The following is a 55,800-nucleotide window of genomic DNA, read 5'->3' on the forward strand; positions in this document are numbered from 1 at the left end:
CCTCCTGGACGAATACATCCTTGGAGGTCAGGACATTCACGCTGGTCTTATTGGGGTTATTGACGATATCCCAGAACTCCTTAATGAGTCTGTCAGGGTCGGGCAGATCTACCGTGTGCAAGGATTTATCCGCCCATTCTTCCACTCCCAGCAGGATAATACCGCCATGGGTATTGGCAAAAGCGGAATAGGTTTCCCAAATGCTCCTGGGAAGCCCGCCGAGGGCTTTCTTAGCCTCAATACGGTTGTTCTCCCGATATTTTTCAAGATTACAGAAGTCGATCATACCGCACCCTCCTGAATTCTATTCTCACGCCAGCTTTTTTCAAGCGGCTCATAGGGGAGACCACACTCCTCACAGTACTGCTTCAGAGCTTTCATCGCCTTGATATTGGGGCGGGCCTTTCCGTTTTCCCAGCGATTCACGGTCGTAAAAGAAACACCGAGAGCGTTGCCGAATTCTGTTTGATTCATCAGACAAGATAATCTAAAATTCTTAATTTCGGAACTAAACGGCATCTGCAACTCTCCTTTACCAGATAATTGAATTTATTATATCACTGATATAGCGTTTTTACAACGTCAAGCTCGCACTTTAAGGTGAAAAAACGCCCACTGTCCGGAGCCTGACCAAAAGGTAGCGCGCTAAGCGTTCAGGTATTCTTCCATGACCTCAGTGCGATTCTGTCTCAAATGGTTTTCTCTATTCATCCGCCATGGTGGCACGAAGCTTCTCTTTATTCCTGCAGATCAGTTCCGGCTGTTTCTCATACTCCGTACAGAACGAAGTATCACACTCGGTCTGTCTGATATTGCCGTATCAGAACTCTCCAGGGATTTCTATATCGCGATGAAGAAAGTCAACTCGCTTTGAGTGCCAATCAAAAAATATTCACGATAAAATTATGATGAAAGTCAACAGCGTTTTCCTCGCAGGGCGCAGATACTTTCCCTTACTTCTGGTGCGCTTTCCCTTAAAATGCCCCTCAAATTACGGAAACGTAACAGCTATTGAGGGAAGACTAAATTTAACCCGAAATAATATTTCTGAGTAGTAAGTTCTATCTCCAAAAGACGAATGTGTGAGGGTATTCTTTGTCTATAGCGACGCAAATTCTGCGCCGCCTATCCCTGCATAAAAGACTTGCTCAACCTCTCCAGCAGAGGTACAATGCGACAGGCTGGAGAGGCAAATCATCCATCCGCGGCACTCCGGCAAACTATGAAAAACCGCTTTCTGTCCCCTGTCACGAGGGTGTTCAGAAAGCGGTTTTTGACCACATGTTTGACTACAGACAGGCGTGGAGCACGCGGAAACAGTGGAGTCAGGAGTTGCGAAGAGCGTCCATAATAAAACGAAAACGGCTATAAAGCACCGAAAAAAGTAGAAAAATTTTTATTCAAAAGTTTGGGACCAGGAGACCGTGCGTTCGAGCCGCACTACTCGGACCAAAAGCCCTCTGAAATCGTTGATTTCAGAGGGCTTTTCTTATTCTTTGTCTATTGCGGCGCAAACATTGAACTTGTTATTCTTAACATAGAATTTTGCTACACGATAAACAGAGTCACTATTATATTTGCCGCTGGATATATGGTATTTCTTTACAGACTCTTTGTAGTAACGGTCATAAGCCGGGACACAACCAAGCGTTCCCAGCAGTATTTTTGTTATCAACGTATCGCTTGCGGCATTGACTTTTCCGTCGATAGCAGGCCCCTCTGCAGCGTAGCACTCACATATTCGTTCCCCTATATCTTCCAATAGTGTGAGATTCTGTTCTTTACATAAGTCTTTCGCGCATATTCCCACTAACGGATCATATTTTTTCTCTTGAATAATTTTCACAACTGGAATATGCACCTTATAATCCTTTTGCAACAAAAATGATGATCCCCGGTACATTCCCCAGCTTGCTAAATAGAACGCAAGGTGAAGTGCCAAATGATCTATCGCCTGTTCATCATTTGCATCTCTGTTTTCCAAAAATGCCTTATAGCAATGCTCCCAGGACAGATATCTGCCATGGGGATCACTCATGGTTTGCTCGAAATATGCTCGTATAAGATTAACTGCACATTCCGCTGACATGGTCATCGTTTGATGTTCGATTTCATCACACGACACTTGTTCAGCGCAGTCTTGCCTTGCAGTCTGTTGAATAGCTGATGTTCCATAGATAGAGTACCTTGCAGGGTATCCGTCTAATCGCATTATAACCTTTTCATTCACAAGTGCCATAAGGGCAGAATAAATATTAGACGTATGAAAGCTATCTCCATAAATAGCTTCCGCCAGCTCTCCCTGTGTCATTGCACTTCCCGCCCGTAGTAACAATACAATTTTTTCTTTCTGCTTTATCCTCATTCTACACACTCCGACAGTCTGAAAGTCTATAGCAATTATGCTCCCAGCAAGCTCTGGTCAAAGGCGAACAGCGCCTCGTTGATCTCGAAGATGTCGTACTTTTTCTGCCTGATGAAATACTCAATAATGACGTCGAACTTGCTGCTGGCGCTGAGAGCGTAGCCCGCGCGGGCAACGAGGTCACGCGTCTCATCCAGATTCAGCTCCAGCGCTATAGCAAAGGCAATGGCTGTTGCCTTGGAGGGCTTGTAGTCCGGATTGTTGCGGATCTTAGAGAACAGCTTGCGGTCTACGTTGGCTTTCTTATATATCTCGGAATCCTTTTTGCCGCTTCGGTCGATGAGCTTCAACAGGGTTTCCGAGAAACCGGCGTCCAGATGTGCCAGCAGACTGTCTAAGCCGTCGGCAGACATAGGCGCTGCCGCTGCACCGGCAGACAACGCTCGACCTTCGAGAACGCTCATCCGGCGCAGGCGGTCCCGCCGGGAATCGGTATGCGCGTCTACATAGTGGTCATCAACATACTCGGCGATGTCGGCGAACAGTTTGCTGCTGATCTGATACGCCGTGCGGCTAAAGATCACAATATAGACCGTCATGTCGTTGTGCAGCAGGAACTCGCCGATAGTGTCCACCGCCACCCGGAGCGCCTGATCCTTTGGATAACCAAAGATGCCGGAGGAGATCAGCGGAAAGGCAACCGTTTCGCAGCCGTGCTCCTTCGCCAGCGCAAGGCTCGTCCGGTAGCAGGAAACCAGCAGCTCCCGCTCACCGTGACTGCCGCCGTTCCACACAGGGCCGACGGTGTGGATCACATATTGGCAGGGCAACCGGTAAGCCTTGGTGATCTTGGCATCGCCGGTCTTGCAGCCACCGAGCGTCCGGCACTCGGCCAGCAGCTCCGGTCCCGCCGCGCGATGGATACAGCCATCCACGCCGCCACCACCCAGCAGCGTTTCGTTCGCCGCATTGACGATAGCGTCCACCTTCATTTTTGTAATATCATTGCGAACAATTTCAAGAGGCATGGTTCTATTCCTCAATTTCTATCATTCAAAATTAAGCCGACGCGCCGTTGTCCTCCAGCTTTTCCACTTCACATAGTTCTTCCCAATCCTCACGATTTCCGCATCTGCGAAGGTAGTCGCGGCCGCCATCCACGGCGCAGGAGCCGCAGCTGCAAAACTTGAAATCATGGACGGTTTTGCTTTCGATGATATCTCCGCATTTCTTACATCTGATTGCGTTCCTGATAATTTTCGGCATAATCAGTCCCTCTTTAGTGCATTTTTGATTTTCTCTTTTTCCCCGCTACCATCTGTGCGGAGGCGCAGCAGCGGGACGGCGCACTTCTCCAGAATGGAGTTTTTCTTTATATCTCGCTCCGCCTGCTTACTCCCCGGTTTATGGGAGCCACCATCTACTTCAATCACCAGCACAGGTTGCTTATCCATCTGATTGAACAGCAGAAAATCCACATGTGTCAACGGATTGCGGGCATATTTGTTCTCTTCCTCTGTCAGTGGCTCATAGTCCTTCACCAACGTTGCAAGAGAAACATGTACCGCACAACCGATGGAGGAAAATTCCTCATCGGACAGCACTTCCTGAATCACGGAGTACATAAGGTTTTCGGAATCATACTCCGATACCCGCTTATGTTTTTGCAGATATGCTCTGCGTTGCTCGGCATAGCCCTGATAGAGCATATCAAATACGGAGTAGACCTGGCTCTGAATAACCTCAAAATTGTTATATTCGATGTACCGCGTCAGGTCGCCGTAGTTGGTCTGGTCATTGCGCGGGTCCTGTGATGTGACCACCGCCAGCGAATGAACCGCACGTGAAACCGCCACATTCAGCATATGGGGATCATCCACGAAATCTGTGATGACATTGTCGACTGAGGTCAGAATGATAGCATCTTGTTCTCGCCCCTGAAACTTGTGGACGGTGTCCACCTCATAAGTATCTCCCAACTGCTTGCGGATGGCTGTCACCTGATCCCGATATGGCGTGATAATACTGATGCTCCGGAAATTCTGCTGATGCAGCCGCGGAAGCACCTCCTGCTGGATGACATCGATCTGGCGCTGGTTGAGATGCCCACGGGCGTGATTACCGGCAATCGTCCGGTACATGGTCAATACATCCGGCTCATCATGGTCTTTTGTCATAACGATCAACTGCCCATGGTAGAACTTCTGGTTGCAGAAGTTGATGATCTTCGGGTGGCAGCGGTAGTGTTCTCGCAGCAGCGTAACAGGCGCATCCTGCCATATTTCCAATGCAGAGGACAGCAAACTGTGGGTAGAAAAGCGATACCGCTCATCCAAGGAGTACTTCTGCCAAATGGCATCGCTGGTGCGAATGTCATCCTCTGTCAGCACATTGGGAAGCTGCTTTAAGTCCCCGACAATCACGATATTCCGCGCACAGGAAAATGCCAAAACGCCAGTAGCTAAATCGACCTGCGAGGCCTCATCCACGATTAGGTAATCATAGATATGTTCAATGCTCAGCGTCCCCTTAATGGAATAGGTCGTGCTGAGCACCACCGGGTACTCACGGGTAAACTCCGCGGAATTCCGGCGGAAATCATTTTTTTCAAAGCATCGCCTATTATTCCGCCAATGATACCGTGTTGCCAGCTCCGCCCGGAACAGCCGCAGGGACTTTTCTGTGAGTTCGTCCATCTTCGCATCGAAAGCGTAGCGCTCCAGCTTTCGGTTCAATTCCTGCTTTTCGGCCTCCAGTTCCCGCCTCTTCACCGAATAAAACTGACTCTGTAAATAGGGAATGACCAGATTCGGAGAACGGAGGAACAGTTTGAGCGCATTGCGATTGAAGCGGAACATGATGGAGAGTTTTTGCAAAAGTCCTAAGCGGCTCTCGCGCTCTGCGTGTTGTTCAAATTCCATCCAGAGCGCAAGGATTTTCTGCGAGGACAGCTTGTCCAGGCTCTCCATCGGCGCGTCGCTGTAAGTCGCATAGTACTCTTCAAAATAGTGCTGCTCCGGATTCAGCTGCAAAAATTCCTGCTCAATTTCCGCAATGCGGTTCTTGGCGTTGAGCATTTCATTCAGCTCTTTGGACAGCGTAGTTGTTTCCTGATCTAACTGCTGCCGTTCCTCCGGCGGCATCTCCCAATCGCTCATATCTGGATAGACACCGGTCTGAGCCTCCAGAAACTTTTGCTTGTTGGCAAGGCTGCCGAGAAACGCAGTCATAAAAGCTGAATTTTTCTTCTCCAGCTTTTCCACAACATTACGCGTTGCGGAATTGTTGTTGGAGACAACCGCCACGGTTTTTCCACTGCGGACAACATTGGCAATGATATTCAGGATCGTCTGCGTTTTCCCTGTGCCGGGAGGCCCCTGAATGATGCTGATTTTGGAGGAAAGCGCCCGCTCCACCGCCAGCTTCTGGCTCTGGTTCAGGCCAAACGGATAGATCACCGCCTCCGGCATCTGGGGCATCTTGACGTCTTTTTGCGGTGCAAGATAGCTTGCCAGCACGGTATCCTCGCTGACCTGCTGGATCTTGTCATACTGCACGCTTAGAATGTTGATACCGTTTTCCGCCACCAGACTGATTGCAGCGGCAGTCTCCTTGAAATATTGGAATGTTTCTTGATTTTTACCGTCTGCCAGGCAATTTTGCTGGAACTGCACCTCGCTCCTATGGAACGATAAATCTCTCTTCCCCTTGCGGACAATACGATAATACCCACCGAAGTCGAGCAACTCATCAATTTCGCTGATGGTTTGCCCATTTGCGGTGACAATCACCCGTGCAGGGTCGATTTTCTTTTGCAGGGGTAGGATCTCCACATTGCTATGCTGAAAGCTGTATGACTTATTGGGCGCACTGGTATAGACGACCTCGCACTTCCCGTCATGGAACCGAAAGCTCGCAACCGAGTCCGTCTGGTCTTTTCCTTTTATGATGATCAAGTGCTTTCGTGCGTCCATAGGCATCTCCTATTCAACCAAACTTATAACATATTCCAGCAGTCCACCAAATTCAATCTGGGCCAACTGGATATCCCCTATCTAACCCGGATAGAACTTCCAATCGGCTCTTCTGGACTCCCCATTGCCATCAGCACACAGCTTGGAGAATAAGATCGTGATTGCGCGCTGAGACATTGAAAATATCTCTTTACAGAATTTTACAACCAGAAAGTCGCGCTTTTATCCAGGGCTTCCTTTCTCTGTTTCCAGTCCGGCATCAGCATCGTTAAGGACGCATAGAACTGCTTCGAATGATTTGGATGAACGAAGTGGCAGAGCTCGTGCATCACGACATATTCGATACAGTTGCGTGGTGCTTCTAACAGCCTCTTATTCAGTGTGACAACTCCTTTTTGGGCCAAACAAGATCCCCATCGGGTCTCCATATTCCGAATCCGTAATTCTGGCATCGGCACCCCATATTTTTGAAATACGGGGTAGGTCTCTAAAATAATTTCACTGAAAATACATTGACACTGCTCATCCAGGTAACGGGTCACCATCTTTTGCTTTTTTGCAAAATCTTCCGTTTCCTTCACGCAAAGGTACAGATAAATCCCATCAGAGGAAATTGTGTCCCGCACATTTTTCTCCACTTTCAGGCGAACTCCTCTGCCCAGCAGATAGAAAGTCTCTCCACTGACATATTGCTTGGGTTGAGGGGCATACTGCGCTATCTCACGAAATTTTCTTTGTGCTGAGCGAATATAAGCTCCTTTGCTCACTACAAAATCGTCAACCTTTTCAGCTTGGATATCTGGATTAGCTGAAACATAAACCATGCAGTCCTTATGAACCCGCAGATTGAGATTTTTTACCTGCTTCTGTTCCAGCAGGTAGAGGATCTCGTTGTTTTCATATACGACGGTTCTTTTCTGCGCCATTGCTGTCAAAACCTCCGAAGTGCTACTGTTTTGACATTTTCGATGATTTTATCAATGGTGTCAAAAGACAGTTTTAATCCTCGCTCTTTCTCATAGCCATAAAAAAGGTCATCAATATCCTGCGAGATTCGGTCGTGGATTGTTTTGTTGTTGGTCCAGTCCACTTGACTGTGATTGGCCACAATTTTTCTAATCTCTTCCGCAATCTCCGCAACAAAATCAGGAGAAACTTCCACTTCCTTCGCTTCGTCGAATACTGCTGACAGAACACCGTAAAACGCCTGGGCGCCATAGCCATTGGCGGCGGTGCGATCAGCAGGATTTTGTTGCTGCTCACGGAAATGCCGGAGAGAAACCTCTCCAGCCGCTCGATGGCCTACTCCGGACTTCGTCCCTGGAGTAGGTCGTTGGTTCCCAGCATGACGATTAGCAGATTGGTGTCAGCTGGAAAGGCTGGGGCTGCGGCGGGAATCTCCCGGCCGTTTTGACCCATGTTGGAAATCGTCCATCCGGTCTCCACGGTCAGAATGTCCATCCACCTGCAGTCCGCATCATAGCGCTCGCCGAAATAGCCCCGGGGGTCATCGCCGTAGGTGTTGGAATCGCCGAAGCAAATGACTTTCATCCTATGCATTTCTTTCAGGCAAGTAGGTGTTAGGTATTGAGAATATGAAGCAGACAAACACCCCCTCTGGTCGCGAGACTTGGTTGATATATTTCATCCTCTCGCCGCAACCAATCATTGGCACTATTTTGTTTTGCTGAAAGGACGATTTCTCTTCTCGCAAGTGCTTCTGAATGAGCGTAAGTACGAATCAGCGAAGCAAAATGATTAACATGCTCATTTCTTGTAAAAAGACTCAACAAGAGTAGTCGAAAGTATTCATTGGTTTTTACGACATCCGTTTTAAGCAAAGCTAATGTTCGTGTACCTATATCTTTCCATTTTTCAGGTGGTATTTTTTGAACGGAGCCTAAGTACATGCATACATTAGCAAAGCACGGGGTTAACCTCTCAATATTGTCCAGGGTAACATCAATACCGCCAGGATGACCAATTTGAGTTAATCTCCGATAAAACCATCGTAGTCGATTATACTCTATTGTCGATTGATTGAGATATTCTGTGATAATATTGGTGATAATCTCATCCGTAATTTTCGGCCAATCATTATCACTAATATCATTATAAAATATCACTCTGTAAGGATCACCATTAGAGTATTTATAATGCTATTCTAAAAGTTTTTCCTCTGTCCTCATTGAGAAACTCTTGTGAAGAAGCATCCGCCTTGGATTTCCGTAGATTTTTTAAACCATTCTTATCCTCGTCTTCCTCAGTCCCATCAGCACAATAATCTTCGTCAATTTTGTAAACCTCATCAAAGAAGAAGAAATCTATTCTCAAATTTGGAAAAGCTACAATTAGCTGTAGTGCACACTCTGGAGTAAAAACAAATATGTAGTTCGTTTCATCATCAATCGTCACATCGACGGTTTTGACAATTTGGTAATTCAACTCATTGTCCGAAACAAACTTCTGCATCATTCTGGCGTTTTCCAGTAGTAATGCGACGGTAGGAAAAACCAATAAAATATTGTGGTATCTGTCCTTATTCAATTTCGATCCACACACCCCTCGCGGGGTGCGACGGCCGATGGGATTTTCCTTGCTGTCCGAAACGATATTTCAATCCACGCACCCCTCGCGGGGTGCGACGGTCTTCAAAGGCCAGCACTACGACGGGGAGGAATTTCAATCCACGCACCCCTCGCGGGGTGCGACCAAGCCTGGCCGATATGTCATTATCCCTCACGCTATTTCAATCCACGCACCCCTCGCGGGGTGCGACATGGATATACGCCTTCCCGATCCCGGTAGATAATTTCAATCCACGCACCCCTCGCGGGGTGCGACGACCACCGATTTCATCGACTGCGTGGCCTGGAGATTTCAATCCACGCACCCCTCGCGGGGTGCGACACGCAGACAGTCTCACAGTTCCCGCCGATCTCACATTTCAATCCACGCACCCCTCGCGGGGTGCGACAGCAAAAACGCACAAATTTCCCTGTACGTTCTTGTCACAACAGGCAAAATCGTTTCTTCTTCCGGCAATATACCGCCTGTCAAAGCACATCACCCGCTCAAGTCTCATCTCCTTTTCTGGCAGTCGCAATGATTTGCCAGTGCGAACCTCCCTGAAGATCGTTGTGCGCTTGCCATTCGCACTACACCATCAACGTATCCTCTGGCAAGTAGCTTTGCTTGCATCCAAAGTGTTCGATCTTGCTCTCATACTTCTTCCCCAGATAGTAAAACCGCAGGCTGTCCCGTTCCGGGTCCATAAGTTTACAGAGCTTGCTTTGCAGACTACGGCACTGAGCTGTATCCAACAGGCATTCGAACACAGAGTTCTGTACTCTCTGGCCATGATCTACACACTGCTTGGCGATCTGCCGCAGACGCTTCCGCCCAGCGGCGTCCTCTGTGTTGACATCATACGTAATGAGTACCAGCATAAGCCCTCACTTCCACAAAAATGGTGGGTATGCATCCAGATCACCTCGAAGGTACCGGGCCAACAGCAGGCTCTGCACATACGGTACTAACCCCCAGGGGATCTTCTCCTCCAGGAACGGATGGGTGATGCTCTCTTTTTTCCGCTCCTGCCACTTCTGTAAAAAAGTCCTGCGTGCGGTATCCCTCATCAAGACCGCCCCACTCTCCTGTATCTCAAAGTCTGCCGGCTTCATCACCCGATCGTTCACGATGGTCAACACGAAGCGGTCTGCAAAGCACGGGCGCAGTTCTTCCATCAGGTCCAACGCCAGAGATTCCCGCCCTGGCCGATCTGTGTGGAGATAGCCCACATAGGCGTCCAATCCCACGCTCTCCAGCGCTGAGGCGCAGTCATGGGCGAGCAGGCTGTAGGCAAAGGACAATAGCGCATTGAATGCATCCAATGGTGGGCGTCGACTGCGCTGATGGAAGAAAAATGTTTCTTTTTCCCGCAGGATCATCTCGTCCAGCACACCGAAATAGGCCGCAGCGCCGATGCCCTCCAGGCCCCGCAGACGGTCCAGTGCTGTTTCCTCCGCGACCTTGGTCAGCAAGTCTTGCAGCTGTCCTGACACAGCCGCAAGGCGCTCGTCATCCACCCGCAGTCCATGGTCCCGTCGGGTGCGCTCTACGCTCCAGCGGGTGTTGAACACTTTTCCAAAGATCATGTTTCGGGCGATGCGACAGCTCTGGACCGGATCATCCGCTGTACGGTACTGCATCCGCCTCAATAAGACGTTCCCTTGTGCCGGGCCAGATACCCGGGCGAGGAACCGGCCTCTCGGAGAGCAGAAGACGAGGCCGATCTCACGCCGAGCGCAGACCCCCATCAGAGCCGGAGAAGCCCCTGCATAGGAAAAGGAGACGATACTTTGAAGGGTGTGGAGCGGGTAGCGGGCCACGGTCGTCCCCTGTCGGCCCGCCACTACGTTTTCCCCGTCCAGAGACAGGTATACATCCTCTGAAGTGACAAAAAGCGTATTGAGCAGCTGTCTCATGGATCCACCTCCATCCCGCGGCGCAAGTACTCCGAGACAGACTTGCCGCGCATCAGCTTTGGCAGGCACAACTCCTTCATAGAGCACGCATTGCAGCCTTTTCCGGGCCTCACCTTTGGAGTATAGCACCGCTGGTACAGGCGGTGCATCTCCATCAGAAGCTCTTTTACCTCTTGCCTCAGTTCCGGCGTGAACATGATCTTCTCACGCCGCCGGATCTCTCCATAGTATAAGGCACCCTCCGGGATCTCACAGCATAGCATCTCCTCCAGACACAGCGCTTGTCCACACAGCTGCAGTGCGTCCGCTGTGTGTTCTTTCGGGCGTCCACGCTTATATTCTACCGGATAGGGCTGCCATAGTCCATCCCGTTCTTTCAAAGGAATCCCAGCCCTGCTCCGATGGAACTCCAATACGTCACAGGCACCGGAAACTCCCAATGTGGGAGAGAACACTCGCATCCCACGGGTGATGAGCCGATCGCCTCGGCTCTCACAGGGATTGCCATTATGGGCTTTCTCGTGGAAGATCGATCCATCTGTCGTGCGGAAGTTCTCTGCCCATTGTCCTTCGATGTGGATGAGCGCCCATTGCCGACGGCAAAATTTGAAGTGCTGTAAGCCCGAAAGCTGGAGGAAATCCTCCTCAGGATAGATCACCCCATCCGTGTGCAGGTCACGCCATCCGGCAGATGCGTCTCGTCCACAGTCACAGTGTAGTCCTTATAGCTTCTTGGGGCAGTGACTCCATCGTTGCGAGTGGCTTTCACCAGGTCAAACAATTTATGGGCCGGGGCGCATCCCAGTTCCGAGTCATGCTTGAACACGATCAGCTCCCGGACCGCCATCTTGCCCCGGGCCGCGGAATGGTCGTTCTCAAACATATTCAAGATCGCTGTCCACAGCAGGTCCAGATCTTCTTCCGAAAAACCGGTGGTCTTGCGGGCCAGATTGGCAGAGATATATCCCTCCACGCGGTACAGACCATAAGGCACGATGTACTTGCGTCCCATCTCCGTTGTTCCTTTCTTCTCCGCGTCCGCCTCCGTGGTGATCGCCACACGGGTGATGGTGATCTCCTGAGGCAGGATGGGGTCCACACTGTGGGCAAAGCCGAGCTGCACAGGACCGCGGACTTGTCCGCAGTTCAGCGCCCCCTTGACAAAGGTGGTCATCACCGCGCCGAAGGTGCGGATGTCATAGAAATTGGCGCACATGAAATCCCGGAGTTTACGGTCCAGCTGGTCGTCCTTTTTTTTGGCCTCTTTCAGCTTTTCCGGATCCACGCCCACGTAGGTACAAGCCTCTTTATCGCTGGTGTTCAGCGGCACGCCATCTTTGATATAGATGCGGTAGCCCGGCTCGCCCTCCTTGGCCGTCTCCACGAAGTTGCGGATCTTGCGTTTGAGACACACATCCGTCACCAGCCCATAGCCAGTCTCCGGATCCATTCGGGGCATATTGCCCGCGTCAGGGTCGCCGTTGGGGTTTCCGTTTTCCACGTCGAACAGCACTACGAATTCATACCGGTTTTTGATGGGCTTAGACATTTTTCTCTTCCTCCTTCTTCGTATACCGCTTCTGCGTCTGGTGATAGTAGCCAAGATCAAACGCCCCCTGCTGGGAAAGCGTCATTCGGGCGGGATAACTCTCTCCGAGCACACTTTTGAGGACACTGACCTGTTTGTCATAGTATACTCGTTTGCCAGGCTCCAGCTTCCGCAGGTGTTTCTGATAGAGGTTGTTCAGTATCGGAAAGATATTGGCTGGCATCGCCGACGCGGAATTGAAATATTTATCCTTGATAGTCGTGTTGATGCCAGGATTCGCGGCCTGCTGTGCTGCCTCATAGACTGAAAACAGGCGGCCAAGGGTGTAGGCAGGGTTCGTACTCTCCTCGTTGAGACTCACGGTCAAGACCTCCTTTGGACAATCCTCATGTGTATTTCTCAAATAATATGCTTTCAATATCGCGGCGCGCCCCCAAGTGATGTTTCGTTCCGCCCGGATGCGCAACATGACAGCCTCCAATAGCGACGCCGGATACAGTCCTCCAGAGAACACAGCCCGGGCAGTGGCGCCTGCCATGGCAGGGGACGGCGCTTTATCGCGGGAATTGAGGTTTACTGTCTCACGCAGCAACGCCCACAGGGACAATGTACCGGGTCTTGCATAGGATGGGCGGATGATCTCCAGCCGCTCATCATGATCGTTCACATTCTTCATCAGTCTGCCGAAACTATCCCGGAGGAAGAAACGGACGGAGAGCCGCGCCGCATTGGGAGCCAAACCAAGGATATAAAAGGGCCGTTCCGGGTCGATGCCCAAATCATCGCAGGGGAGGCCGTTTGCTAGACGCTTGATGGCCGCGCGAAGATCATTGTCCGACAGACCGGACTCCACGCCAAAACACGCTGCCTCAAAAATACTCGGATAGGCCGGGTCGGCCCCCTCCGCCCAGCAGACCACGGTGGTATCGCCGATCATCTGTACACCGTCTTTATCGGCAAGCAGATGGTTCAGTGCCGCGGTGTAGGCAAAGGCCGCGTATTTTCCGACCGGCGCGTTGAAATTCTGCTCGTGTCCGTAGGAACAGAACGCCGGCGCGTTGAATGAGACCAATGCCGCGCCACTGGACTGTGCGCCCCGCACCCCCTTGATGGCAGGATGGACCGCAGCGATCTCCTCCATCTTTCCAGTCACAAGGCACTGCATCCGCGTAGCCTCCGGGTCGCCGCTGTCCTGATAACGCTGCCACGCCTCCCGGATCGCTACATCATCTTGCGGAAAGCGGCCATCCACCCGGAACAGCAGGTTCGCGCCCGATGTCACCTCGTCGAACTGTCCGGCCAGAGCAGGATGCTCCGCCGCCTGGCTGGGCTTCCACGTGTCGAAAAAAGCCAGGATCGCTCGGGCGACCGGCGAATCCACGCCGTCCAGTACCGCGTGATGCTTTTGTGCCGCCGCGGCGAAGCATTTTCGGCTCCGCTCTGGCTTTCCCTTCTGATCCACGCCCAGCAGATAGGAAGAGTTGTCCCAAAGGAAGTTGGAGTCGATCCCGACGGTGCGTTTCACCGCCGCCGGGAGCCGGAACATCCGGGGCTGTAAGCCCTTTTTCCTGCCTTTCGTCCTCTCCTCTTCTTCCACCGTAGGGATGACCTGCGTCAGCTGTCCGGCCTCATCCAGGCAGAGTGCATGACCGATCTTGGCCGGCCCCCAGCCAGGGGCCGCGATGTCTCCCCTGCCAAGGAGATCCTCATAATATCGGGTCAAGGCTTGCAGGATCATCCCATCACCTCCCCGCTGTCTATGGTCGGGATCGTCATGACGCCGTCTACCAAACTTGCCCGGAAAAACCGGAATCTGATATCCTGCGGATCGCTATAGTCCACGTCCCAGAGCATCCATCCCAAGTCACGCACGCCCTTCAACTCTTCTGGGCACGGGGGCACCGTTCCACAGCGGCGGAAGTGAGCCGAAAACTCCCGCGTCCCGAAATAGGGCATGCTGTAGCACTGTCCCCGCTCCAGCCGCCGCTTGATGATATCCTGGAATTTGCCGGGGTTGTCACTGTGGTTGGCCCGCTCCGTCATCTCGAAATGAGCCTCTATGACATAATGGACATCCCGCAGGACCATGGCCGCCCGCTGTTGGATGCTCTCCGTCGTTGCCAGATACAGCTCGCCATTCCCTTTCTCCATGACTGACTTCACCTTACGGGCATTGATAGTGTCCTTCACCTCGTTGCGCCGGATGTTCGTGAAACGGATCGGACTGCACACGCGGATGCGGTCGATGATCCAATTGAGCCCTGGATGCCAGTACACGCTTTCCAGCAGTCCCCGGGCGGCAGAAGGCGTCATGCAGTCATAGCTGACGCGCTCAGTCTTCATCTCAGGCCGTGAGAAGCACGCGTACTCTCCCCAGACCTCTACTTGGATCGCCATAAGATCACTCCCTTCGTTCTTTATCTGCCTCTATGATACTGCTTCTTCGTCTCTTTGTCACCGCAACGCGGTGTGGGTCGAAAGATAATATAGGATGGTTATTCCAACAGGCAAAAGGGCGGGGCTTTCCGCCCTTTTGCCGTTTTTCTTAAGATACACCAGGGATCGTTCCATAAAACGGACTTCATACGAATTCTGCTTTTCCGTTCTCCGGCTCCAGAGAAAGACCCGTCTGCTCGTTGTACAAGGCCATATCGTTCAAGATGGCGCTGCGGTCGTCGAGGCCCGGGACTTCTCTTGCCTTCAGCAGTGCCCCGGCGGCATCCAACGCCCGAAAGTGCCGCTCATATACTGGTACAGAATAGCGCCCCAACTGACGATAGAGCGTCTTGGAACACTCCCCCTTCTGAAGCCGCCGGATGAGTTCCGCCCCATCTCCATAGGGCACATATACTGTGTAAGTATCCTGGTCGATCAGATGGAATCGCTCTGCTACCGTCCGGAAGGGCAGTCCACACCCCTCTATCCCCTTTTCAAACGCTTTGACTACGCCATACTTGTCCAGCACATCCCCGCTCAGGCTCCGCAGACTGTGGAAATAGCGGTCCATGGTCTCTGGTGCGCCGGGATCTCGGCCTCCGGCCATAGCCTCTCGGGCCGCGCCGATGGCTGTGCGAAACAGTACCGGCGGTAGCTCAGTCCGCTCAAAGATCGTCACCACGCTTTTCTCTGCCGGGTCTTTCCCTTCCCGGTTACATCGCCCAGCTGCCTGCAAAATGGAGTCCAGTCCTGCCATTTCCCGGTAGACGGTCGGAAAGTTTACATCCACGCCCGCCTCGATCAGAGACGTGGACACTACCCGGCAGGGCAGTTCCTCGTTCAGACGCTTCCGTATTTCATCCAAAAGCATCTTCCGCTGGGCTGGGACCATCAGGGTAGAGAGATGGAAGCTTCCCTCCTCAGGAAGTCGATCGAATATCGCCTGAGCCGCTTTACGGCTATTGACGATACACAAGCCCCGTTCCTGTCTGCCGAGCTGTTCCGCCAAAGCTTCATCCGTCAGTAGTCCCACCTGGCGAAAACTCACCCGGCGGAAGCGGTCATACAGCTCTGCCGTTTGAGGGCATAACTCCGTCACCGGACAGCTGGGGGCATATGTATGCAAAAGGTCATCCAGTGATGGCTGGGTGGCCGTACACAGCACCACCGTAGAATGGAACTGCTCCGCCAAAGAGGCCATCGCCGCCACGCAGGGCCGAAGGTGTTGCAGAGGCAGCATCTGGGCCTCGTCAAAAATAATGACGCTGTTAGCAAGGCTATGGAGCTTCCGGCATCGGGAGGAACGGCTGGCATACATCGACTCAAAAAATTGTACCGCTGTGGTCACTATGACCGGCATATCCCAATTCTCCGCAGCCAAAGCCTGGCGCACCTTCTCCGGCGGCGCGCCGTCCGAAAGGTCGAATGCCACATTGGAATGATGCTCCAGCACATTATCATCCCCGAGGATCTCCCGAAATACCTGAGCATTCTGATCGATGATAGAAGTATAGGGAACGACATAGATCACCCGCTCCATGCCGTGTTCTTTGGCATGGAGCAGTGCAAAGGCCAGCGACGCCACGGTCTTTCCACCGCCGGTCGGTACCGTCAGAGTGTAGACTCCCTTTGGCTCACAGCCTTTCTCCAGACATGTGTCCAGGATCTCACATCGCAGACGATCCAATTCTGTTTTGGGTACCTTCCACTTTGCGATGTGTATTTCCAACCGATCCAGCAGCGTTTCTATCCCATCATATCGGCCGCGGCCCCGATCGCCGTTCATAAATCGTTCTGTATCGAGAAAGTCTGCATCGACCAGGCAGGAGTAGAGCATTCGGATCCAAAAGGAGACCTGCAGACTATTTTTGACGGGCGGGGCCGATCGGGATGGTGTTGGAAACGCCGCACCACTCTCTCCGCATCGCTCCAGATCATGTCGTTCCATGCTCCGTTTCATTCTCCCGCAGAACGTGCGGTCTGATGCGCGGTCCACTTTTGGGTTTCCAACATCCGGCAATCCGGTATGGTGCCCCGCGATGCAGACCGCCGTGCAGGGGTCCTCCTTCACGCAGGACAGCGCTCCCGCCGCCGCGTGGTCCACTACCGGCCCATTCCGCAGCAGACGATCCTGAAAGTCCTCTGTGCATTTGCCGATATCATGGGCAATGCCTGCCCGCTCCCCCTGCTCTTTGGCTCCGAAAGCCGCCGCAAACGTCCGGCACAGGGACGCCGTTCCCTCCAGATGCTCTTTGACGGTCTGGCGGCGCAGGCCATCCTCGGAAATATGGGCGAAATATTCCATATAGTCCTCCTCATATACGAGCTTCAAAGCCGATGTTTTCCATAGTGACGGCTTGATCATCCGCTCTCTGTCTACAAAAATACCCTGCCAAAAGGCAGGGCGTTTCGTCTATCCAGCTACGGCGCCAAGACGTATATACTATGCCCAGCCGACCCGTCGATCTTTTGCAATAGTAACATATCAAGTTAGAAAAATCAACGGATCGGCACCCCCTCGCACATCCATCCCCCTCAACCGCTCCGTTCCGGTCAAAAAGGCCCGCGGAGCGCTCCTCTTCTGCTGGAGCTGCTCCGCAGGCCTTTTTCCGTTCCGTGATGACTTTATCGGCTGCTCATCCGTCTATGTTTTTTTAATGCGGACAAATGTCCCCCCCCCGAGAATTTCCTGCCGATCAGGCTCTTCAGAGTCTGTTCCAAAACAGATATCTCGAGGGGCTTTGGCACGTGGGCATCCATGCCGGCGTCCAGACACTGCCGGATGTCCTCCGTGAAGGCGTTGGCCGTCATGGCGATGATGGGGATAGTCTCACCCAGTCCGCCGCTGCCGCGGATGGCCTTCGCGGCCTCCAAGCCGTTCATCACTGGCATCTGCACGTCCATGAGGATCGCGTCATAGTCGCCTGGCCTGGCCTCCGCAAAAGCCTTCACCAACTCTTTGCCGTTGGGATAGATCACACAGGACGCACCGTTCATATCCAAAACAGCCTCCAAGATCTCCGCATTCAGGTCGTTGTCCTCCGCGCAGAGGAAGCGCATCCCCTTGAACTCCGAGCCTCGTTCCTCCTCATCAGTATCCGCACACCGGATATGTTCGACCGTCTGCTGGAGTTCCGAGAGGAAGAACGGCCGTGGGACCACGCCGTCCACCCGGCAGGCAGACACCACGCCCTCCGCCTGCTCAGGCTGGATGTAGTCCACGAAGAAGATCAGGACCGCGTCCTTCGCAGCTCCGCGCACCAGATCCACCGTTTCGGTCAGTCTGGGCACGGTGAGGTGCCCACCCACGAGGACGATGTCCATCTTCTGCCGTCCTATCCGCTCCACGGCTTCTTCTTTAGTCGCGACTGCATAAAAACCGGCATCGGCCTCCCGCATGGCTGCGGCGATGTTCTGGCGCAGGCCCTCGTCGTCTGAGATCAGCAGGACCGATCCCAGATCGGTCGTCTGATCCATATCCCGGTCGATCTCGAACGTCAGGTCCACCTCGAATCGGCTGCCCTTGCCGGGCGTGCTCTCCACCCGGATCGTGCCGCCCATCAAATCGACGATGTTCTTGGCGATGGCCATGCCGAGCCCGGTGCCCTGTACCTTGTTCGTCTGGGAATCCTCCGCGCGGGTGAAGGGCTCGAAGATATGCTTCTGGAACTCTGGCTCCATGCCGCAGCCGGTGTCCGCCACGACGATGCGGTAGGAGGCATATCCGGCCCGATCGCAGGGTCGTTCCGTCAGGTCGAAGGTGATGCTTCCGCCCCGCGGGGTATACTTGGTCGCGTTGGAGAGCAGGTTGATCAGAAGCTGGCGCAGACGCAGTCCATCAGACCAGATATACTCATGCGCCACCGTGTGGACCCGGATCTGGAAGCTCTGGCCCCGCTCGTTGGTCTGGGCACGGATGATGCTGTCCATCTGGCCCACGATCTCCGCGAGGCTCACCGGCTCGTCGTTCAGCGCGGCCTCACCGGATTCGATCTTGCTCATGTCCAGCACGTCGTTGATGAGGCTCAGCAGATGCTGACTGGAGCGCTGTATCTTGGCGATATAGGCACGCAGACGCTCCGACAGCCTCGGCTCCCGGGCCATCAGGCCGGTCAGGCCAACGATGGCATTCATGGGCGTGCGGATGTCATGAGACATATTGCTCAGGAAGGTGGTCTTTGCGGAGTTCGCGCGCTCCGCCTGTGCCAGTGCCTCCCGGAGCTTCTGCTGACTGGCCCGCAGACGCTGGTTCAGGTCCTGCGCCTGACTGGCGGCCTGTCTCGCTTTCTTCAGAAGCCCCAGGATCAGCAGCAGGATCAGCAGGAACACGGTGACGAACGCCAGTGTGATGGTCAGCAGATTATCTTTGATGAAGTCCACCGCTGTGATCTTATACGCCGCGTCATCATACACAGACACCGCGCCGGTCAGTATGGCGCTGGGCATGGCCTTCAGCGTCTTGTTCAGGATCGCCAGCAGGACCGTGTCCCCCCGCCGGACCGCGAAGGATACGTCGTTTTGCTTCAGCAGGGAAGCGCTGTGGAGCTTATTATCCTTGATATACTTCGCTACCTGGCTCGACCTGCGGATGAAGCAGTCGGCTCTGCCGCCGCGCACTGCCCGCTCCGCATCCTCCTGCGTATCATACTCTACGATCCTCCACAGAGGATAGTGGTAGGAGAGATACCATTTCGACACCAGGTCGTCTCTGGCCACTGCGGCGCTGTTCTCCGCGTTCTCATCGAAGCCGCTCTGGGCCGTGAGCGCGGCTATATTGAACGACCAGACTGTGTTCGATAAGGACAGATCGTTTTGCTCCGCGAGATAGGGGTCCTGACTGACATGGAAGATCATATCGATCTCGCCGTTCCGCAGTGCCTCCAATTGGGCTTCCTGAGAACCGTATCCCACCGGCTCGAAGCATAAGGTATCGCCGTCCAGGCAGTCCGACGCATACCGGATATAATCATCGATCACCCCGGTCACCTTCCCGCTTTCGGCATCGATGGTGCTCACGCCGGGATCACCGTCCACGAAGCCCATTCGGATCGTGCCATGCTCGGCCAGCCATCCCCGCTCCTCCGCGGACAGGACCGCCGCGGACTGGGCGGAGAGATAGCGCTGATAGAGCTCGTCCCCATAGAACGGCTTGTCATACTCCATGCTCCGCATCGCATCGTCCAGCTCTTTTTTCAGATCGGGGCGGTCCTTGTTGATCCCGTAATAGATCTCGGACCCGCCCACCATGGTGAGCGCGGACATCCCAGCCTCCACCCAGATGGGCGTCTCTGTCGAGATGACGCCGTCCGCCTCGCCGTCTGCGATCATCTGTCTGGCACGGTCGATGCTGTCCACATCTATGTGCTGGGTCGTGATGCCGTGTTCCTCTTCCCAGTGCGAGAACTCGGTGTCCTGCACGCTCTGGGCCATCGCGATGATCCGCTTGCCGTTCAGCGTATCCAGATCAGACGCCGTGATCTCACCATCCCGCAGATCCACATACAGATAATACCGCTCCTCGCCCATGGGCAGTTCGGAAAACAGCATGGTCTCTGCCCGCTCATCCGTATAGGACAGAGCCGCCATCAGGTCGATCTCTCCATCCCGCAGCCGCTCCAGCAGCTCATCCCAGTCGGCCTTCACATATTCATAGTCCCATCCGGTATAGGCCGCCACGGCCTGCTCATACTCATAACCGTATCCGCTCCGTTCCCCGTTCTCCCCGGAGATATGGTACGAATCCTCATACCAGCCCACCCGGACCGTCTCCCGCAGACGGTCCCCGGATGCGGCATATGCCGTTTTTGGCAGCAGGCCGATCAGGCACACGGCCGCCAATAGCGCCGATGCCCATCTGTGCCTTTCCACTCGAACCTTCATCGTGTCGTTTCCTTCTCTCCTTCCGATGCCAGCTTAGAAAACGGGCCGTATCGGGTCTGGATCTACGTTTTGTCCTGTCATTGGACTCATTTTAACGCATTTTGGATGAAAAGTCTATCCTGAGGCATACAAAAACGAGATCGATATGGCCGTCCCTCCCGCTTCCTTCTCTTCCATATTTTCGGGCAAGGGGGTTGACAATGGCATCCTCCCCCTTATACTTACCAAAGTTAATTATCATAGATAATCACAAGGAGGAGATGCAGCTCATGACCATCGCGACGATAAAGGCCCTGCTCGACGCGTGCTATCAAGCCAAACGGGTCCGGGAACTGCTTCCGGCGCTTCCGAAGGGCGTCACGCCGTCCTATATCCATTATCTCGATACGATCGAGACTCTGGCGGCCCGCGGCATCCAGGTGAAGGTATCGGATATCAGCGACGCGCTGGACATCCCTCGCCCCGGCGTGACGCGGACGGTCAAAGAGATGGAGGATGCCGGATATCTGAACAAGACCGCCTCCGAGCGGGATGGCCGCGTCACGCACCTCTCGATCACAGAGGCCGGGAAGGCGCTCTCCCGGACCTATAATGAACAGTTCTTTTCCCGGCTCGCGCCGCTGTTGACCGATCTCTCAGAGGAAGACGCCGAATGTACGATCCGTACCATCAAACGGCTATACCATGTCATGTCAGAATGGAAGATCACGCTTGGATACTGATTTTACGCAGGGCAGCATTTTGAAGAAGCTGTCCCGGTCCATGCTCCCTGTGCTCGGAGCCCTGGTCCTGCAGGCGGCCTACGGCGCCGTCGATCTGCTGGTCGTCGGGCGCTTTGGTTCGACTGCGGGGCTTTCCGCCGTTTCGACCGGCAGTCAGGTGCTGAACCTCGTCACCTTCGTCGTCACACAGCTCGCCATGGGCGTGGAAGATGTGCCGGATAGCGCCCGGGTCGACGCCGAGCCAGCCCATCTTCTCCTCCAGACGGTCATAGTTGTACCCGGCGTCGATCATGATGGTGGTCCCGCCTTTTCGTTAGAAGAAGATATTGGCCACCCACTCCCGGACGCAGGCCACATGCTCGTCGATCCAGCCGGTGTTCAGGGGCTTGAAGATCTCTCTGCCCCGGTACATCCGGATCATTTCCTTCCTCTGGAATCCCGTCGCCTGTTTCGACATCTCTCTCCCATTTCCGGTCCGGCAGGTACTGCCGGCTCTTTCATTTTGTACTCCTCCGTGCGACTGTTCCCCTCAGACGCGTTCCAGGATGACGATCTTATTGGAGACCGCCCGCACCGCGATGACCTCCGGGCAGGTCGAGGTCATACCAGTAGCCGTAGCCCCGCATCCGGCTACGCCGGGCATCCAGTCCGCAGGCAAGGTCGATGACTCCGTCCCGCATCGCGGTGTCCCGGTCCGCGGAGGAAAAGTCGTAGTCCAGCCCATCCACGATCTTCTCCGCTTCGGGGTCGTGGACTGCGCCGCGCCCCCGGCTCTCTTTCGCTCGGGCGTAGAGCGTCTGAAGCATGGTCTCCGGCACGCCGGAGAGCCTGATCGGTCCCATCCTATCTCCATCCCCTTTCATAATTAGCAAAAGCTAACCCCGTCGTACTCGAAAAGCCGCGTCTCCGCGGCGTCCTGTCATCCGAATGATAGCGTGACCAAATATCCGTCCCATGTCAAGAAGACAGGATGAGCGCACGCGTTTTCGCCATTTTGTGAATGATCTTCAAAAAGGACGTACTCTCCGATCTTGCAAGATCGGAGAGTACGTCCTCTGGTCATCATCCATAGACCGGGGCATATGGCCGCCGGTCACATCATCGGTGCCAGCACCCGCAGGACGGCCCGGAACAGCCGCCGGACGCCGCTGTGGGAGCGGCAACGCTCCAGCGTGATCCGCTCGCTGACCGCCTGGGTGCGGAGGAAGTCCGCCTTGATGTCCCCCAGGCAGGGGGCCCCGCAGAGCCACACGCCGTCCTCGAAGTGGAGGAACATACTGCGGTAGTCCATGTTCACCGTGCCCACGGTACCGTACCGGTCATCCACCACGAAATTCTTGGCGTGGATGAATCCGGGGGTGTACTCGTAGATCTTGACCCCCGCCTCCAACAGAGGCTCGTAGTGGGCCCGCGTGACCTCGAAGATCACCTTCTTGTCCGGGATGTGGGGGGTGATGATCCGCACGTCCACGCCGGACTTGGCGGCGTTGCACAGGGCAGTGTTCACACTGTCGCTGATGATCAGATAGGGTGTGGTGAGGTATACATACTGCCGGGCCTTGGAGATCAGGTTCAGATAGACCGTCTCCCCCACCGGTTCCCCGTCCAGCGGGCTGTCCGTGTAGGGCTGGACGAAGTAGGACCCGCACTCCGCCGGGATCTCGGGGAGGGACGCGGGCCGGAACTGCTCCAGGTCCTCATGGCCCCGGATGTAGTCCCACATGGTCAGGAACATGACCGTCATGCTCCACACCGCCTCGCCCCGCAGGAGGATGGCGGTATCCTTCCAGTGGCCGTACTTCACCACGGCGTTGATATACTCGTCCGCCAGATTGATCCCGCCAGTGATGCCGGTGTGGCCGTCGATGATGCACAGCTTCCGGTGGTCCCGGTTGTTGAGCCGCAGGGACAGCACCGGGGCCATCCGGTTGAAGGCACAGCACCGGATGCCCCTGGCCTCCAGCTTCTCCGCATACCGCACCGGGAGCGTGAAGAGGCTCCCGATGTCGTCGTAGATCACCCGCACGTCCACCCCGGCGGCGGCCTTCCGCTCCAGCACCTCCAGGATGGCGTCCCAGAAGGTGCCCTCCTGGATGATGAAGTACTCCAAAAAGATATAGCGCTCCGCCTTCTCCAGCTCCTCCAGCATCCGGGGGAACAGATCGTCCCCCAGCGGGAAGTAGACCGCCTCGGTGTTGGAATAGGCCGGGCCGTGGGCGTACTGCTCCAGATAGCGGGACTGGTTCACCGCGTCCTGCCCGAAGGGCCGGAGGGCCTCCGCCTTCCAATCCGGGTCCAGAGCGCCGGACATCTGGGTCTCCATGACGCTCATCCGGCGGCGCTGGCGGGCCGACAGCCGGCTGCCGCCCAGCAGGAGGTAGATCAGTCCGCCGAACACCGGGAAGAGCAGGATCGGTATGATCCATGCGATCTTATACCCTGGGTCGCTCCGGTTGCCCACGATCCACAGCACCGCGATCACCGACAGCACGATGCACAGCCAGTAGAAATAGACGAAGTACTCGGAGAACTCCGTCATGACCAACAGGAACAGGGCCACCTGCACCCCCATCAGGAGGAGCGTCACCGTCACCCGGTGGCACAGGGCCTTCCCGATCCTCCGAAGTATCCGTCCGATCATGAGAACACCTCCCCTCCCGGCAGGGGCCGGAGCTCCTCCGGCCTCCCCGTTTTGAGCACCACGTTCTCCGGGCCCAGCAGGTCCTTCAGCTCCTGGATCAGCAGAGGATGGAGCTGGCAGGGATAGGCCGGGGCCCAGCGCTCCGTATCTACGAACTTGGTCCGGAGGGGGACGTCGCCCGGGAACATGAGGAGCATCCGCAGGATCCTCCGCCAGCGGGGATCCTCCTCCGACGGCAGGCGCAGGAAGAGCTTCCTCACCCGTCCGGCGGGGGGCGTCGGAGCGTCCTCTCCCCTGTCTGCCCCGGCGTCGGGGGCCAGCGGCCGGATCCGGTCGCACATGATCTGGGGGGGCTTCTCGTCCCGGACCGACACCCGGCCGTCGGCCACGATCGGGGTGTTCTCCTTCAGCAGACCGCTGGACTCCCCCAGCACCCGAGAGAACACCAGCAGCTCCATGGAGCCGGTGTCATCCTCCAGCGTGGCGTAGGCCATGAGGGTGTTGTTCCGGGTGGTGCGGGTCTTGGAGGCCGTCACCACCCCGGCCACGGTGAGCTTCTGCCCGTCGGTGAAGCGCTCCGGCCCGCCCTCCCGGGCGAAGTCCGTGAGGATCGCGCCGATGGGGGCGGCGGCATACTGCTTGGCCAGTTCCCGGTACTCGTCCATGGGGTGTCCGGTGAGGTAGAGGCCGGTGGTCTCTTTCTCCATGTTCATCAGATCCCGGCGGGAGAACTCCGGGATGTCCGGCACGATCAGCACCGGAGCGGTCTCCGCCGCGTCGCCTCCGCCGCCGAAGAGGTCGAACTGGCCCTCCAGGTTCTTGTGCTTGTTTTGGGCGATCGTGTCCACCAGCGATCCATAGGCGATCAGGAGCTGGGAGCGGCGGACGCCCATGGAGTCGAACGCGCCGCACCGGATCAGGTTCTCCAGCACCCGCTTGTTCAGGTCGTGGTCGAAGAGCCGCAGGCAGAAGTCCGGGAAATCCTTGAAGGGCCCCTTTTCCCGCTCGGCCAGCACATCCCGGACGAAGCCCCAGCCCACGCCCTTCACGGCGGCCAGACCAAAACGGATGTCCTTCCCGGAGACGGTGAAGGAGGCCTCCGACTCGTTGATGTCCGGGGGCAGGAGGGCGATGCCGCAGTCCCTGCACTCGCCGATGTACTCGGCCACCTTCTCGCTGGAGTCCAGCACGGAGGTCAGGAGGGCCGCCATATATTCTCGGGTCTTGTGGCACTTGAACCAGGCCGTCTGATAGCACACCACGGCGTAGCTCACTGCGTGGGCCTTGTTGAAGGCGTAGTTGGCAAAGTCGTAGATCTCGTCATATACGTCCTGGCCCACCTGCTCCGGGATGCCCCGGGCGATACAGCCCTCGATGCCACGCTCCGGGTCGCCGTAGATGAATGCCTTGCGCTCCCGCTCGATCTGGGCCTTCTTCTTCTTGGAGATGGCCCGGCGGACCATGTCGGCCTGCCCCAGTGAAAAGCCTGCCATGTCCTGGAAGATGCGGATCACCTGCTCCTGGTAGACGATACAGCCGTAGGTGACCTCCAGAATGGGCTTGAGGATCGGATGCTTGTAGGAGATCTTCCCCGGGTCCTGCTTGCAGGCGATGAATCGTGGGATGGACTCCATGGGGCCGGGGCGGTAGAGGGCGATGATGGCGGTGATGTCCTCGATGTCCTTGGGCTTGAGGCTGACGCACACGCCGGTCATGCCCGCCGATTCCATCTGGAACACGCCGGAAGTCCTGCCCTCGGAGAGCATCTGATAGACCTCCGGGTCGTGGTCCGGGAGGGCCGCCAGGGAGAACCCCGGGTCCGTCTTGCGGACCAGCCGCACCGCGTCATCCAGCACGGTCAGGTTCCGCAGGCCCAGGAAGTCCATCTTCAGCAGGCCCAGCTCCTCCAGCGTGGTCATGGTGTACTGGGTGACCACCGACTCGTCGTTCCGGGCCAGTGGGACGTATTCATAGACCGGCCGCTTGGTGATGACCACGCCGGCGGCATGGGTGGAGGCGTGGCGCGGCATCCCCTCGATGGCCTTGGCGGTGTCGATGACCCTCCTGACGGTCTCGTCCCCCTCGTAGCTCTCCCGCAGGGGCTTGGAGAGCTTCAGGGCGTCATCCAGAGTGATATGCAGGGCCCCAGGCCCGCTGGGCACCTGCTTGGCGATGGCGTCCACATCGGCATAGGGCACGTCCAGTGCCCGTCCCACGTCCCGGATGGCGCCCCGGGCGGCCATGGTGCCGAAGGTGACGATCTGGGCCACATGGTCCGTGCCGTACTTCCGCTGGACGTACTCGATGACCTCCTGCCGGCGGCGGATGCAGAAGTCCACGTCGATGTCGGGCATGGTGACCCGCTCCGGGTTCAGGAACCGCTCGAAGTACAGGTCGTAGCGCATGGGATCGATCTCGGTGATCCGCATACAGTAGGCCACCATGGAGCCCGCCGCCGAGCCGCGGCCCGGTCCCACCGGGATGTCGTGGCGCTTCGCGTAGCCGATGAAATCCGAGACAATCAGGAAATACTCCACGAAGCCCATCTGCCGGATGACCCCCATCTCGTACTCCAGCCGGTCCCGGTAGCCCGCCGGGGCGTCCGGGTAGCGGAGGGCGAAGCCTTCGTCGCAGAGTTTCTGGAAATAGGCGTCCCCGTCGGTATAGCCCTCGGGCAGCTTGAACTCGGGCAGGTGGTACTTGCCGAACTCGAACTCCACCTCACATCGGTCCGCGATCCTCTTGGTGTTCTCCACCGCCTCGGGCCATTCCGGGAACAGGGCGGCCATCTCCTCCTCGGACTTGATGTAGAACTCCTGGGTCTCGAACCGCATCCGGGAGGGGTCGTCCACGGTCTTGCCCATCTGGATCGCCATGAGGGTGTCCTGCATGGGGGCGTCCGTCCGGCTCAGGTAGTGGGCGTCGTTGGTGACCACCAGAGGGATCCCGGTCTCCCGGTGGAGGCGGAGGATGCCCTCGGAGACCTCCTTCTGGGCCGGCAGGCCGTGGTCCTGGAGCTCCAGATAGTAGTTCTCCGGCCCGAAGATCTCCTGCATCTCCAGGGCGTGAGCCTTGGCCCCGGCGTAGTTTCCCCCCGTGATCAGCCGGGGGACGGCTCCTGCCAGGCAGGCGGACAGGGCGATCAGGCCACCGGAGTGCTCCCGCAGAAGGTCCATGTCCACCCGGGGCTTGATGTAGAAGCCGTCGATGAAGGCCCGGGAGACCATATAGCTCAGGTTCCGGTAGCCCTCCTCGTTCCGGCACAGAAGGACCAGATGCCGGGCGCCCGCGTCCAGCTCGTGGACCTTGTCGAAGCGGGTCCGGGGGGCCACATAGACCTCACAGCCGATGATGGGCTTGATGCCCTCGGCTTTGCAGGCCCGGTAGAAGTCGATCACGCCGTACATGACGCCGTGGTCGGTGATCGCCACGGCCTCCTGGCCCAGGTCCTTCACCCGCTTCACCAGCCCCGGGATCCGGCAGGCGCCGTCCAGCAGGCTGTACTCCGTATGGACATGTAGATGGACAAAGGACATGATGTGCCTCCTTGGTGCAGGTCCTCTAACCGCCCTTCCGCTCCAGCTCCAGGAGCTTGCGCAGGCGATGGTTGAGGCAGGATTTCGTGACGGGCGGATCCATCAGCTCGGAGAGCTGGGCCAGCGTCAGCTCAGGATGCTCCACCCGGAGCTCCGCCGTGGCCCTCAGCTTGGGGGGCAGGTCCTCCAGAGCGCCCCGGGCCTCCAGGCGGCGGATGGCCTCGATCTGCTCCTGGGCGGCCTCCACCGCCTTGTCCAGGTTGGCCGCGTCGCAGTTCACCCGGCGGTTGACGCCGCCCACCACAGCCTTCTCCGCCTTGGCGTTCATGACGGCCATGGCGGACAGAGGCGCGCCGATGGCAGTCAGGAAGTCCTCGATGGCCTCACTCTGCTTGAAATAGGTGATGTAGTTGGACTTCCGGGTCGTCTCCTTGGGGGCGAACCCGGCGTCCACCAGCAGGGCACTCATCTCCCGGCTGACGCTGTAATGGGAGGTGGCCAGCTCCAGATGGTAGCGCTTGGCCGGATCCGTCACGGACCCTCCCGCCAGGAACGCCCCCCGGAAGAAGGCCGTCCGGCAGTGTTCCTCCTCCAGAACGGCGAAATTGATGTGATGGGCCACCGTCTCCCGTGGATCGCTGCCGAAGGTCTCCCAGATCTGGGACAGCTTGTCCCGGTCCTCTACGGTGAACACCCGCTTTCCGGCGCCCTCCCACGGCTCCGCGGGCTGTCCGTCGAAGCGGAGCCGGAAGGCCTTTTTGAACAAAAGGGGCAGCCGGCGGGCAAAAGCCGCCGACTCGGTGACGATCCGCACTCCGTCCCCGGTGGAACGGCTGCAGAACAGCAGGACGCCATAGGCCTCAGCCTGGGCACAGCAGCGGCGGGAGAGCTCGTCCCGGCAAAGCTCTTCCTTGGTCTCGGATGCGAAGGACAAAACGCGCTCCCTCCTCAGAATATCCTGGTATGGGCCCGCTCCTCGTAGATGTCCATCACCGCCTGGGCCAGACGGGTGACGGAATGGCGGGCATAATTGGAGGTCTCGGAGGCGATCGGGCGACTGACCAGTTCCACCCCCAGGGCCTCAACGGCCTCCCGGTCCACCACGATGGGGGCGGCATCCTCCTCCCGGTAGCGCTCCACCAGCCCCGGACGGACCGGAGCGGAATTGCACAGGCACAGATCCACCAGTCCCGGCGCGGAGTGCTGGAGCAGGGCCGCCACGTGCTCGGAGGCGGTCATGCCCTCGGTCTCCCCGTCCTGGGTCATGATGTTGCAGATGTACATCTTCAGCGCCCCGGAGCGGCAGACGGCCTCGGTGATGCCGTCCACCAGCAGGTCGGGGATCACGCTGGTATAGAGGCTCCCCGGCCCCAGCAGGATCAGGTCCGCCCGCCGGATGGCCTCCAGCGCGGCGGGCAGGGCGGCAGGCCGCTCCGGCAGGAGCCGCACGCTCCGGATCCGGCAGTCCTGCGCCTTTTTGAATTGGAAGATCTTAGACTCCCCTACCACAGAGGTGCCGTTCTCGAAGGTGGCCTCCAGCTGGATGTCCTCGTTGGTCACCGGCAGGATCCGGCCCGAGATGGCCAGGACCTCGCTCATCCGGGCCACTGCCTCGTCAAAGGAAGGATAGATCCCGTTGAGGGCCGCCAAGATCAGGTTGCCGAAGGACTGTCCCGTGAGCCCCCCGGAGCCCTCCGGGAAGCGGTAGCTCAGAAGCTGTTCCATCACCGGCTCGGCATTGGCCAGGGCCTCCATGCAGTGGCGGATGTCCCCCGGCGGGGGCATCCCCAGGTCCCGGCGGAGGACGCCGGAGCCGCCGCCGTCGTCCGCCACGGTGACGATGGCGGTCAGATCCTCCGTATGCAGTTTCAGGCCCCGGAGCATGGTGGACAGTCCCGTCCCCCCTCCGATGGCCACGATCTTCGGGCCCCGCCGTCTGGTCGATGCGCTCATGTGCTGTCCTCCCCATCTGCCGTCCGGCTCACGCACGGGTCATGTCCCGGTGGTTCTCGCTGGCAGTGTAGCCCTTCTGGCGGATGAACTCCGCCAGGGCCCGGGTCATGGCCACGGACCGGTGCTGGCCGCCGGTACAGCCCACGGCGATCACCAGCATGGTCTTGCCCTCCGCCACGTACTGGGGCAGGAGGAAGCTCATCAGGCTCTCCAGATGGGCCATGAATTCCCGGGTCTGCTGATAATGGAAGATGAAGGAGCGCACCGGTTCATCCAGCCCGGTCTGATGGCGCAGCTCCGCGATGTAGTAGGGGTTGGGCAGGAACCGCACGTCGAACACCAGATCGGCCTCGATAGGGATGCCGTACTTGAAGCCGAAGGAGATCACGTTGACGCTCATGGCGTGGGCCTCCTGCCCATCGCCGAAGAGGCGCAGGACCTCCCCCCGGAGCTTGGCCGTGGTGAGGGCGGTGGTGTCGATCAGGTACTCCGCCCGCTGGCGCACCGGCTTGAGGGTCTCCCGCTCCTTCTGGGCGGCCTCGGACAGGGGCTCGCCCTCCCGGGCCAATGGATGCATCCGCCGGGTCTCCTTGTAGCGCTTGATGATGGTCTCGGTGCTGGCCTCCACGAAGAGGATCTGATAGGCACAGTCCATGTCCCGCAGGGCATCCAGGCTCTCGAAGAGGTCGTCGAAGGTATGTCCGCCCCGGATGTCTGTGACCAGGGCCACCCGGTCATATTTGCCGTGGCCGGCCATGCACAGCTCCGCGAATTTGGGGATCAGCGGGGCGGGCATATTGTCCACCACATAGAACCCCATGTCCTCCATAAAGGAGGCGACCTTGCTCTTGCCCGCGCCGGACAGACCGGAGATGATGATGAATTCCATACGATCCTTCCCTTTCCTTCTCTGCTCTCTGGAACGTCCCGGTCAGATGCCCAGCGTACGGACCTCCAGCTCCAGCTCCACGCCGGTCTCCTGCCGGACCCGGGCCCGGACCTGACCGATCAGGGCCAGCATATCGGCGCAGGTGGCGCCGCCCCGGTTGATGAGGAAGCCGCTGTGCTTCTCCGACACCTGAGCCCCGCCCACGGTGAGGCCCTTCAGGCCGCACTGCTCGATCAGGGCGGCGGCGAAATGGCCCTCCGGCCGCTTGAAGGTGCTGCCCGCGCTGGGATGTTCCAGCGGCTGTTTGGCCTTCCGCCGGGCGGCCAGGTCCTCCATCCGGGCCCGGATCTGAGCAGGGTCTCCGGTGGCTAGGGCGAACCGGGCAGACAGGAGCATCCGCTCCCCGTCCAGAAAGGCGCTGTGCCGGTAGGACAGCTCGCATTCCGCCGCCGGCAGGGTCCGGAGTTCCCCCTCCCGGTCCAGCAGGACCACCTCCCGCAGGATCTGGGCGATCTCACCGCCGTAGGCTCCTGCGTTCATGGTCACGGCTCCGCCCACCGTGCCGGGGATGCCGTGGGCGAACTCCGATCCGGTGAGGCCTCGCTCCAGCGCGAAGTTGGCCAGCCGGGACAGGAGGGTCCCGCTCCCGGCGGTGATGATGCCGTCCCGCTCCTCCAGCGTACTCAGGCCGTCGAAGGTCTTGATGAGGAAGCCCTCATAGCCCTCGTCCGCCGCCAGGATATTGGAGCCATTGCCCAAAAAGACCGGCCGGATGTCCAGCGCCCGCGCGGCGCGGACGGCCTGGGCCGCCTCCTCCGCCGAGCGGGGCAGGGCCATCAGCCGGGCCGGACCGCCGATCCGGAACGAGGTGTGGCGAGCCAGGGGCTCCTGCTCTCTCAGCTCCAGACCGGGGCAGACGCGGGCCAGTTCTCGGGTCAGTGCGGCGTATCTATCCATGGAAGGTCCTCCAAGCTCTCATACTATGACATTTTATTATACCAGCTCCGGCCGAAAAATAGAAGAGGCGGCAGAAACTTCGTCAAGAGAAATAAAAAGACGTCCCTCCCGGAGCCGGATGGCTCTCCCAGAGGGGCGTCCTCTCTTTTTATTCAGGACTCGTGGTCCACCTGATGGAACTGCTTCAGGTTGCCGATCTTCTTGCTGCGGCGGTCCAGCTCGTCCAGCACCGCATCCAGCGGGATGCCCTGGTCCACCATCATGACCATCAGGTGGTAGATCAGATCGGAGATCTCTCCCACCGTCTCCTCCTGCCTGCCGTTCTTGGCGGCGATGATGGTCTCCGCAGACTCCTCGCCCACCTTCTTCAGGATCTTGTCCAGGCCCTTCTCGAACAGATAGCAGGTGTAGGACCCCTCCTGAGGCTCGCTCTTCCGGCCCAGGACCACCTGATAAAGGTCCTGGAGCACATCGTTCTCCCGCATGATGCTCACTCCTTCTCATCCATCGGTATCTCGTTGAAAAAACAGCTCCGGGCCCCGGTATGGCAGGTGGGGCCGTCCGGGCGGCAGAAGTAGAGCAGGGTGTCGGTGTCGCAGTCGGTCACCATCCGCTCCACATGGAGGAAATGTCCGGAGCTCTCCCCCTTGTTCCACAGCTTTTGACGGCTCCGGCTCCAGAACCAGGCCGTCTTGGTCCTGAGCGTCCGCTCCACCGCCTCCCGGTCGGTGAAGCCCAGCATCAGGATATCCTTGCTCTCCACGTCCTGCACGATCACAGGGATCAGGTCGGACTTGGTGAAGAGCTGGTCCAAATCGAACATCGATCTTCTCCTCCTCATCAGCGGACCGGGATGCCCCGTCCCCGCAGATAGTCTTTCACCTGAGGCACAGTCAGCTCCCCGAAGTGGAAGAGGGACGCCGCCAGCGCGGCGTCACAGCCGGTCTTTTCAAAGACCTCCGCGAAGTGTTCCAGACAGCCGCAGCCGCCGGAGGCGATCACCGGGATGTCCACGGCCTCCACCACTGCCTTGGTCATGGGCAGGTCGAAGCCCGCCTTGGTGCCGTCGGTGTCCATAGAGGTCAGCAGGATCTCTCCTGCCCCCAGGGCCTGGCCCTGCCGCACCCACTCGATCAGGTCCAGGCCGGTAGGCTTCCGGCCGCCGGCCACGACCACCTCCCAGCCGCCGTCGCCTCTGGCTTTGGCATCCACCGCCAGCACCACACACTGGGAGCCGAAGCGCTCCGCCGCCCGGGCGATCAGCTGGGGATCTGCCACCGCCGCCGAGTTCACCGAGATCTTGTCGGCCCCGGCCCGGAGGAGCTGGGTGAAGTCCTCCACAGAGCGGATGCCGCCGCCCACCGTCAGGGGGACGAACACCTGTCTGGCGGTGCGCTCCACCACGTCAGCCACGGTCTTACGGGCCTCCACCGTAGCGGTGATGTCCAGAAACACCACCTCGTCGGCGCCCTGGTCCGAGTAGTACTTGGCCAACTCCACCGGGTCGCCCGCGTCCCGGATGTTCACGAAGTTGACGCCCTTCACCACCCGGCCGTCCCGCACGTCCAGGCAGGGGATGATCCGTTTCGCTAACATTGGGGGCCTCCCTCCCGCACTGCGGCGGCCAGGTCCAGGGTCCCCGCATAGTACGCCTTGCCGATGATGGCACCGTAGAGGCCCATCTCATGGAGCTTCCGGATGTCCTCATTGCTGGACACGCCGCCGGAGGCCGTGATCTGGCCCTTCCACACCTTCTGGAGGGCGGCCAGGCTCTGGAAGGCCGGACCGGTCAGAGTGCCGTCGGTGTCGATGTCGGTGAAGATGATGGTCTCCACCCCTTCCTCCGCCAGCGTTTTGGCAAAGTCCAGATAGTCCAGGCCGGAGTCCTGTTCCCAGCCGGCGGTGCGGACCCGCCCGTCCCGGGCGTCCACGCCCACAGCGATCCGGGCGCCGTAGCGCGCCGCCGCTGCTTTCAAAAAGTCCGGATCGCTGACCGCCGCCGAACCGATCACGGCCCGCCAGACGCCCAGCGCGAACACTGCCTCCAGGTCGGCCATGGAACGGATGCCGCCGCCCAGCTCCACCTTCAGGCCGGACTTCTCGGCCACGTCCTTTACGATGGCCCCGTTCCGGCGCATGCCGTCCCGGGCCCCGTCCAGATCCACCATGTGGATGTGCCGGGCCCCCGCCGCGTAGAACGCGGCGGCGGTGGCCACGGGGTCCTCCGCCACCTGATGGGCCGTGGCGAAATCCCCTTTATACAGACGGACGACTTTTCCGTCCTTCAAGTCGATGGCAGGAAACAAGATCATCGGCTCAAACCTCCGAAATTCTTCAAGATCTGCAGGCCGGCCTCACCGCTCTTCTCCGGGTGGAACTGACAGCCGAACACGTTCCCGTTCTGGACCGCCGCCACCACCGGGCCGCCGTAGTCGGTGTAGGCCGCCACCTGGGCGGGGTCCCCGCTGACACCGCAGAAGGAGTGGACGAAGTACACGCAGGTGCCCTCCTCCAGCCCCGCGAACAGGGGCGAGGGGTTCGGAAAGCGCAGGCTGTTCCAGCCGATGTGGGGGAGCTTATAGGGGGTCTCGATCCGCCGGACGGACCCGGCGACCAGCCCCAGCCCCTCACAGGGCCGGACCTCCTCCCCCCGCTGGAAGAGGAGCTGCATCCCCAGACAGATGCCCAGGATCGGTTTGCGCTCAGCCTGCTCCAGCACCACCCGTTCCAGACCGGCGGCCCGCAGGCGCTCCGCCGCGTCGGGGAAGGCCCCCACGCCGGGGAGGATGATGGAATCGGCCCGCTCCAGCTCCGCCGGATCGCCGGTGATCCGGGTGGCCAGCCCCAGATAGTCCATGGCGTTGGTGACGCTCTTCAGATTGCCCACGCCGTAATCCACGACTGCCGTATAGCCCATCACAGTACCCCCTTGGTGGAGACCACCCCGCCGCCTTCGATCTTCACGGCGTCCTTCAGGGCCAGGCCGAGGGACTTGAACAATCCCTCGGTGATGTGGTGGGCGTTGTCCCCGTAGGGGCATTTCTGGTGGAGAGTCAGGCCGGCGTTCACCGCCAGGGCCCGCATGAACTCCACCGTCAGGCAGGCGTCATAGTCCCCGATCATGGGCTGGGGCATGGGGGCGTCGAACACCAGGAAGGGCCGGTTGGAGCAGTCCAGCGCCGTGAAGCACAGGGCCTCGTCCATAGGCACATAGGCCGAGCCGAAGCGGCGGATGCCCTTCTTGTCGCCCAGGGCCTCGCGAACGGCCTGTCCCAAAACGATGCCGGTGTCCTCCACCGTATGGTGGCCGTCCACATAGAGGTCGCCGGTCACCTTCAGCTCCAGGCCGAACCGGGCGTAGAAGGCGAAGGCGGTCAGCATATGGTCGAAGAACCCGATCCCGGTGGACACCGCGACCGGTCCCCCGTCCAGGGACAGCTTCAGGGAGATGTCGGTCTCCTTGGTGGTCCTCGTCAGTTCCGCAGTACGCATGGGAGCGTCTCCTTTCTCTCGTCGCATCCCGGGATCACTCGAAGCGGACCCGGATGGAGTTGGCGTGGGCGGTGAGCTTCTCGGTCTCGGCCAGCGCCACGATTTCCTTCTGGATGGGGGCCAGGGTGTCCCGGCTGTACTCGATCACGCTCATGGTCTTGAGGAAGCTGTCCACGCTCAGGGGGGAGAAGAAGCGGGCGGTGCCGCTGGTGGGCAGGACATGGTCCGGACCCGCCAGATAGTCGCCCAGAGGCTCCGGGGACCAGGCCCCCAGGAACACGGCGCCCGCATTGCGGATCTTGGGCAGGAGGGCCCGGGGGGCCTCCGTCACGATCTCCAGATGCTCGGGGGCGATCTCATTGGCCAGAGCCGCCGCCTCGTCTAGGTCCCGGCAGACGATGGCACAGCCGAAGTCCCGGACAGACTGCTCCATGATCTCCGAGCGGCTGAGATAGCCGGTCTGGCGGACCATCTCGGCGTCCACGGCCCAGGCCAGCTCCGCACTGGTGGTCAGCAGGACGGCGGAGGCCAGCTTGTCATGTTCGGCCTGGCTCAGCAGGTCGGCGGCGATGAACTTGGGATCGGCGGAGCCGTCGGCGATCACCAGCACCTCGGAGGGGCCGGCCACCATATCGATGTCCAGCGAACCGTAGGCCATCCGCTTGGCGGCGGCCACGAAGGCGTTTCCAGGGCCCACCAGCTTGTCCACCTTGGGGATGAAGCCGGCGCCGTAGGTCAGGGCGGCCACTGCCTGAGCGCCGCCCACGGCGATGCACCGGTCCACGCCGGCGATCTTGGCGGCCGCCAGCACGGCATCGTTCAGGTTCTCCGTGGGAGGCGTCACCATGACGATCTCCTCCACCCCGGCCACCTTGGCGGGGACGACGTTCATCAGCACACTGCTGGGATAGGCCGCCGTGCCGCCGGGGACATACACGCCCACCCGGGTCAGGCCCCGGACCACCCGGCCCACGGTGCCCCCGTCGGGGGAGGTCCACTCGGCGCTCTTCGCCAGGAGCTTCTCATTGTAGTCCCGGATGTTGTCCGCCGCATGCTCCAGCGCCCGGATCAGCTCCCTAGGACAGGAGGCGTAGGCCTTGTCCAAAGTCTCTCTGGAGATCTCATAGGGGGCGGTCTTGTCGAAACGGAGGGAGTACTCCTCCACCGCCTCCAGACCGCGGGCTTTCACGTCCTCCATGACGGCGGCGACCGCCTTCTCGATATCCGAATTCTTCGCCGCGGCCCGGGCCCGCATGGAGGCGATGACCTTCTGCTCACCGGTGCCGTCCGCGTTCACGATCTGTATCATGCCTGTTCCCTCCGCTTTGCGAGTTCGGCCTCACAGCGGCCGATGAAGTCCTCGATCTGAGCTTTGTGGAGCTTCATGCTGGCGGTGTTCACGATCAGCCTGGCGCTGACCTGGGCCACGTCCTCGATGGGGACCAGTCCGTTCTCCCGCAGGGTGACGCCGGTCTCCACGATGTCCACGATGCCGTCTGCCAGATCCAGGATAGGAGCCAGCTCCACCGAGCCCTCGATCTTGATGATATCCACGTCCATGCCCTTCTTCTCGAAGAAGGCACGGGTCACATTGGGGTATTTGGAGGCCACCCGCCGGGTCTTATAGGTCCCGTAGAAGTCGCTCCCCTTCTTCACGGCCAGGGCGAAGCGGCATTTGCCGAAGCCCAGGTCCAGCACCTCGTAGAAGGACTTGCCGTGCTCCAGGATAGTGTCCTTGCCCACGATGCCCAGATCGCACACGCCGTGCTCCACATAGGTGATCACATCGGGAGCCTTGGCCAGCACGGCCTCCAGCGGGTAGTTCGGCACCTTGTGGATGAGCCGGCGGCCCGGGTCCTTGATGGGGGAGCAGTCCAGCCCCATGGCCTCGAACAGCTCCACGCTCTTGTCCTGGAGACGCCCCTTCGTCAGGGCGATCCGCAGATCCTGGCTCATACCTCCACCGTCCTTTCTCCGTCAGGGTCCAGCACCAGCACCCGGCCGGCGCCCTTCCTTCGGGCCAGCGCCAGCGTCTCCTCCAGTGTCTCGCAGGGAGAGAGCTCGCAGGTCCCGGCGGCCCGGCCATCCACGGCGGTCAAGGCCCGGTCCAGCTCGCTCTCTGCGAAGTGGATCAGGGTGCCCACCCTGGGTGCCTCGGTGCCGGGGCGGCAGGCCGCCACCGCGTCCACGTCCACGGCGAAGCCGGTGGCCGGGGCGCTCCGGCCGAAGGAGGCCACCAGGCTGTCATACCGGCCGCCGGAGAGGACCGCGTCGCCCGCGCCCTCCACATAGCCCCGGAACACCACGCCGGTGTAGTAGTCGATCTGATGCACCAGTCCCAGGTCGAAGCGCAGGTACTTGCCGTAGCCCGCGCCGCACAGAGCCTCGTAGAGCTCCCGCAGATAGGCGATGGCCTCGTTCTCCCCGGCCAGAGCCTCGGCCTCATCCAGGACCTCCGCCCCGCCGAAGAGCCGGGAGAGCCGCAGGAGGGCCGCTGTGGCAGGCCGGTCCTGATAGGGCTCCAGGAAGTCGCCCAGCGCGGCGAAATTCTTGCCCTCGATCAGGCTCCGGAGCTCTTCCACCTGATCCTCCTCCAGATCCATCCGGTCCGCCAGAGAGCGGAAGAACCCGGCGTGGCCCAGCTCGATGTGGAACCGTGCCAGTCCACAGGAACGCAGGGCATCTACCGCCATGGCGACGATCTCCAGATCGGCCTTCTTCCCTGCCGCGCCGATCAGCTCCACGCCGCACTGGGCGATCTCACTGCTGCCGCCCCGGTGCTGGTCGCCGGAGCGGAACACGGTCTCAGCGTAGTAGAGGCGCTGGGGCAGGGGCAGGGTCTTGAGCTTGGTGGCCGCCACCCGGGCGATGGGGGCGGTACAGTCGGGCCGCATGACCATGATTTTGCCGCTCCGGTCGATGATCTTGAGCATGGACTCCTGGGGAAGCGGGCTGCCGGAGCGGAGGAACAGGTCGTAGAACTCCACCTCCGGCGTGGAGACCTCCGCGTAGCCTCTCCGGTAGAAGAGGTCGGTCAAAGCCGTCTGGGTGCTCCGGCGGTCCCGGCACTCGGCGAAGAGCCGGTCCCGGGTCCCCTCGGGGGTGTTGATGGTATATGTCATCGGGCGTCGCCCCTTTCTTCATCGCTTTACCACGCTAATATACTATACTATCACGTGATCGTCAAGGGCTTTCTGCGGGCCCGGATCAGGACTTGCCCAGAGCGGCGTTCTTCCGCCAGGCCGCCTCCACCGCGTCCAGCACCGCCGCCCGGAAGCCATGGCGTTCCAGCGCGGCCACGCCCTCGATGGTGGATCCGCCGGGAGAGCAGACCGCGTCCTTCAGCGCGCCGGGATGCTCCCCGGTCTCCAGCACCAGTGCGGCGGCTCCCAGCAGAGTCTGAGCGGCGAAGGCCACCGCCTGCTTCCGGGGCAGGCCCGCCAGCACGCCGCCGTCCGCCATGGCCTCGAGGAAGGGGTACACATAAGCGGGACCGCACCCAGCCACCGCCGAGAAGGCATCCATCAGCCGCTCTTCCAGGCGCTCCACCCGACCGGAGGCGCGGAGGATCTCCTCCACAGCGACCAGATGTTCCTCCGCCGTGCCGGGAGCGGCGCAGAGGGCCGTCATCCCCTTCCCGATGGAGCAGGGGGTGTTGGGCATGATCCGCAGGACCGGCGTGCCCGCCGACACCCAGCCCGCCAGCGTCTCAGTGGTCAGGCCCGCCGCCATGGACACCAGCACCTTCCCCCCGTCCAGCGCCGGGGCCAGCTCCGTCAGCAGGTCCTTCACCATGTGGGGCTTCACGCCCAGGAAGATGTATCGGGCGGCTTCGACGGCGGCCCGGCCGTCAGGGACCGCCGTACAGCCCGTCTCCGCCGCCAGCGCCTCGGCCTTTGCCGCCGTCCGGTTGGCGATCACCACCTGATCCGCCCCGATGGACCGGCAGGCCGCCCGCACCAGCGCGCCCCCCATGCTCCCCGTTCCGATGAATGCCGCTCGTTTCATAAAACAAGACCTCGCTTTCGGTTTTTCGTCCAACAGTTTACCACATCACAGCGTGATCGGCAACAGTTCCTGATTTACAAGCGGCCCGGGATATCGTATAATGGTCCATGATATGGGTCGGATATCGGCCCGATCCCCCTGCGTATTTTATAAAAATAGGAGTGCTGTGTATGAGCCGAATGGTCGGCACCGTTTCCCGGGGCATCCGCGCCCCCATCATCCGCAGTGGAGACGACCTCTCCCAGATCGTCCCCGCTTCCGTCCTGGAGGCCGCCGGGGAGGCGGGCTTCTCCCTCCACGACCGGGACATCATCGCCATGACCGAGGCCATCGTGGCCCGGGCCCAGGGCAACTACGCCTCCGTGGATCAGATCGCCGCCGACGTCCGCGCCAAGCTGGGCGGCGGGACCATCGGCGTCCTCTTCCCCATCCTCAGCCGGAACCGCTTCGCCATCTGTCTGCGGGGCATCGCCAAGGGCGCCAAGAAGGTGGTCCTGATGCTGAGCTACCCCTCCGACGAGGTGGGCAACCATCTGATCGACGTGGACGTGATGGACGAGAAGGGCGTGGACCCCTACCGGGACGTGCTCACGCTGGAGCGCTACCGCGAGCTGTTCGGCTATACCACCCACCCCTTCACTGGCGTGGACTATGTGGCCTACTATGCCGACCTGATCCGGGAGAGCGGCGCCGAGGTGGAGATCATCTTCGCCAACGATCCCCGTGCCATCCTGAGCTACACCAAAGACGTGCTGGCCTGTGACATCCACACCCGTGCCCGCACCAAGCGTCTGCTGAAGGCCGCCGGGGCCGGACGGGTCTGCGGTCTGGACGACATCATGACCGCCCCCGTGGACGGCAGCGGCTACAACGCCAAGTACGGCCTGCTGGGCTCCAACAAGTCCACCGAGGACAAGGTGAAGCTCTTCCCCCGGGACTGCCAGGGCCTGGTGGAGGACATCCAAAAGACCATCCTGGACAAGACCGGCAGGCACGTGGAGGTCATGGTCTACGGCGACGGCGCCTTCAAGGACCCCGTGGGCAAGATCTGGGAGCTGGCCGACCCCGTGGTCTCTCCCGCCTACACGCCCGGTCTGGAGGGCACCCCCAACGAGCTGAAGCTGAAGTATCTGGCGGACAACGACTTCGCCGCCCTCTCCGGAGAGGCCCTCCGGGACGCCATCAAGGCGGAGATCCAGAAGAAGGACGGCAGTCTGGTGGGCAATATGGCGGCCCAGGGCACGACGCCCCGCCGCCTCACTGACCTGATCGGTTCCCTGTGCGACCTGACCTCCGGCTCCGGTGACAAGGGCACCCCCATCGTCCTGATCCAGGGCTATTTCGACAATTACACCACCGAATAAGACCCGGAACGCATAAAAAAGCCGGGGCCCGTCTCACGATGGGCCCCGGCGTTTTTGCGGTCTTATCGAATGAAATTGGTCCAGTTCCCGCTCTCGGCCGCGGGAGGCTCGATCCCCTGTGTCCGGCCCAGTGCGATGCACTTCAGGAGCCAGGCCATGTTCCGGCCCAGGTTCCGCATGGTCTGGAGGCCTTCCCGGTCCTGCCGGACCTCCTCGGGGCTGTGGCCGTGGACCATGTTCCAATAGGTGGAGGACACCACTGGCATCTGCTTGATGGTGAAGTACTTGTTCAGCTCATCCAGCGTCGCTGTGGTGCCCGCCCGCCGGGCGGAGGCCACAGCCGCCGCGGGCTTGTGGGCGAAGCAGTCCCCGCCGGCATAGAAGGCCCGGTCCAGGAAGCTGATCAGGGCCCCGTTGGCAGAGGCGTAGTACACCGGGGAGCCCACTACCAGGCCGTCAGCCTTCGCCATCTTCCCGATGAAGTCGTTGACTCTCCCCTCGGGCAGGACGCAGCCCTTTCCGGCGGAGCAGCCGCCGCAGGCCACACAGCCCCGGATGGGCTCCGTGCCCAGCTGGAAGATTTCGGTCTCCACACCGCAGGACTCCAGAGCCCCGGCCACCTCGGCCAAAGCGGTATAGGTACAGCCCTGGGCATGGGGGCTGCCGTTCAACAGCAATACGTTCATGATCTCGTTCCTCCTTGCTCCGGGCCTGGGCCGACCCGGACGTGTCTGTCTCCAGTATAGCACATCCCGGCGAAAATAGGACTACAAGTTCTCCGCCGATCGTGGTAAGATACGGATACGAAAACAGCCGGACCGCCCCAAGCATGACAGGACGGACCGGCTGGCGCTTCGATCTTGAACGGAGGTGTTCGGCCCATGCCGGACGATATCGTCACATCCATCCAGAAGATGCAGAAGGACACCGTCACCTTCACCGCAGAGGAGCTCCTGAAGATCTATGAGACCGCCCGATCCACGGAACTGACGGCCCTCCAGGCCGCCGCCCGGTCCCTCTATCCAGACCGGAAGGACGACCGGGGCGAGCCGCCTCTGTCCGTGTGGGAGGGCGGCGGCAGGGCCTTCCCCTACGGTCCCCACGGGGACTACTGCCGGCCGGCCTGCACCATCACCAGTCCCCTCTGCCGGATGCTGGGGATCATGGAGGATGGCACGCCCCACTTCTATTGACCTCTGCCCGCCTGATCCACCGCCTCCCGGCCGGCGGCCAGGAGCTTCCGGAGCCATTCCGGCACCGGCGCGCCCATGGCTATGGCGTTCTCCACGGCAGACCCCAACTCGGTGAGGCAGTACCACACCAGCACCAGAGGGCAGACCAAGCCCCGGAACTCCACTGGAAGGGACACCACCGGGAGCTGGTCCAGCACCAGCGCCAGCAGCAGGTCCGCAGCGGCGGCCACCAGGACCACCACCACCATGCCGGCTTTGTGCCAGATGCCTTCCCGAGCGGCTTTGGAGGACCACTCCCCGGCCTTGGCCGCGGCGGCAGAGCCGCTCAGGTAGTCCAGTAGCATCAGGGCACACCACCCAAGCACCAGCCATCCGAACCAGCCCCACAGGGCGGTCAGGCCGCCCAGGAGCGCCGTGAGCGCCCCTTTCCAACGATGCATCTGTTCCAATCTTCTCACCTCCTCATATGGACCGGCCGGGGCCGCTCATAGGGATACTATGCGCCGCCGGTCCCGTCCGCTCCTGGTCCTTCCAGATCCTATCCCGGTCGTTCTCCTGTCTCATCTGCTCTCCTCCATTTTTTATTTTCTTTGTCAAGGTCTCCCCTTGACAGAGCCGGTCTTATCTGATATACTCAGTCTGGTTTCTAAATGTAAGTGATTGATGGCACCTGTAGAGTCGATCGTTCCATTTCCGACTCTCCAGGTGCTTTTTTCAGCGCTCCATTTTTGGCATCTACGGGGAGGGAACTCCGCGTTTGCGATCAATTCTATATTCAAGAAAAAGAGGTATGTTTCATGTTCCAGGACAAGATTCTCGTTTGTAAGGACTGCGGCCAGGAGTTCACCTTCACCGCCGGCGAGCAGGAGTTCTTCGCGGAGCGCGGCTTCCAGAACGAGCCCCAGCGCTGCAAGCCCTGCCGTGACGCCCGCAAGGGCAACACCGGCCGTCCTGCCCGTCAGATGTTCGACGCGGTCTGCGCTAACTGCGGCAAGCCCTGCAAGGTCCCCTTCGAGCCCAAGAACGATCGTCCCGTGTACTGCAGCGACTGCTTCCGCCGCTGATCCGTCCCACGCTGACGTTCTCCAAAGCCGTGTGTCCCACCCGGGACGCACGGCTTTTTGCTTTTTATCCTTCCTCTCCCAGAGGCCGTTCGTAGGACGCGGACGTACATCTAAGCGCCCGCTTTTCGAAGATCCAGCACTTTGCACAATAAAATGCAGAAAACGGGCAGACGTTCTTGAAACGAGAGCGCCTGCCCATTCTTCATCTCTTCTCCCCCGGCTCCTCTCCGTGGAGCTGGTCCAGCTTGTAGGCGATACGGATCTGGAGCTGGGTCTCCACGTCGTGGATGGGGAAGCCCAGCAGGCGCTCCACCTGGCCGATCCGGTAGACCACCGTGTTATAGTGGCTGTGCATGGCCTGGGCCGCTTTCTGCGTGTTGCACCCCGCATCCAGATAGGTCCGCAGGCTCTCATAGAGGGCGGTGCGGTGGCTTGCGTCGTACTCCTTCAGCGGCCGCAGGTACTTCTCCTGATACCGGCGGATCGCCTCGTCCTCCGGCAGGAGGGCCAGCAGATAGAGCACGCCCAGCTTGTCATAGGTGATGATGCTGTCCCGTATATTGCATCTGGAGCTGATCGTGCTGATCGTCCTGGCCTGCTGGTAGGCTTTGGGGATGTCCTGGATCGGATGGGGATCGCTGATGCAAAAGCTCATGTCCCCCTTATCCATGATGTAGTCCAGTTTCTCCGTGAGCAGAGCGATCGCCCGCAGGGCCTCGTCTCGACCCTTTTGGGCCTCCACCACCAGGATCAGCTTGCCCTCCAGCACGGTGAACATGATGTTGGAGTCCAGATTGCGGATGATATGACGGATCACGTTCACATCCTGCGTAAGGAACGCCCCATCCTTCCGGGGCGTGTTCAGATTGACGATGGCCACCCAGTAGGAGGCGTCCGCGCTGATCCGATAGCCGTCGGTCTGGGCCGACATACAGATGTTGATCGCGTCGCCCAGTTCTCCGAAGAGCCAGTTCTCCACGAACTGCTGCTTATACTTCCGTCGGATCTTCCGCACGGCGATGGCGTTCTTCATCTCCGCCGCCAGCAGGTGGCTGATCCGGCCGATCACCCGCTGGTCCACCACGCTCAGAGGTCCGTAGTATTCCAGGATGATGACCCGGATGCCGCTTGGGCCGCCGATGTCGAAGAAATGGACGGGCACCGGCACCTGTCCCCCATCCCGGTGGATCAGCAGACAGTCCCCGTTGGAGCGTTCGTAGAGCTGCTTGATGATATCGTCCTGATAGGGCTCCAGCAGGAGCTGGCGGCTCTCGTTGGAGATCAGGAGCTCGTTCTCCTCATCGAAGATCATCAGCGGATTGGCGATCGCCCGCTCTACCGCCGCCAGAGTCGCCTCCGGGGCATCGGAGCCCATGAAGGCCCCCAGCAGGCCTTCCATCTTGTCCTGCACCACCTGGAAGGAATGGGTCTCGCGCTGGAACAGGGCCTCCATGCTCTCCTGCACGATGTTGGCGAAGATCGCCGTCATGGGCAGCTCGATCAGAGGCAGATCCAGTTCCGCCGCCCGGCGGACCACCACTGCCGGCAGCTCCTCCCGGAACCGGGTGGGCTTCAGACAGAGCACCGCCGCACCCTCGGCGCTCAGGGCGTCCAGTTCCTGGAGCAGGAGGCCGTCCTGTCCCCGAAACACATAACCGGAGCTGATCACACAGTCACCAGCCTGGCTCCACTCGGAGAGATGGACTCCCTCCACCACGTTGGCCCGGAGGATCGGCCGGTCCAGCCGTTCCCCGCCAGCCAGGAGCTTTGCCCCTGCCATGGCGCTCAGCGCCAGCAGATCCTCCAGTGTGAACGAGAGCTCCCGTTCCGTCTGTGCCTTCTGTCCATCCACTCTCATCTTCTCTCCTTCCAATGCCATTCGCTCCGCGCTCCCAAAAAAGGAGTTTCTTCCCATTCTTTCTTCCATGTTATACTTTTTCGTTCTAAAGTCATCATAGGCATTTTGACCGATATAATCTATATATGATATATTCGCTTTGTATAACTTTGTCGATAAGCTACAAAACTGACTGTTCATTATTGGTATTCTACCACATTGTTTTGTTGAAATCCACCATTTATAATAAAAGCACCCTTTGGCAAAGGCTCCAATGGGGGAACGTTTTAGTCAAACCGGGGTGAAACAACATGAAAGAGTATACCTATCAGGTCAAGAACGAGCTTGGGATGCACGCCCGTCCCGCAGGGATGTTCGTCAAGCTGGCCAAGCAGTCCCAGTCCGTCATCGAGATCCAAAAGGGGGACAAAAAGGTCAACGTGAGCCGGTTGCTGGCCGTGATGGGCATGGGGATCCGGCAGGGCGATACCATCACCCTCACCGTAGACGGTCCGGACGAGGAACAGGTGTTCCCCGAGGTCCAGAAGGTCTGCGACGAGATCCTGTGAACGATCCACAACGGGGCGCGGACGTGCCCCTACGATGAAAATAGGAGGAACATAGCATGAGACGTCTTGGTAAGATTTTTCGTCCTGATGGAAAGACCGTGATCGTGGCCATGGACCACGGCATGGGCATGAACGTCAATCCCGCCTTGGACCGCACTGGCGAGATCCTGGAGGCCATCGTGGCCGGCGGCGCGGACGCTGTCCTGACTACCTTCGGCATCGCCAACAGATATCAGGACATCCTGAAGGACGTGGGTCTGATCCTTCGCTGTGACGGCGGCTACTCCGCCATCCCCAGCTCCGCCAATGGCTATCCCCGGATGCTCTTCTCCGTGGAGGATGCCCTCCGCGTGGGCGCCGACGCGGTGGCCTGCAACGGCTTCCCCGGCACTCCCACCGAGCAGGACTGCATGAAGAACGTGGCCGACCTGTCCGCGCAGGGTCGTGCCTGGGGCATGCCTGTCATGGCAGAGATGCTCCCCGGCGGCTTCGGCAACGACGTCCCCAAGACGGTGGAAAACGTCCGTCTGGCCGCCCGCACCGGCTGTGAGTACGGCGCCAGCATCATCAAGACCACCTTCGCCGGCACCCCCGAGGAGTTCCGTCAGGTCATCGACGCCTCCTATCAGCCCGTGGTGGTCCTGGGCGGCGAAAAGACCAGCCAGCTCTCCGACCTCTTCGTCTGCATCGAGCAGGCCATCTCCGTGGGCGCCGCCGGCGTGGCCATCGGCCGCAACGTGTGGAAGCATCCCGATCCCGCCGCCGTGACCCGCGCCCTGGTGGATCTGGTCCACAACGGCAAGAAGGCTTCCGATATCCAGGGTCTCTGATCCAGAAAGGGGCAGACTACATATGATCCCAGAGAAAATGAAAGCGATCGTCGTCACCGAGCCTTACAAGGCCGAGGTCAAGGAGATCACCACCCCCGTCCCCAAGGAGGGCGAGGTCTTGGTGCGGATCGAGAAGTGCCTCATCTGCACTTGGGAACAGCGGATCTTCACCGGCGGCGACGTGGCGCTCCCCTTCGTCCCCGGCCATGAGGTCTCCGGCACCGTGGCCGCCATCGGCGAGGGCACCCTCACCCAACTCCAGGTGGGCGACCGGGTGGTGGTCAAGACCTATGACAGCTGCGGCCAGTGCGAGCAGTGCTACCGGGGCCACGACAACGAGTGTACCGGCAAGGCCAAGAAGCGCACTTTCGACGGCATCCCCGGCACCGGCGGCTTCGCCCAGTACCTGGCCATCGGCTCGGAGCGGGTGTACGCCCTGCCTGACAAGGAGGCCGATCTGGCCACTGCCGCTTTCGCGGAGCCTCTGGCGTGCTGCCTGGGCAGCATGGATCAGGCCCATGTAGAGTTCGGTGAGGACGTGGTCATCGTGGGCGGCGGCATCATGGGCCAGCTCCACAACGTCCTGTGCAAGAAGCGCGGCGCCCGTACCATCCTGATGGAGCCCGATCCCGCCCGCCGGGAGATGGCCAAAAAGATGGGGGCCGACGTGGTCCTGGATCCCACCAAGGGCGATCCCGTACAGATGATCCTGGAGCAGACCGGCGGCCGCGGCGCGCATGTGTGCTTCTATACCGTCAACGTCCTGCCTCTGGCGCAGACCTACCTGGACGCGCTGGCCAAGCGGGGCCGCATGGTCTACTACGGATCCTTCCATCCCAGCGGACCGATCCAAATCGACCCCAATAAGATCCATTACAGCGAGAAGAGCATCACCGGCTCTTACAGCCCCACCGCCAAGAACTTCTGGACCGCCTCCCGTCTGCTGGGCTACCACCTGATCGATGTGGCCCCCTTCATCACGGAGCGCTATGACCTGACCGAGTGCCAGAAGGCCTTCGAGCGGGCCTCCAGTCCTGAGACCTACCGGGTCCTGATCGACCTGAGCCGGGACTGACCGGGCCAAGAGATCCCAAGAGGAAAGGAACGAGACGTTTTGATCGATTTGATCCTGATCAGCCACGGCGGACTGGCCGCCGGTATGCGGGAAGCCGCGGAGATGATCCTGGGACCCCAGGAGCGGCTGGAGGTCTTCGGCCTCTATCCCGGAGATACGGTGGACACCTTCGCCGCCAAGCTGGAGAAAGCCATCGCCGACTTCGGCGACCCGGACCACACCCTGATCCTGGCGGACCTGCCCAGCGGCACCCCGTCCAACACCGCCATGCTCATGGTGATGAAGCACCATGTCCACGCTCTGTCCGGCGTCAGCCTGCCGGCCTTTCTGGAGGTCCTGACTCTCCGGGAGGAGATGGATGCCGGCGAGCTGATCGCCGCCGCTGTCGAGGCGGGCCGCACGGGCTTCGTCAGCGCCGATGATGTGATCGCAGAAAGAGAGGGAACCGTATGAGCGTCGTATTCTACCGCATCGATGACCGCCTGATCCATGGCCAGGTGATGACCGGCTGGAGCAAGGTCTATCAGGCCACCCGGATCTTCGTGGTGGACGACAACACCGCCAAGGACCAGTTCCTGTGTCAGGTCATGAAGATGGCCGTCCCCAAGGACTACGATGTCTCCATCTTCACGGTGGAGCAGGCTCTGGAGGCCATCAAGAACGACCCGCCGGAGCTGCGCACCATCGTCCTGGCCAAGACCCCCGAGGTGATGCAGAAGCTGCTGGACGGCGGCGTGGAGATGAAGGAGCTGAACCTGGGCGGCATGGGCTTCGTGGCCGGCCGCAAGATGATCCTCCGCAACATCCAGGTCTCCCCCGCTGAGCTGGACCAGCTCAAGGCCATCGCCGCCAAGGGCGTGCGGGTCTTCTGCCAGATCGTGCCCGACGGCAAGTGCATCGAGATCGACAAAGTGAAGCTCTGATCCGTCCCCCTGAAAAACACCTTCCATCCCCTGCCTGTGAGCGGACAGGCGCGGCCCTTCCGGGCGTGCCTTTTTAGATATCCCGCTGGAACACAACGGAACGAAAAGAGGAGGTAATTGTTTATGAGTTGGCTGCAAGCCCTGATCATCGGATTGTTGTACTATCTCTCCGATGCCCCCTGGTTCTTCGGTGAAGGTTATTATTGCCTTCAGCGTCCCATCGTCGCCGGTTTCCTGACCGGTCTGGTCATGGGCGATCCCGTGACCGGCACCATCATCGGCGCCACGATCAACCTCATCTATCTCGGCCACCTGAACGTGGGCGGTTCCATGCCTTCCGACATGGCGATCGCCGGCTACATCGGCACCGCGCTGGCTCTCGCGACCGGTGTCAGCACGGAAGTGGCTCTGGCCATCGCGGTCCCTCTGGGCCTGCTGGGCACCATCTGGTGGGTCGGCAAGATGACCATCGACTCCTTCTTCGTCCACTGGGCTGACTCCTACGCCGCCAAGGGCGACGCGAAGGGCGTCATCCTCATGAACTGGCTGCCCAGCAACCTGATGATGCTGGTGCTGAAGCTCATCGTGGCTATGGTCATCCTGATGGCCGGTGTGCCTCTGATGGAGAGCTTCCTGAACGTGATCCAGGGCACCAACATCCTGAACGCCCTGAACGTGGTGGGCGGCGTCCTGCCTGCTCTGGGCATCGGCCTGAACCTGCGCGCCATCCTGAAGGGCGAGACTCTCCCCTTCCTGCTGATCGGTTTCCTGCTGGTCTCCTACTTCTCCGTCAGCATCGTGGGCGTGGCCCTGTTCGGTCTGGCTTTTTCCCTCATCTATCTGCAGTTGAACAAGAAGGAGGATGCGAGCTATGGCGGCTAACGTGGAAAACAGCGCGGTCCAGGAAGAGAAGCGCATGAAACTCACCAAAAAGGACGTCCAGAAGTCTTACTGGCTGTGGCAGTTCTTCTCTCACGCCAACTACAACTACGAGCGGATGCAGGGCGGCGCCTTCGCCGCCTGCATGGCCCCCATCATTGAGAAGCTCTATCCCAACAAGGAGGACCGGGTCGCCGGCCTCCAGCGCCACCTGACCTTCTTCAATACCAACCCCAACGTGGGCACGGTCATCCACGGCGCCGTGATCTCCATGGAGGAGGAGCGCGCCAATGGCGCTGAGATCAGCGACGAGGCCATCAACGCCGTCAAGACCGGCATGATGGGTCCCTTCGCCGGCATCGGCGACGCGCTGGACCAGGGCGTCATCATCCCCCTGATCGTGGCTCTGGGCATCAGCTTCGGCCAGACCGGCAACCTGTTCGGGCCCCTGCTGGTCCTGATTGGTATCCCCCTGGCTCTGATGCTGATCGCCTACAACTGCTGGATGAAGGGCTACTCTCTCGGCAGCAGCGCCATCACCTCCATGCTGGCCGGCGGCCGCATGAAGCAGATCATCGGCGCGGCGGGCATCTTGGGATGTACCGTCATGGGCGGCCTGATCGCCACCTCCGTCTCCCTGAAGACCGCGATTGCCTTCAACATCGGAGATGAGGCCTTCGACCTCCAGGCACAGCTCTTCGACGCCATCATGCCCAACCTGCTTCCCCTGGCGGTGACGCTGGGCGTGTACGCCCTCCTGCGCAAGGAGAAGTTCACCTCTATCCAGATCATGCTCGGCATCATCGTCATCTGCTTCGTCGGCGGTCTGGTCGGCATCTTCTAAGCATCCAAGTCGAGGCCGGACAGCGCATCGCGTTGTCCGGCCTTTTCCTTCCCAGGGGCATCGTGCCCCGACTATCATCCATATATCCGAGAGGAAGTGACCGCTATGATCGAGCTGCATGGTCAGGGCGTCAGCCGGGGCATCGCGCTTGGACCCATCCGCCGGTATGAACGGCAGCAGCCCGCGGTGGAGCCCGTCCCCATCGCCGATATCGAAGGCGAGCTCGCCAGGCTGGAGGCCGCCAGGGAGAAGGCCTCCGCCCAATTGGAGACGCTCTATCAGGACACCTTGGGATCTTTGGGAGAGGCCAACGCCCTGCTCTTCCAGATCCACCAGATGATGCTGGAGGACCCGGACTTCTGCGACAGCATGGAACAGCACATCCGGGACGAGTCCGTCTGCGCCCCTTATGCCGTCCAGGAGGCCGGCCAGGAGGCCGCCGCCGCCTTCGCCGCTATGGATGACGCCTATATGCAGGCCCGCTCCGCCGATGTGCTGGACGTGTCCGCCCGGCTCATCCGGATCCTCACTGGCCGGGACGAGGAGACCTTGGACTTCGCCTCCCCCGCCATCCTAGCCGCCGACGACCTGGCCCCCAGCGAGACCGCCCGTCTGGACCGGAGCAAGGTCCTGGCCTTCGTCACCGCTGGAGGCTCCTCCAACTCCCACACTGCCATCTTCGCCCGCACGATGGGCATCCCGGCAGTAGTGGGCCTGGGAGAAGCGCTGGAACAGCTCACCGCCGGCTGTGAGGCGGCAGTGGACGGCTCCACCGGCGAGGTCATCCTGGAGCCGGATGCGGACACCCACGCCCTGTTCCTGGACCGTCAGGATGCCCTGCGCAATGAAGACGCTCTGGCTGAGGCCTACCGGGGCAAGGCCAGCCGGACCAAGGACGGCCATTCCATCGAGCTCTGCGCCAATGTGGGCGGCCCCGGCGATGTGGACGCCGCTCTGGAGGGCGACGCCGAGGGCATCGGTCTCTTCCGCAGTGAGTTCCTCTATCTCCAGCGGTCGGACTACCCCGACGAGGAGACCCAGTTCGCCGCTTACAAGGACGTGCTCCAGCGCATGGGCGGCAAGCGGGTGGTGATCCGCACCCTGGACATCGGCGCGGACAAGCAGGCCGACTACTTCCAGCTCCCCCATGAGGAGAACCCAGCCATGGGCCTGCGGGCCATCCGGATCTGCCTCACCCGTCCGGAAGTGTTCCGCACCCAGCTCCGGGCCTTGTACCGGGCCTCTGTCTACGGGAAACTGGCTATCATGTTCCCCATGATCACCCATCCCCGCGAGGTCCGGCAGATCAAGACGATTGCCGCCCAGGTCCGGGACGAGCTGACCGCGGAGGGCATCCCCTTCTCTCCCGATGTGGAGCTGGGCATCATGATCGAGACCCCCGCCGCCGCCCTCCTGAGCCGGGAGCTGGCCCGCGAGGTAGACTTCTTCAGCGTGGGCACCAACGATCTGACTCAGTACACGCTGGCTCTGGACCGTCAGAACAGCGCCGTGGCCCAGTTCGACGACCCGGACCATACGGCTGTGCTGTCCCTCATCCACATGGCCGCCCAGAACGCCCACGCGGAGGGCATCTGGATCGGCATCTGCGGCGAGTTGGGCGGCGACCCGTCCCTCACCGAGACCTTCCTGCGGATGGGCATCGATGAGCTCTCCATGAGCCCCGCCTCCATCCTGCGCATCCGGGCCAAGGTCTGTGTGATCGAGGCCCTGTGACCTGTCTCCCCTTCGGAACACCTGCGCCCGTCCCCCAGGAACACCCGGGAGGACGGGCCTTTTCACGCCGTTTGGGCGGCGGGAAGGTGTCCGGAAAATTCAATAGGCTTTTTTCAAATTTCCTATTGACATGCTGGGTCTGCTGTGTTATTCTTTCTTTGCAGTTAGCAAGAACTAACTAGCAGGAACGAAAAGCGCGGGGTGCAAGGCCCCATTTTTCTTCCACCGCAGGTTAGTAAATGCTAACCGCCGTAAAGGAGTGTCACCATGCATCCTCAAGCCGCCGCGTTCGAGCAGACGCTCGCGCTCCACTGTGCGCCTGCGCTGACCGGCGTGGCGCCCGCCAACCTGGTCTCCCTCTCCCTGACCGAGCATCCCTCTCTGGCCGGTCTTCTGACGACCTATGACCGTGGACTCTCCGCTGTGGGCATCCGGCTCCTCCCCCTTTGCCGATGCCGCCGCCGGGTCCTCCTTCTGGTCTATCGGCCGGAGCTTCTGGAAGAGCGTCTCGCTCCTCCCGCCGTCCGGCGGTTCCTGGAGCGGTGCGGCTATCCGGTCGAGGATGGGCTGGACGCTATGATCCTGGAACTGCGCCGCCGGGTATCCGGAGGCGATGGGTTCCCCCATGAGGTAGGGCTGTTCCTGGGCTACCCCCTGGCCGATGTGCTCGGGTTCCTGGCTCTGGGCGGGGATAGCTGCCGGCTGTGCGGCTACTGGAAGGTCTACGGCGATGTGGAATACGCTAAGCGCTGCTTCCGCCGCTTCGACCGTTCCCGCGAGACTCTGTGCCGGGGACTCCGGTCGGGCCGCCGTCTGCTTTGGCTCCTGGGGGCAGTCCCCCGCAAGGCTGCATGAGTGTCATCCATATCAAAGGAGGTCATCTTGACATGAAAATCGCTGTTATCTATTGGACCGGTTCCGGCAACACTGAGGCTATGGCCAACGCCGTGGCCGAGGGCGCGAAGGGTACGGGCGCTGACGTGTCCATCTTCTCTGTCTCCGATATCGACGCTGCCGCCGCTTCCGCTTATGACGGCCTGGCGCTGGGCTGCCCCGCTATGGGCTCCGAGGTACTGGAGGAGAGCGAATTCGAGCCCTTCTACACCGAGCTCGAACCCAAGTTGGGCGGCAAGAAGGTCGCTCTGTTCGGCTCCTACGGCTGGGGCGACGGTCAGTGGATGCGCGATTGGCAGGAGCGTGCCGAGAACGCCGGCGTCCAGCTCTGTCAGGACGGCCTCATGATCAATGAGACTCCGGATGACGATGGCCTGGCTCAGTGCCGCGCTTTGGGCGAAGCGCTGGCGAAGGCCTGAGCCTCCCTCCGATCTCACATAAAAAAGGTCTCACTTCTCCCTTCCTTTTCTCCAAACTTTTCTCTTATTCTCCGAACCTTTCTCCAAATCTCCTAAACTCTACACTTTTCTCCAAACCTTTCTCCAAACTCTGCGTGAAGGATACCGGGCGGCGGTCTGAGACCCCGCCGCCTGGGACCTCCTTCCAAGATCCCAGGCTCCAGATCCCAAGTGGGACACTCGGAGCGGACGATCCATGGGCTTCGGTTCGTCCGTTCCGCGCATCCTCCTTCGGTCTATACCTAACAAATCTCTTTTCTCCAAGCAGCAAATGACAGGGAATCCCCCGGTGTTGGGCGCACCGGGGGATTCTGCTGTGTCCTCGGGAACGGCTCCGCACGTCCCCGCCGCGGCTCCCATGATCCTCCACCGCTCTCCCCTGGAGGTACACGCTCACCGACCAGATCGGAAAATTTTTGGGAAATAGGGCTTGTCAAACAGCGAATGATGTGGTATATTTAATGAGCTGTCTCAAGTGAGGCGGTAAAAATAGGATAAGATATCCGGGTGTGGCGAAGTTTGGTATCGCGCTTGAATGGGGTTCAAGAGGCCGCTGGTTCGAATCCAGTCACTCGGACCATGCAGAGTGTCCTTATAGGATCTGAGTATCCTGTAATGGACACTCTGCTTTTTTATTTCCTGAAAAGTTCATACTGCAACCTGTTCCGGGGCGTAGCTGAGTGCTACGCCTTTTCTCGTTTCCATGATAATGTCGGCCTCCGGGATCTTCCGGCGATCCGGCACATCAAAGGCACCGATGCAGTTGTAGTAGATCACGACACGCTGATTGGTAACGCCGTCCTGCTTTTCAGCGTGGTACACCTCAATGTGGTCGATCAGCTCTGCGACCATACGCTTTGTAATGGTGGTTGCGTCTGTGTACCGCCGCACCGTTTCAAGGAAATCGTCAATGTCCATGCGCTTGCTTTCGTCCTTTTTCAGTTCCAGCCGCAGCGCCTTGATCTTCTTGGCGTTCTCGCCCTGCTCCTGTTCATAGCGTTTGGACATTTTGGCAAACCGGGCATCGTCGATCTTGCCCGCCACATTGTCCTCATAGAGCCGTTCAAAGAGCATATCCAGTTCCCGGTCACGGGCGGTCAGAGCGTCCAGCTCCCGCCGCTTGCGGAGCGCGGTATTTTCCGCAACCTTTGCTGAGCGTCCGATCATGGCCTTGATAAAGTCATTTTCGTATTCGCTGGCGAAGCAGGCCAGCCGCTTGACCTCATACAAAACGACTTGCTCCAAGAAGTCCAGCCGGATATAATGCGTTTTGCTGCACTTGCGATAACCGGAGTTGTGATTTTGGCAACTGAAAAACTTGATGTCGTGGTTGTTCTGGTTGAAGTGGAAATTGAGGTTGCCGCCGCACTCCGGGCATTTCAGCAAGCCGGAGAATACGCTGGGCTCCTGTGTGACCGTGGGCTTTTTGCGGCGTGTCCCTTTTTGGAGCGCCTGCACCTTTTCCCAAGTCTGGCGGTCAATGATAGCTTCATGGACATTGAGGAAAATAGCCCGGTTTTCCTCCGGGTTCTCGATCCGCTTTTTCATCTTGTAGGACTTGGAGTAGCTTTTGAAGTTGATGACATCGCCGCAATATTCCTGCAAGGTGAGGATCTTCTTGACGGTGGTATGCCCCCACTTGGTAGGCTCCACGGTACTTTTTGACCCGCCCCGGCTTGTCCCACGGCTGCGCCAGTAATAGGTGGGATTGACCACACCATCGGCGGCAAGCTGTGCTGCCGTTTCTGCCAGCCCGTACCCCTCCAGCGCCATGCGGTAGATCCGGCGCACCACCTCGGCGGCCTCCGGCTCTACCACCCAAAAGCGGGGATCGTCCGGGTTTTTAATATAACCGTAGGGTGGCGGAGAGAGCGGAACGCCCGCATTGCCTTTCATCTTGTTCACGATCCGGCGCTTCTTGGAAATGTCCTTGGCGTAATACTCGTTCATAATGTTCTTGAACGGAGTAAAATCGTCCTCGCCCTCGTCGCTGTCTACACCGTCGGAAACGGCCACCAGCCGTATATCGTGAAGCGGGAAAAATTCCTCGGTCAGCTTGCCGACCTCAATGTAGTTGCGCCCCAGCCGTGAAAGGTCTTTGACGAACACCGCCGAGATGTACCCGGCCTCGATAGCGGTCAGCATTTTCTGAAATCCGGGACGCTTCATGGTCGTTCCAGTGATGCCATCGTCTACAAAGAAAACCGTGTCGGTGTACCCCTTGTCCTTGGCGGCCTTTTGGAGTATCTTCCGCTGATTTTGGATGCTGTTGGACTCGCTGTCCATATTATCGTCACGGCTCAGCCGACAGTAGAGGGCGGCGGTGCCGAGTTCATGTTTTTTGCTTGACTGTTTCATATAAACCTCCTCTCCGGCAGTCAAGCAAGAGGTCATTCATCCTGACTATATTATACCTCGCCTGACCGCCCATGTTAAGGATGTCGATGGGGTTATACCGGCTCCAAGTCGGCCAGCATCAGCTTCAAAAGGATGTCACGCATCAGCTCTCCCGTTTCCTTGTAAACAGGCGTGACGATGAAGCGGATTTTTCCGATATGGTACACATATTCTTCCGCAGCGGGTTTTTCAGTCATGGCGTCCTCCTTTCACAGATGCAAAATAAAATCATAGTTCTACCTTATAACCTTGGGACGAAATGTCTCAAGGTGTTTTTGACAGTTGGGAGCGCCGCACCCGCTCCTGTTGGCCTGTCATAAGACAGCTCATATTCAATGCGGCGCTCCCTCACAGCGGACAGCGACGATCCGTGACGGAGCATCAACTACTTTGCTGCGGAGAGGTGAAAACTACCTCTCATATACCAAGGACAAAAATCGTGCAAATGGAGATACCCTTAGAGAAATTTTTTCAAATATTTTCTCATGGCCGCCTTGCCGCTTTTGACGGAATGGCGAACGGCGCTCTTGTCCACGCCCTGCTCCCGGGCGATCTGGCGGTAGCTCTTGCCGAGGATCAGATGCGCCTCCACCCGGATGCCCTGCACCTCCGGCAGAGAGTTGAGGGCGTTCCAGAGGTGAACGAACAGCTCCATGCGCTCCAGAAGCTCCTGCGGGGTCGGCTCATGCAGGCAGGCCAAGTATTCGATCCCATCGTCACAGTCGAGGGAATACTGCGCCTTGTTGCGGGTCGTGCGCCGCTGATGGGCTGCCTCATACAGCTTGTCCACCTTCAGCTCGGCGGCCACTTCATCGGAAACTTCGATGTATTCATCATGGGTGTACCAAGC

Annotated in this window: 57 protein-coding genes, 1 tRNA gene and 1 CRISPR repeat array (2 of these 59 running past the window's edge); of the genes, 15 read left to right on the forward strand and 43 right to left on the reverse strand. The window is 59.5% G+C overall.

Annotated elements, in window-relative coordinates:
• The 19 genes from KQI12_RS05385 to KQI12_RS05475 all read right to left on the reverse strand — a co-directional run.
• Nucleotides 1–286, reverse strand: partial view of an RNA-binding domain-containing protein gene (locus KQI12_RS05385; RefSeq protein WP_216571148.1) — the start only. It extends 1,172 nt beyond the left edge of the window; the window shows 286 of its 1,458 coding nt (coding positions 1–286); its start codon is at nt 284–286; its stop codon lies off the left edge, out of view.
• A complete protein-coding gene (locus KQI12_RS05390; protein ID WP_187015588.1) occupies nt 283–519 on the reverse strand; it encodes a DNA-binding transcriptional regulator in 237 nt (78 codons plus the stop codon). The genes KQI12_RS05385 and KQI12_RS05390 overlap by 4 nt, the downstream gene beginning before the upstream one ends.
• 970 nt (nt 520–1,489) lie before the next feature.
• A complete protein-coding gene (locus KQI12_RS05395; RefSeq protein WP_216571150.1) occupies nt 1,490–2,365 on the reverse strand; it encodes a hypothetical protein in 876 nt (291 codons plus the stop codon).
• Nucleotides 2,366–2,400: 35 nt separating this feature from the next.
• Nucleotides 2,401–3,393 (reverse strand): O-acetyl-ADP-ribose deacetylase, encoded by a 993-nt coding sequence (locus KQI12_RS05400; protein WP_216571152.1) that lies wholly within the window; start codon nt 3,391–3,393, stop codon nt 2,401–2,403.
• A 31-nt stretch (nt 3,394–3,424) separates the two neighbouring features.
• Nucleotides 3,425–3,631 carry a hypothetical protein gene (locus KQI12_RS05405; protein WP_216571154.1) on the reverse strand — a complete coding sequence of 69 codons (207 nt, stop codon included), beginning with the start codon at nt 3,629–3,631 and terminating at the stop codon, nt 3,425–3,427.
• A 2-nt stretch (nt 3,632–3,633) separates the two neighbouring features.
• Entirely contained in the window at nt 3,634–6,339 is a 2,706-nt protein-coding gene (locus KQI12_RS05410) for an AAA domain-containing protein (protein ID WP_216571156.1), read from the reverse strand.
• A 200-nt stretch (nt 6,340–6,539) separates the two neighbouring features.
• Nucleotides 6,540–7,265 (reverse strand): M48 family metallopeptidase, encoded by a 726-nt coding sequence (locus KQI12_RS05415; protein WP_216571158.1) that lies wholly within the window; start codon nt 7,263–7,265, stop codon nt 6,540–6,542.
• A 5-nt stretch (nt 7,266–7,270) separates the two neighbouring features.
• Entirely contained in the window at nt 7,271–7,501 is a 231-nt protein-coding gene (locus KQI12_RS05420; RefSeq protein WP_253290816.1) for a hypothetical protein, read from the reverse strand.
• Nucleotides 7,502–7,641: 140 nt separating this feature from the next.
• Complete coding sequence (locus KQI12_RS05425) at nt 7,642–7,899, reverse strand: GDSL-type esterase/lipase family protein (RefSeq protein ID WP_371817972.1); 258 nt, start codon at nt 7,897–7,899, stop codon at nt 7,642–7,644.
• A gap of 20 nt (nt 7,900–7,919) precedes the next feature.
• Nucleotides 7,920–8,465 carry a hypothetical protein gene (locus KQI12_RS05430; RefSeq protein ID WP_216571160.1) on the reverse strand — a complete coding sequence of 182 codons (546 nt, stop codon included), beginning with the start codon at nt 8,463–8,465 and terminating at the stop codon, nt 7,920–7,922.
• A gap of 25 nt (nt 8,466–8,490) precedes the next feature.
• Nucleotides 8,491–8,814: a hypothetical protein gene (locus tag KQI12_RS05435; protein ID WP_216571162.1), complete on the reverse strand. Its 324-nt coding sequence runs from the start codon at nt 8,812–8,814 to the stop codon at nt 8,491–8,493.
• 71 nt (nt 8,815–8,885) lie between these two features.
• Nucleotides 8,886–9,316: a CRISPR direct-repeat array (repeat unit 33 nt; unit sequence ATTTCAATCCACGCACCCCTCGCGGGGTGCGAC).
• 181 nt (nt 9,317–9,497) lie between these two features.
• Nucleotides 9,498–9,788, reverse strand: a complete 291-nt coding sequence (gene cas2, locus KQI12_RS05440; protein ID WP_216571164.1) for a CRISPR-associated endonuclease Cas2 — start codon at nt 9,786–9,788, stop codon at nt 9,498–9,500.
• Between the two features lie 6 nt (nt 9,789–9,794).
• Entirely contained in the window at nt 9,795–10,826 is a 1,032-nt protein-coding gene (cas1c, locus tag KQI12_RS05445) for a type I-C CRISPR-associated endonuclease Cas1c (protein WP_216571167.1), read from the reverse strand.
• Nucleotides 10,823–11,485 carry a CRISPR-associated protein Cas4 gene (cas4, locus tag KQI12_RS05450; protein WP_216571169.1) on the reverse strand — a complete coding sequence of 221 codons (663 nt, stop codon included), beginning with the start codon at nt 11,483–11,485 and terminating at the stop codon, nt 10,823–10,825. Before cas4 ends, cas1c begins: the two co-directional genes overlap by 4 nt.
• Nucleotides 11,482–12,375, reverse strand: a complete 894-nt coding sequence (gene cas7c, locus KQI12_RS05455) for a type I-C CRISPR-associated protein Cas7/Csd2 (protein ID WP_216571172.1) — start codon at nt 12,373–12,375, stop codon at nt 11,482–11,484. The genes cas4 and cas7c overlap by 4 nt, the downstream gene beginning before the upstream one ends.
• Nucleotides 12,368–14,113 (reverse strand): type I-C CRISPR-associated protein Cas8c/Csd1, encoded by a 1,746-nt coding sequence (gene cas8c / locus KQI12_RS05460; protein ID WP_216571174.1) that lies wholly within the window; start codon nt 14,111–14,113, stop codon nt 12,368–12,370. Before cas8c ends, cas7c begins: the two co-directional genes overlap by 8 nt.
• Nucleotides 14,110–14,772, reverse strand: a complete 663-nt coding sequence (gene cas5c / locus KQI12_RS05465) for a type I-C CRISPR-associated protein Cas5c (protein ID WP_216571176.1) — start codon at nt 14,770–14,772, stop codon at nt 14,110–14,112. Before cas5c ends, cas8c begins: the two co-directional genes overlap by 4 nt.
• A gap of 184 nt (nt 14,773–14,956) precedes the next feature.
• On the reverse strand, nt 14,957–17,116 hold the full coding sequence (gene cas3, locus KQI12_RS05470) for a CRISPR-associated helicase Cas3' (RefSeq protein WP_216571178.1): 2,160 nt from the start codon (nt 17,114–17,116) through the stop codon (nt 14,957–14,959).
• Nucleotides 17,117–17,436: 320 nt separating this feature from the next.
• Nucleotides 17,437–20,691: an ATP-binding protein gene (locus KQI12_RS05475; protein ID WP_216571180.1), complete on the reverse strand. Its 3,255-nt coding sequence runs from the start codon at nt 20,689–20,691 to the stop codon at nt 17,437–17,439.
• 269 nt (nt 20,692–20,960) lie between these two features.
• Here KQI12_RS05475 and KQI12_RS05480 point away from each other — a divergent pair, with 269 nt between their 5' ends.
• Nucleotides 20,961–21,413 (forward strand): MarR family winged helix-turn-helix transcriptional regulator, encoded by a 453-nt coding sequence (locus tag KQI12_RS05480; RefSeq protein WP_216571182.1) that lies wholly within the window; start codon nt 20,961–20,963, stop codon nt 21,411–21,413.
• On the opposite strand, the gene KQI12_RS12775 is transcribed toward KQI12_RS05480, so the two are convergent.
• From KQI12_RS12775 to proC, 18 genes are all read right to left on the reverse strand, one after another.
• The gene (locus KQI12_RS12775; protein ID WP_371817964.1) at nt 21,397–21,705 is read right to left on the reverse strand and encodes a hypothetical protein; all 309 of its coding nucleotides are present in this window, start codon (nt 21,703–21,705) and stop codon (nt 21,397–21,399) included. The genes KQI12_RS05480 and KQI12_RS12775 overlap by 17 nt on opposite strands.
• Before the next feature lie 262 nt (nt 21,706–21,967).
• Nucleotides 21,968–22,255, reverse strand: a complete 288-nt coding sequence (locus tag KQI12_RS05490; RefSeq protein WP_216571184.1) for a hypothetical protein — start codon at nt 22,253–22,255, stop codon at nt 21,968–21,970.
• A 251-nt stretch (nt 22,256–22,506) separates the two neighbouring features.
• Nucleotides 22,507–24,054 carry a cardiolipin synthase gene (gene cls / locus KQI12_RS05495; RefSeq protein ID WP_216571186.1) on the reverse strand — a complete coding sequence of 516 codons (1,548 nt, stop codon included), beginning with the start codon at nt 24,052–24,054 and terminating at the stop codon, nt 22,507–22,509.
• Nucleotides 24,051–27,590 (reverse strand): DNA polymerase III subunit alpha, encoded by a 3,540-nt coding sequence (locus KQI12_RS05500; RefSeq protein WP_216571188.1) that lies wholly within the window; start codon nt 27,588–27,590, stop codon nt 24,051–24,053. Before KQI12_RS05500 ends, cls begins: the two co-directional genes overlap by 4 nt.
• Nucleotides 27,591–27,615: 25 nt before the next feature.
• A complete protein-coding gene (gene whiA, locus KQI12_RS05505; protein WP_216571191.1) occupies nt 27,616–28,524 on the reverse strand; it encodes a DNA-binding protein WhiA in 909 nt (302 codons plus the stop codon).
• 14 nt (nt 28,525–28,538) lie between these two features.
• Nucleotides 28,539–29,543, reverse strand: coding sequence for a gluconeogenesis factor YvcK family protein (gene yvcK, locus KQI12_RS05510; protein ID WP_216571193.1), 1,005 nt, complete (start codon nt 29,541–29,543; stop codon nt 28,539–28,541).
• A 28-nt stretch (nt 29,544–29,571) separates the two neighbouring features.
• On the reverse strand, nt 29,572–30,432 hold the full coding sequence (gene rapZ / locus KQI12_RS05515) for an RNase adapter RapZ (protein WP_216571195.1): 861 nt from the start codon (nt 30,430–30,432) through the stop codon (nt 29,572–29,574).
• Nucleotides 30,433–30,474: 42 nt separating this feature from the next.
• Nucleotides 30,475–31,389 (reverse strand): UDP-N-acetylmuramate dehydrogenase, encoded by a 915-nt coding sequence (gene murB, locus KQI12_RS05520; RefSeq protein ID WP_216571197.1) that lies wholly within the window; start codon nt 31,387–31,389, stop codon nt 30,475–30,477.
• Between the two features lie 152 nt (nt 31,390–31,541).
• Nucleotides 31,542–31,874 (reverse strand): phosphoribosyl-ATP diphosphatase, encoded by a 333-nt coding sequence (hisE, locus tag KQI12_RS05525; protein ID WP_216571199.1) that lies wholly within the window; start codon nt 31,872–31,874, stop codon nt 31,542–31,544.
• Between the two features lie 5 nt (nt 31,875–31,879).
• On the reverse strand, nt 31,880–32,212 hold the full coding sequence (gene hisI, locus KQI12_RS05530; RefSeq protein ID WP_253290818.1) for a phosphoribosyl-AMP cyclohydrolase: 333 nt from the start codon (nt 32,210–32,212) through the stop codon (nt 31,880–31,882).
• A gap of 17 nt (nt 32,213–32,229) precedes the next feature.
• Entirely contained in the window at nt 32,230–32,985 is a 756-nt protein-coding gene (gene hisF / locus KQI12_RS05535; RefSeq protein ID WP_216571203.1) for an imidazole glycerol phosphate synthase subunit HisF, read from the reverse strand.
• Nucleotides 32,979–33,701, reverse strand: coding sequence for a 1-(5-phosphoribosyl)-5-[(5-phosphoribosylamino)methylideneamino]imidazole-4-carboxamide isomerase (hisA, locus tag KQI12_RS05540; protein ID WP_216571205.1), 723 nt, complete (start codon nt 33,699–33,701; stop codon nt 32,979–32,981). Before hisA ends, hisF begins: the two co-directional genes overlap by 7 nt.
• Nucleotides 33,698–34,306, reverse strand: a complete 609-nt coding sequence (gene hisH / locus KQI12_RS05545) for an imidazole glycerol phosphate synthase subunit HisH (protein ID WP_216571206.1) — start codon at nt 34,304–34,306, stop codon at nt 33,698–33,700. The genes hisA and hisH overlap by 4 nt, the downstream gene beginning before the upstream one ends.
• A complete protein-coding gene (gene hisB / locus KQI12_RS05550; RefSeq protein WP_216571208.1) occupies nt 34,306–34,881 on the reverse strand; it encodes an imidazoleglycerol-phosphate dehydratase HisB in 576 nt (191 codons plus the stop codon). Before hisB ends, hisH begins: the two co-directional genes overlap by 1 nt.
• Before the next feature lie 34 nt (nt 34,882–34,915).
• The gene (hisD, locus tag KQI12_RS05555) at nt 34,916–36,190 is read right to left on the reverse strand and encodes a histidinol dehydrogenase (RefSeq protein WP_216571210.1); all 1,275 of its coding nucleotides are present in this window, start codon (nt 36,188–36,190) and stop codon (nt 34,916–34,918) included.
• Nucleotides 36,187–36,837 carry an ATP phosphoribosyltransferase gene (gene hisG, locus KQI12_RS05560; protein WP_216571212.1) on the reverse strand — a complete coding sequence of 217 codons (651 nt, stop codon included), beginning with the start codon at nt 36,835–36,837 and terminating at the stop codon, nt 36,187–36,189. The genes hisD and hisG overlap by 4 nt, the downstream gene beginning before the upstream one ends.
• On the reverse strand, nt 36,834–38,003 hold the full coding sequence (gene hisZ / locus KQI12_RS05565) for an ATP phosphoribosyltransferase regulatory subunit (RefSeq protein WP_216571214.1): 1,170 nt from the start codon (nt 38,001–38,003) through the stop codon (nt 36,834–36,836). Before hisZ ends, hisG begins: the two co-directional genes overlap by 4 nt.
• Before the next feature lie 85 nt (nt 38,004–38,088).
• Nucleotides 38,089–38,889 carry a pyrroline-5-carboxylate reductase gene (gene proC / locus KQI12_RS05570; RefSeq protein WP_216571216.1) on the reverse strand — a complete coding sequence of 267 codons (801 nt, stop codon included), beginning with the start codon at nt 38,887–38,889 and terminating at the stop codon, nt 38,089–38,091.
• Nucleotides 38,890–39,059: 170 nt separating this feature from the next.
• Between proC and KQI12_RS05575 the strand changes: the two genes are divergently transcribed.
• Entirely contained in the window at nt 39,060–40,253 is a 1,194-nt protein-coding gene (locus KQI12_RS05575; protein ID WP_216571218.1) for a coenzyme F420-0:L-glutamate ligase, read from the forward strand.
• A 62-nt stretch (nt 40,254–40,315) separates the two neighbouring features.
• On the opposite strand, the gene KQI12_RS05580 is transcribed toward KQI12_RS05575, so the two are convergent.
• On the reverse strand, nt 40,316–40,939 hold the full coding sequence (locus KQI12_RS05580; RefSeq protein ID WP_216571220.1) for a flavodoxin family protein: 624 nt from the start codon (nt 40,937–40,939) through the stop codon (nt 40,316–40,318).
• 195 nt (nt 40,940–41,134) lie between these two features.
• On the opposite strand from KQI12_RS05580, the gene KQI12_RS05585 reads away from it, so the two are divergent.
• Nucleotides 41,135–41,446: a hypothetical protein gene (locus KQI12_RS05585; RefSeq protein ID WP_216571222.1), complete on the forward strand. Its 312-nt coding sequence runs from the start codon at nt 41,135–41,137 to the stop codon at nt 41,444–41,446.
• Here the strand turns inward: KQI12_RS05585 and KQI12_RS05590 are convergent.
• Nucleotides 41,440–41,886: a holin family protein gene (locus tag KQI12_RS05590; RefSeq protein WP_216571502.1), complete on the reverse strand. Its 447-nt coding sequence runs from the start codon at nt 41,884–41,886 to the stop codon at nt 41,440–41,442. The two genes, KQI12_RS05585 and KQI12_RS05590, sit on opposite strands and share 7 nt — an antisense overlap.
• A 357-nt stretch (nt 41,887–42,243) precedes the next feature.
• Here KQI12_RS05590 and KQI12_RS05595 point away from each other — a divergent pair, with 357 nt between their 5' ends.
• Nucleotides 42,244–42,510: a zinc-ribbon domain containing protein gene (locus KQI12_RS05595; RefSeq protein ID WP_216571224.1), complete on the forward strand. Its 267-nt coding sequence runs from the start codon at nt 42,244–42,246 to the stop codon at nt 42,508–42,510.
• A 202-nt stretch (nt 42,511–42,712) separates the two neighbouring features.
• Here KQI12_RS05595 and KQI12_RS05600 read toward each other — a convergent pair whose 3' ends face one another.
• Complete coding sequence (locus KQI12_RS05600; RefSeq protein WP_216571226.1) at nt 42,713–44,389, reverse strand: PucR family transcriptional regulator; 1,677 nt, start codon at nt 44,387–44,389, stop codon at nt 42,713–42,715.
• A 269-nt stretch (nt 44,390–44,658) separates the two neighbouring features.
• On the opposite strand from KQI12_RS05600, the gene KQI12_RS05605 reads away from it, so the two are divergent.
• The 11 genes from KQI12_RS05605 (at nt 44,659) to KQI12_RS05655 (ending at nt 53,133) form a co-directional block, all read left to right on the forward strand.
• Complete coding sequence (locus tag KQI12_RS05605) at nt 44,659–44,916, forward strand: HPr family phosphocarrier protein (protein WP_216571228.1); 258 nt, start codon at nt 44,659–44,661, stop codon at nt 44,914–44,916.
• A gap of 56 nt (nt 44,917–44,972) precedes the next feature.
• Nucleotides 44,973–45,746 (forward strand): class I fructose-bisphosphate aldolase, encoded by a 774-nt coding sequence (locus KQI12_RS05610; RefSeq protein WP_216571229.1) that lies wholly within the window; start codon nt 44,973–44,975, stop codon nt 45,744–45,746.
• A 37-nt stretch (nt 45,747–45,783) separates the two neighbouring features.
• A complete protein-coding gene (locus KQI12_RS05615) occupies nt 45,784–46,821 on the forward strand; it encodes a zinc-binding dehydrogenase (RefSeq protein ID WP_216571231.1) in 1,038 nt (345 codons plus the stop codon).
• Between the two features lie 39 nt (nt 46,822–46,860).
• Entirely contained in the window at nt 46,861–47,274 is a 414-nt protein-coding gene (locus KQI12_RS05620; RefSeq protein ID WP_216571233.1) for a PTS sugar transporter subunit IIA, read from the forward strand.
• Nucleotides 47,271–47,744, forward strand: a complete 474-nt coding sequence (locus KQI12_RS05625; RefSeq protein WP_216571235.1) for a PTS sugar transporter subunit IIB — start codon at nt 47,271–47,273, stop codon at nt 47,742–47,744. Before KQI12_RS05620 ends, KQI12_RS05625 begins: the two co-directional genes overlap by 4 nt.
• Nucleotides 47,745–47,867: 123 nt before the next feature.
• Nucleotides 47,868–48,626, forward strand: a complete 759-nt coding sequence (locus KQI12_RS05630; protein WP_216571237.1) for a PTS sugar transporter subunit IIC — start codon at nt 47,868–47,870, stop codon at nt 48,624–48,626.
• Complete coding sequence (locus KQI12_RS05635) at nt 48,616–49,467, forward strand: PTS system mannose/fructose/sorbose family transporter subunit IID (RefSeq protein WP_216571239.1); 852 nt, start codon at nt 48,616–48,618, stop codon at nt 49,465–49,467. Before KQI12_RS05630 ends, KQI12_RS05635 begins: the two co-directional genes overlap by 11 nt.
• 105 nt (nt 49,468–49,572) lie before the next feature.
• A complete protein-coding gene (gene ptsP, locus KQI12_RS05640; protein ID WP_216571242.1) occupies nt 49,573–51,201 on the forward strand; it encodes a phosphoenolpyruvate--protein phosphotransferase in 1,629 nt (542 codons plus the stop codon).
• A 267-nt stretch (nt 51,202–51,468) separates the two neighbouring features.
• A complete protein-coding gene (locus KQI12_RS05645) occupies nt 51,469–52,056 on the forward strand; it encodes a DUF3793 family protein (RefSeq protein ID WP_216571244.1) in 588 nt (195 codons plus the stop codon).
• A gap of 32 nt (nt 52,057–52,088) precedes the next feature.
• Nucleotides 52,089–52,514 (forward strand): flavodoxin, encoded by a 426-nt coding sequence (locus KQI12_RS05650; RefSeq protein WP_216571246.1) that lies wholly within the window; start codon nt 52,089–52,091, stop codon nt 52,512–52,514.
• Nucleotides 52,515–53,056: 542 nt separating this feature from the next.
• Nucleotides 53,057–53,133: transfer RNA gene (locus KQI12_RS05655), tRNA-Pro, on the forward strand.
• Between the two features lie 68 nt (nt 53,134–53,201).
• Here the strand turns inward: KQI12_RS05655 and KQI12_RS05660 are convergent.
• The 3 genes from KQI12_RS05660 to KQI12_RS05670 all read right to left on the reverse strand — a co-directional run.
• Complete coding sequence (locus KQI12_RS05660) at nt 53,202–54,911, reverse strand: recombinase family protein (protein ID WP_216571248.1); 1,710 nt, start codon at nt 54,909–54,911, stop codon at nt 53,202–53,204.
• 92 nt (nt 54,912–55,003) lie between these two features.
• Nucleotides 55,004–55,147 (reverse strand): hypothetical protein, encoded by a 144-nt coding sequence (locus KQI12_RS05665; protein ID WP_165860255.1) that lies wholly within the window; start codon nt 55,145–55,147, stop codon nt 55,004–55,006.
• Nucleotides 55,148–55,407: 260 nt separating this feature from the next.
• On the reverse strand, nt 55,408–55,800 hold the 3' portion of the coding sequence (locus KQI12_RS05670; RefSeq protein ID WP_216571250.1) for an RNA polymerase sigma factor. 30 nt of this gene lie beyond the right edge of the window; only the last 393 of its 423 coding nucleotides appear in the window; the start codon falls outside the window, past its right edge — the gene reads right to left on this strand; it ends in the stop codon at nt 55,408–55,410.

It is taken from the genome of Pseudoflavonifractor sp. MSJ-37 (assembly GCF_018917965.1).
In the GTDB taxonomy this organism is placed as follows: Bacteria; Bacillota; Clostridia; order Oscillospirales; family Oscillospiraceae; genus Pseudoflavonifractor_A.

What these genes read in the sequence shown, in the direction of transcription:
- KQI12_RS05500 (WP_216571188.1), bottom strand. Translation starts at nt 27,590, where the DNA reads ATGTCCTTTGTCCATCTACATGTCCATACGGAGTACAGCCTGCTGGAC.
- KQI12_RS05600 (WP_216571226.1), bottom strand. Translation starts at nt 44,389, where the DNA reads ATGGCATTGGAAGGAGAGAAGATGAGAGTGGATGGACAGAAGGCACAG.
- hisE (WP_216571199.1), bottom strand. Translation starts at nt 31,874, where the DNA reads ATGCGGGAGAACGATGTGCTCCAGGACCTTTATCAGGTGGTCCTGGGC.
- KQI12_RS05410 (WP_216571156.1), bottom strand. Translation starts at nt 6,339, where the DNA reads ATGGACGCACGAAAGCACTTGATCATCATAAAAGGAAAAGACCAGACG.
- KQI12_RS05605 (WP_216571228.1), top strand. Translation starts at nt 44,659, where the DNA reads ATGAAAGAGTATACCTATCAGGTCAAGAACGAGCTTGGGATGCACGCC.
- cas1c (WP_216571167.1), bottom strand. Translation starts at nt 10,826, where the DNA reads ATGAGACAGCTGCTCAATACGCTTTTTGTCACTTCAGAGGATGTATAC.
- KQI12_RS05395 (WP_216571150.1), bottom strand. Translation starts at nt 2,365, where the DNA reads ATGAGGATAAAGCAGAAAGAAAAAATTGTATTGTTACTACGGGCGGGA.
- cas5c (WP_216571176.1), bottom strand. Translation starts at nt 14,772, where the DNA reads ATGGCGATCCAAGTAGAGGTCTGGGGAGAGTACGCGTGCTTCTCACGG.
- cls (WP_216571186.1), bottom strand. Translation starts at nt 24,054, where the DNA reads ATGATCGGACGGATACTTCGGAGGATCGGGAAGGCCCTGTGCCACCGG.
- hisZ (WP_216571214.1), bottom strand. Translation starts at nt 38,003, where the DNA reads ATGACATATACCATCAACACCCCCGAGGGGACCCGGGACCGGCTCTTC.
- KQI12_RS05400 (WP_216571152.1), bottom strand. Translation starts at nt 3,393, where the DNA reads ATGCCTCTTGAAATTGTTCGCAATGATATTACAAAAATGAAGGTGGAC.
- hisF (WP_216571203.1), bottom strand. Translation starts at nt 32,985, where the DNA reads ATGTTAGCGAAACGGATCATCCCCTGCCTGGACGTGCGGGACGGCCGG.
- KQI12_RS05490 (WP_216571184.1), bottom strand. Translation starts at nt 22,255, where the DNA reads ATGGGACCGATCAGGCTCTCCGGCGTGCCGGAGACCATGCTTCAGACG.
- KQI12_RS05635 (WP_216571239.1), top strand. Translation starts at nt 48,616, where the DNA reads ATGGCGGCTAACGTGGAAAACAGCGCGGTCCAGGAAGAGAAGCGCATG.
- hisB (WP_216571208.1), bottom strand. Translation starts at nt 34,881, where the DNA reads ATGCGTACTGCGGAACTGACGAGGACCACCAAGGAGACCGACATCTCC.
- proC (WP_216571216.1), bottom strand. Translation starts at nt 38,889, where the DNA reads ATGAAACGAGCGGCATTCATCGGAACGGGGAGCATGGGGGGCGCGCTG.
- KQI12_RS05435 (WP_216571162.1), bottom strand. Translation starts at nt 8,814, where the DNA reads ATGATGCAGAAGTTTGTTTCGGACAATGAGTTGAATTACCAAATTGTC.
- cas2 (WP_216571164.1), bottom strand. Translation starts at nt 9,788, where the DNA reads ATGCTGGTACTCATTACGTATGATGTCAACACAGAGGACGCCGCTGGG.
- KQI12_RS05625 (WP_216571235.1), top strand. Translation starts at nt 47,271, where the DNA reads ATGAGCGTCGTATTCTACCGCATCGATGACCGCCTGATCCATGGCCAG.
- hisD (WP_216571210.1), bottom strand. Translation starts at nt 36,190, where the DNA reads ATGATACAGATCGTGAACGCGGACGGCACCGGTGAGCAGAAGGTCATC.
- KQI12_RS05415 (WP_216571158.1), bottom strand. Translation starts at nt 7,265, where the DNA reads ATGGCGCAGAAAAGAACCGTCGTATATGAAAACAACGAGATCCTCTAC.
- KQI12_RS05580 (WP_216571220.1), bottom strand. Translation starts at nt 40,939, where the DNA reads ATGAACGTATTGCTGTTGAACGGCAGCCCCCATGCCCAGGGCTGTACC.
- KQI12_RS05390 (WP_187015588.1), bottom strand. Translation starts at nt 519, where the DNA reads ATGCCGTTTAGTTCCGAAATTAAGAATTTTAGATTATCTTGTCTGATG.
- KQI12_RS05480 (WP_216571182.1), top strand. Translation starts at nt 20,961, where the DNA reads ATGACCATCGCGACGATAAAGGCCCTGCTCGACGCGTGCTATCAAGCC.
- KQI12_RS05610 (WP_216571229.1), top strand. Translation starts at nt 44,973, where the DNA reads ATGAGACGTCTTGGTAAGATTTTTCGTCCTGATGGAAAGACCGTGATC.
- KQI12_RS05615 (WP_216571231.1), top strand. Translation starts at nt 45,784, where the DNA reads ATGAAAGCGATCGTCGTCACCGAGCCTTACAAGGCCGAGGTCAAGGAG.
- hisH (WP_216571206.1), bottom strand. Translation starts at nt 34,306, where the DNA reads ATGGGCTATACGGCAGTCGTGGATTACGGCGTGGGCAATCTGAAGAGC.
- KQI12_RS12775 (WP_371817964.1), bottom strand. Translation starts at nt 21,705, where the DNA reads ATGATCGACGCCGGGTACAACTATGACCGTCTGGAGGAGAAGATGGGC.
- ptsP (WP_216571242.1), top strand. Translation starts at nt 49,573, where the DNA reads ATGATCGAGCTGCATGGTCAGGGCGTCAGCCGGGGCATCGCGCTTGGA.
- KQI12_RS05585 (WP_216571222.1), top strand. Translation starts at nt 41,135, where the DNA reads ATGCCGGACGATATCGTCACATCCATCCAGAAGATGCAGAAGGACACC.
- KQI12_RS05425 (WP_371817972.1), bottom strand. Translation starts at nt 7,899, where the DNA reads ATGCATAGGATGAAAGTCATTTGCTTCGGCGATTCCAACACCTACGGC.
- KQI12_RS05650 (WP_216571246.1), top strand. Translation starts at nt 52,089, where the DNA reads ATGAAAATCGCTGTTATCTATTGGACCGGTTCCGGCAACACTGAGGCT.
- KQI12_RS05590 (WP_216571502.1), bottom strand. Translation starts at nt 41,886, where the DNA reads ATGCATCGTTGGAAAGGGGCGCTCACGGCGCTCCTGGGCGGCCTGACC.
- KQI12_RS05665 (WP_165860255.1), bottom strand. Translation starts at nt 55,147, where the DNA reads ATGACTGAAAAACCCGCTGCGGAAGAATATGTGTACCATATCGGAAAA.
- KQI12_RS05475 (WP_216571180.1), bottom strand. Translation starts at nt 20,691, where the DNA reads ATGAAGGTTCGAGTGGAAAGGCACAGATGGGCATCGGCGCTATTGGCG.
- KQI12_RS05405 (WP_216571154.1), bottom strand. Translation starts at nt 3,631, where the DNA reads ATGCCGAAAATTATCAGGAACGCAATCAGATGTAAGAAATGCGGAGAT.
- cas7c (WP_216571172.1), bottom strand. Translation starts at nt 12,375, where the DNA reads ATGTCTAAGCCCATCAAAAACCGGTATGAATTCGTAGTGCTGTTCGAC.
- KQI12_RS05630 (WP_216571237.1), top strand. Translation starts at nt 47,868, where the DNA reads ATGAGTTGGCTGCAAGCCCTGATCATCGGATTGTTGTACTATCTCTCC.
- KQI12_RS05660 (WP_216571248.1), bottom strand. Translation starts at nt 54,911, where the DNA reads ATGAAACAGTCAAGCAAAAAACATGAACTCGGCACCGCCGCCCTCTAC.
- murB (WP_216571197.1), bottom strand. Translation starts at nt 31,389, where the DNA reads ATGGATAGATACGCCGCACTGACCCGAGAACTGGCCCGCGTCTGCCCC.
- rapZ (WP_216571195.1), bottom strand. Translation starts at nt 30,432, where the DNA reads ATGGAATTCATCATCATCTCCGGTCTGTCCGGCGCGGGCAAGAGCAAG.
- cas3 (WP_216571178.1), bottom strand. Translation starts at nt 17,116, where the DNA reads ATGGAATATTTCGCCCATATTTCCGAGGATGGCCTGCGCCGCCAGACC.
- KQI12_RS05645 (WP_216571244.1), top strand. Translation starts at nt 51,469, where the DNA reads ATGCATCCTCAAGCCGCCGCGTTCGAGCAGACGCTCGCGCTCCACTGT.
- hisA (WP_216571205.1), bottom strand. Translation starts at nt 33,701, where the DNA reads ATGATCTTGTTTCCTGCCATCGACTTGAAGGACGGAAAAGTCGTCCGT.
- KQI12_RS05595 (WP_216571224.1), top strand. Translation starts at nt 42,244, where the DNA reads ATGTTCCAGGACAAGATTCTCGTTTGTAAGGACTGCGGCCAGGAGTTC.
- KQI12_RS05575 (WP_216571218.1), top strand. Translation starts at nt 39,060, where the DNA reads ATGAGCCGAATGGTCGGCACCGTTTCCCGGGGCATCCGCGCCCCCATC.
- cas8c (WP_216571174.1), bottom strand. Translation starts at nt 14,113, where the DNA reads ATGATCCTGCAAGCCTTGACCCGATATTATGAGGATCTCCTTGGCAGG.
- yvcK (WP_216571193.1), bottom strand. Translation starts at nt 29,543, where the DNA reads ATGAGCGCATCGACCAGACGGCGGGGCCCGAAGATCGTGGCCATCGGA.
- hisG (WP_216571212.1), bottom strand. Translation starts at nt 36,837, where the DNA reads ATGAGCCAGGATCTGCGGATCGCCCTGACGAAGGGGCGTCTCCAGGAC.
- hisI (WP_253290818.1), bottom strand. Translation starts at nt 32,212, where the DNA reads ATGTTCGATTTGGACCAGCTCTTCACCAAGTCCGACCTGATCCCTGTG.